This is a genomic window from Staphylococcus simulans (genome assembly GCF_003043455.1).
In the GTDB taxonomy this organism is placed as follows: Bacteria; Bacillota; Bacilli; order Staphylococcales; family Staphylococcaceae; genus Staphylococcus; species Staphylococcus simulans_A.
The window spans coordinates 1-54,467 of sequence record NZ_PZGG01000011.1 but is presented as its reverse complement, the minus strand read 5'-3'; the positions used below and the strand labels follow the sequence as shown (position 1 = coordinate 54,467).

The window sequence follows — 54,467 nt, the reverse complement described above, 5'->3', positions numbered from 1 at the left end:
TCTACATACTTTTCAATTTTATCTTTTTCGAAATGTAATGTCACAGGCGTATTCTCTTTTAATTCATTTGGGTAAATTTTAACACTGTCTGATTCGAATGTTCTGCCTTTGACTTTACCTTCCGCAGCTACTTCAATTTCTTCTGTAACTGGGTAAGGGCCATATAAACGTGTGTGATCATAATTGTAGGACTTACCATTGATTTTCACTTTCGTATGCTTACTTTCTAATTTATTGGCACCCTCTAGTTTGATGTTTAAATTCGCTTCAGGGAATTTTTCATGAACATCCACTGTTTCGCTATTGCTGTTTTTGAATGAGAAAGTCAAATAACCACTGAATTTACCATTAGCTGTTTCTTTCGTTGCTGGAATTTTATAATCACCAGGAATAAAATTACCTAACATAGTTGCTTCATTCGCTTCTGCAATTACTTTTCGTTTGCGATCATCCGCTCTGAAAATATATGTGGTTTTTGTTTTAGGTTTGATAATCGGTTTCTTTGTAATCGTTGTGAAACTGATATTATCAAAGAAAATAAAACGACGGCCATTTTTAGTGATTCGTAATATCTTATTGCCATCAGGTGTTTTGATAAAGCTTGCATCTTTGTCATTACGGTCTATATTACGTATCGTTTCTTGCAGTTCTTTGTCAAACTTATTTTGACCGATTTCACTTTTAATATATTTAATGTAAGTTTCCGCTTCATACGTACTCACTTTATTCTCTCGTGTACTCAAAATCGTCGCAATACGTTGTGTATCATTATTTTTAACCGCATTTGCTAAAATTTTAGCTTGTGCTTCTGGTGTATTGAAATTTCTCAACAAGAAAAACAGAATAATCAATAAGATAACGATAAATATACCGATACCCCATGGCACCATTTTACGTAGATTCTGATTTGTGCGCATACGTTGTTCACGTGTCTTAATGCTTTCATTAGAATCTGGTTTTTCAGATTGCCCCATTGACAGTTCACCTCGTTTCAAGACATTCAAATTTGTTCACATTTCCCAGGAAATGTTGAAAAAACGCTCTTTTTTCTATGTAAATGACTTTTGTTTTTTTATAAATTTTATTTAACCCGCACAAATTTTACAGGTATTCCACCAAAAAGTAAAACTAAAACCGTCATTTCTCCTGTAAAACTGTTAGATAGTTCTATTATAATAGACTGCGCCATAAAATTATATCAGTAATTAGACTTATGACTTATTTACCGATATTCATGACAAAAATCGGTACACTTTCAAAAGGTACCGATTTTTATCAATGATATCTGACTTATCGATTTTTAGAAATATATTCTTTAATACGTTGATCGATAATTTTTAAGTTTTCAGCCGTTTCTTCTATTTGTGTCTGTGATAAATCTTGAAGTAAGTATGTAGAAACATCATTTACAATCACTTTAGTTCGTTCTATATATTCGCGACCATTGTTAGTGAGTTTTACATACTTCAAACGTTGGTCCACGTTTTCATTTTGTTTTACAAGTTCAACTAATTCAAGATTAATCAACTTTTTAATTCGGCGACTGATAGCTGCTTTATTGACACCTTGTTTTTCAGTAATTTCTGATAGTGTCAACGATTTATTGTTATCTAGTAAAAACAATGCTTGAGATTGTTCAATCGAAATATGATATTCCTTACGCAAACCTTCTAGCAAATTTGCTACGAGGGTATTAATATCTTCGATAAACATTGCCATAAACTGCGTGTGTTGCTCAATGTTTTCCATTATTTTCTCCTTCATTACTATAAAAATTTCTTATTGCATCTCAGAATGAGAACCTAGTTATTCTACATATTAAACAATCCGTATATCTAATCATATCATATCTAAAGTAACATAAGGCGAAATAGGGTAAGATTAGAAGAAGGAAATTTATTATACAGAGGTTAATTATGCTATTACTTTCACTCATATTAAGCTTATTGATTTTATGTAGTTATATCTATGTATACTTTAATCACTATCGCTTTTTAAACATACAATCCTTTTTTGTGACTTTAGTTTTAGGATTCATAATATTATTTATTCATTTAATCACGAGTACATTGCCCTATGATTTAGCCAGCGTATCAATAATAGGCGCCCTGTTATTATTATTTAAACATCGGGCAGTCCTCATTTGGAAAAGTGCACGTATGTTCTTCTTTAGAATTTTAGGTCTGACTTTAGCCGTCACATTCTTAGCACTAGCTTTAAATTTATTAAGCCATATCCCTGTACCCGTGTTAAATGCGCTTTTCTTGTGGCTTGGATGGATTACTATCAGTACACTCTTTGCCTTAGTTCACTATTTAAGTTGGTCTTCAGCATTTAGCATGGTCGTATTGCCAGAACCAATTGACTTAATTATTGTACTAGGTGCCGGTTTATATCGTGATCAAGTGACACAAATGCTGGCTTGGCGCTTAGATCGTGCAGTTGCTTTATATCAAAATCATCATGGTGATCCATATATTGTTGTCAGCGGCGGAACTGGTGAAGGTGATAAAGTTTCAGAAGCTGAAGCTATGCAAGCGTATTTAATTGAACAGCATATTCCAGAAGACCGTATTATTCTAGAGGATCAGTCTCATAGTACGTGTGAAAACTTAAATAATACGAAGGCACTTATCAGCAATCAAACATTTAAACATATTGCTATTGTAACGAGTCAATTTCACATTTTACGCGGCTTGCGCTTTGCGCAAATACTTAAGATGAATGCTGTCGGTGCTGGTAGTCGCACACCTTACCCATTTTTTGATACAGCATTAATCAGAGACTTTTTCGCTTTGATGTATTGCTATAAACTATTACTGACGATTTATTTCGGAGCTTTGTTCATTGCAAGCATGTTTATCAAGCATCCTATACTCATTGAATTCTTTTCATTCAAATAATTTCGTCTAAATCTATACTGATATAGCATTATGTATAATAAAAAAAGTTGAGGTCAAACCTACTCTAGGTTATACCTCAACTTTTTTGTTACCATTATTTTCCCTTAATAATGATTCCTAATTAACGCAATGGATCATTGGCTACTATTATGAGCGTTAATTTTAATTTGATTGTTTTTATACTTCTTCACTGTCATCTTTTTTATTAATGATTTTACCGTCGAATAAGTCGATGACACGGTCTGCATAATCGAAGAGTCTTGTGTCATGTGTGATAAGAATTCCGACCATATCTTCATTTGTAATACGTTCTCTGATCATCTCAGTTACTTCTGTTGCACGATGTGCATCTAAACTAGCTGTTGGTTCGTCAGCTAAAATGATTTTAGGATTATTCATGAATGCACGCATAATCGCAACACGTTGTTTTTCACCGCCAGATAACATGAACGGATAAGCATCTAAACGATGTTTCAAACCGATTTGGTCTAATAATTGTTCCGCACGCGCTTTGGCATCTTTTTTAGACATGCCCGCTTCTTGTCCTACTAATGTCAATTGATCACGAACTGACAAGTAAGGAACTAAATGTGATGCTTGGAAGATAAAGCCGATTTCAGTTAAACGCATATCTGAATTTGTTTTTTCTTTTGAGAACAATGGCGCACCATTGTAGATAATTTTACCTGTATCCGGATCTTGCAAGCCACCTAAAATTGTTAATAATGTTGATTTACCTGAACCTGAAGCACCGCTCAAGATAACGAATTCTCCTGTTTTAACTTCAAAGTTTACACCTTTTAACACATCCGTTTTGGCTTGGCCAGTACCGAATGATTTTGTAATATCTTTAACTTCTAAACCCATTATCCTTCACCTCCGATTGCTTCGATTGGATTTACTTTCACGAGTTTAATGAATGATAATGCTGCACCGATAATTGCAACGACTACGAAGACACCTACTACAAGCAACATGTTGCCAGTAGTTAAGTGGAACGGCATGCTCACTGGCATTATCATACCTAAGCCACTAATAATTAATAATGAAACTACTACACTGATCATAGTAACAAGTAAGATTTGGAATACTAATGATGATAACAAGTGTCTTGTTTTAATACCGATAGCTTTTAGAATACCGATTTCAGAGATTTTTTGAATTGTCATTACATAGAAGAATGCACTTAAGACAATTGCTGAAATCACATATAAGCTGACAATCATCATTGTTAATGGTGCTTGTTCTGCATTGTAACTTGGAATATTGTCAGTTAAATCTTTTTCAGTTACAACTTTTACACCATTGATGTCGTTTAATTTTTTCTCATCTGCTTTAGATACATCTTTTAATGGATAGAATGTTGCTGCTTTTGGCACTAATTTTTCAAACGTATCGCCTGTTGTCATGACTGCAGATGTGTGTGAATACATTGTGTCATCTAATAGACCTACAACTTTGTAATCTTTGTCACCGTTCTTGAATGTGACAGTGTCACCTTTTTTCACACCGTCAGCTGTTAATTTTTTATTAATGACAACTTCATTATCAGCTTTAGGATAATGACCTTCTGATAAAGCAGGTTTGAAGTCTTTACCAGGGTTAATCAACATGATATCTAGGTCATTTGAATTCTCACTTTTCATTGATTGCATTCCGATTTGGAATGGTTCTGCATTTACTGTATTCTCGATGTCTTTTTTCTCGTCTGGTTTAAGCGCTGATTTTTCAATCACCGGCTCTTTCATATCTTGTACGACGTATTTTTCAGCATTCATATTATCTAACATAGAAATGTTTTCGCGTCCAAGCCCTTGAGCGAGTCCGCTAATGAATAATACCATGCTAGCCAGTAACAAGATAATCAGCATAATTAAAATATATTTGAACTTATAGAATACGATCTCTTTCCATGCTAACTTCATATTATTGACTCCTTTTTCTTTTATGATACTTATATTGTAATCAGACTTTATGAACTCAATATGAACAAACAAAAACTTTTGTTCATTTGATATATTTGTGTCACTCACTTACTGAAAGGTATAATTAATCTAAATGATTACTAGGAGTGATAAGGATGACAACATGTCTCATTGTCGATGATGATTATCAAATCCTTCATTATGTATCTTCCTATCTAGAACGTGAAGGTTTTAAAACATCCACGCATTCTAATGCACGTGATGCCTTAAACTATTTAGAAACACATCAAGCAGATATTGCGATTGTCGACATTATGATGGACGGCATGGATGGTTTTGAATTATGTAATGAAATAAAAGCTTCCTATGAAATGCCTGTCATTATGCTGACAGCACGGGACGCTTTAAGTGATAAAGAAGAAGCTTATTTAACAGGTACTGATGACTATGTAACCAAACCTTTTGAAGTACAAGAGCTCATTTTCCGAATCAAAGCTGTATTAAGACGCTATCAAATTAACGCTGAAAATGAATTAACAATCGGCAACTTAAAATTGAATCAATCTTATTTAGAAATTGCTTGCGATACAAAAACAATGACCTTGCCTAATAAGGAATTCAACTTACTTTTCTTATTAGCAAGTCATGAGAAACAAGTATTCTCAAGAGAAGAATGTATTGAACGTGTATGGGGTTTTGATTATGAAGGAGATGACCGTACTGTTGACGTGCATATCAGACGCTTACGTAATCGCTTAAAGAAAATCGGCAGTAATGTCACAATCGAAACGGTCAGAGGCTTAGGCTATAAGGTGGAAGTTCATGTTTAAATCACTTTATACACGTATTGCAGTCTATACGATTGTCATTTTATTACTCAGTGCTGTAGCCAGTTTTATTTTAACCAACGTCTATTATCATGTAGCGTTAAAACCTTCTAACGATCATAAGATTATGACCACTTTACAAGAAGCTAAAAAATATCAAAAAGAATCCCATACTACAAATATGAAAGCCTACTTCAAACATTTAAGTGAGCTGAATTTCCAACTGGTCACTGTTGACCAAAAAGGACATAAAACCTTTTATGGTGCAAGTTTCCGACGAGATACACTGACGCAAAAAACTATTGATAGTGTATTGAACGGACACGATTATCACGGAATCAAAAATCATCCCTACCAACTCTTTGTGACAGGGTTCTTCGATAATGAGACCAACAACACTGTCGGTACACGTTTTAACACACCAGATGGTAATGTAGCAGTATTCATGCGTCCTGATATTGGTAAATCATTCAGTGAGTTCCGTGTATTCTTAGCTGTACTCATTGTGTTATTACTCATTATCGCGATGGTGCTGATTATCAGTTCAACCTATACCTTAATCAAACCTATTGCACAGCTTAAAAATGCGACTAATCGTTTGATGGACGGCGACTTTAATACACCAATTGAAACAACACGTCACGACGAATTAGGAACACTGCAATATCGTTTCGATCAAATGCGTGTGTCACTTAAACAACTCGATGACATGCGTCAGCACTTTGTTCAAAACGTTTCACATGAAATCAAAACACCTTTAACGCATATCCATCAATTGTTAGATCGTCTGAGCCAAGCGAAAGATGATGAGACACGCCAGTATTATATTGATGAAATTCATGCGACAACGAGCCGTCTCAGTAATTTAACACGCGCTTTATTATTACTTGCTGAATTAGATAACAATGACCACTTAGATTATGACGATGATATTGAAGTCACTCAGATGATACGTTTAATGGTACGTCATGAACAGTATGCGATTGATGCAAAAGATTTATTAATAATGACTGACCTTGAACCGATTACAGTAAAAGGCAACTATCGCCTGCTTTATCAAGCATTCAATAATATACTGACCAACGCAATCAAATATACTCAGCAAGAAGGCAGTATTGATATTGATGTACTTTCTGAAAATGATACCACTATGATTTGTCGTATTACTGACGATGGTCCAGGTATGTCAGAAGATACACAAGCACACCTCTTCGAACGTTTCTATAAAGGCAATTCATCTGCGACCAGCAATGGCTTAGGCCTAGCAATTGCACAAATGATTATGAGGTTACATGGCGGTGATATTAAAGTAGAAAGTACACTTGGTGAAGGCAGTACCTTTATTTTAAGTATGCCGTTATCGCAAACAGACAACACACCTAATTTGAATACTTTGGATTAATAAAAAACAAAAAGCGCTTCAGTATCAGAATTTAATCTGACTGAAGCGCTATTTTTATGGCTTATTTTTGATTATTCAACTTCAAGTAATGTTCAACATCCGCTTTAACATCTTTATATAACTCTGGATTTTCCGCAAGTTTTTGACCGAATGATGGAATCATTTCTTTAATTTTTGTTTCCCATTCTGGGAATTCATGTTTATAGCTGCGTTGTAAAATGTCTAACATTACATCAACCGCTGTAGAAGCCCCTGGTGATGCGCCAAGTAATGCGGCAAGTGAGCCGTCTTCAGAACAAATGACTTCTGTACCGAATTGTAATGTGCCTTTGCCTTTATCTGTATCTTTGATTACTTGTACACGTTGTCCAGCTACGACAATATCCCAATCTTCTTTCTTCGCATTCGGGATAAACTCACGTAGTTCTTCAATACGTTCATCATCTGACAACATTAATTGTGAAATCAGATATTGTGTTAATTTCATTTCTTTGGCACCTGCAGATAACATTGTCAATAAGTTGTTAGGTTTAACAGATTTGAATAAATCCATATTTGAACCTGTTTTTAAGAACTTAGGTGAGAATCCTGCAAATGGACCGAATAATAACGATTGTTTACCATCAATATAACGTGTATCTAAATGTGGAACTGACATCGGCGGTGCGCCTACTTTAGCTTTACCATACACTTTCGCGTGATGTTGGCTGACAATTTCCGGATCTTGACACACTAGGAATAAACCGCTGACTGGGAATCCGCCGATATGTTTTGATTCTGGCAGATGTGTTTTTTGAAGTAATGGCAAGCTTGCGCCTCCAGCACCGATAAACACAAAATCAGTAATATAAGTCGTCGTTTCTTCTGTTTTTAAGTCTTTGACTTTAACTTTCCATGTCCCATCTTTACGTTGTTTTAAATCTGTAACTTGATGCTCATATTCAACATCGACTTGGTTTTGTTTTAAGAAGTCGAATAGTTTTTGTGTTAAGGCACCGAAGTTAACGTCTGTACCTGTTTCATCACGGCTGACTGCCACAGGAATATTGTTGTTTCTGCCTTCCATCATTAATGGCAACCATTTTTCGATTTGATTTTTATCTTCTGTCATTGTCATTTCATTAAACAATGCATTTTCTTTTAATGCTTTGACACGACGTCTTAAGAAATCTACATTACGTACACCGATACAAAAACTCATATGCGGTACCGTATGAATAAATGCTTCTGGCTGTGTTAAATTGCCGTGTTTCACTAAGTATGACCAGAATTCTTTAGAAACTTGGAACTGTTCATTAATTTTTAAGGCTTTAGAAATATCCAAAGAACCGTCAGGCATTTCTTTCGTATAGTTCATTTCACATAGTGCGGAATGCCCTGTCCCCGCATTATTCCATGCATTTGAACTTTCTTGTGCAGATGCGTCCAACTTCTCAAATACTTTAATTTCTTTTTCTGGTGCAACTTTCTTTAATAACGTACCAAGTGTCGCACTCATGATTCCGCCACCGATTAAGATGACATCTGTTTTGCTATGTTGTGAACTCATAACAAATACAGCCCCCTTTTTAATAATGAAGATGACACCTTCTTAAGTATGTCGTTCTCTTCTCTCAACCCTCTCTTGAGAAAGCGCTTAATTAAACACTTAAAAAAATAACACACCTAAGTCATGCCTGGATATTGTTGCTAATGATTTCGTTCTATTCCTTTATTATATACGTAAACAGATTAAGACAAAAGGGGGAAGGTGCTTAAACACTTAAATATGATTCAATTTATTTTAAGTGAAGGTTAAAAATATATTGCAAAGCATGTACCTTTGTATTGAATAGATTGAATTATGCTATAATTAAACAGAAATATACAGGAGGGGTGACACCACGTGAAATCTATCACTTTTTTAATGCACAACATCTATTCAATGGGCGGTACTGTCAAGGCCGTTACGCAACTCGCAAACGTGTTGGCAGTGAAAGGTCATAAAGTGGAAATTATATCAGTTTTCAAAGGAAGCAAAGCACCTTATTTCAAACTGCATCAAGATATAGAAATCAAAGCATTGGTTGATTATAATCTGAAACCTCATAACTTGAAAGATATCTTGATGAATCGTCTTCGTAAATGGACGCCATTCCTCAAACCGCAACTGATTACACAAAACGAACCTGGCTTATCGCAATTTTCAAGCCATGTTGAAAAGAAAATCATTCATGCGATTCAACATGTAGACACAGATGTGCTCGTCGGCACACGTGCCAGCTATAATTTGCTGTTGGCAGAGTATGCACCTGACACTGTCTTAACTGTCGGAATGGAACATATGAACTGGGACGCTTACACTAAGAGTTATCAACAAGAAATTAAAACTGCTTATGAAAGCTTAGATCGTATAACAGTCTTGACTGATGCTGATCGCAAAGCATTCAAATCAATCATTAACACCCCTGTTTATGTGGTTCCAAATATGATGAATGAACCACGTATTGAAATTCCAAAGAAACCGCAAATTATCGCAGCTGGCAGATTGGAATATGAAAAAGGATTCGACCTTTTATTACGCAGTGTGGAATTAATTCAAGATAGTTTGCGTGAAATGAATTTCTCTGTACATATCTATGGTGATGGTCAACAAAAACATGACCTTGAAGAGTTCATTTCACAACATCAATTAAAAGATATTGTACAGCTATACCCTGCTACAATGCATCTGCCATTACGTTTAGCTGAAAGTATGATTACTGTAGTGCCGTCACGTAATGAAGGGTTTGGTTTAGTTATTTTAGAAGCCATGAACCAAGGCAGTATCGTTGTCAGCTTTAAAGGGAATACAGGACCTGAAACTTTAATTCAATCTAACCAAAATGGGTTCCTTGCTGAATATCAGAATATCTCTTCCCTTTCAGAACACATTTTAAATGTGATGTCTGCACCACCTTCTGAACAAGGCAAAATTATCGAAAATGCCTTTGCGACTGTTGAAAAATATTCAGCAGAAAGTGTGTATCAAGATTTTGTGAAAGCATTAGAAACAGCTGAATAATTAGTTGTCGTAAAAATATAGAAGCGGAGCCGAAATAATTTTCGACTCCGCTTCTTTTATTTTCATTGTTACCTATTACAAAATTAAAGATAAAATCAATGTCCAGATACAGATGAAGATTAACATACCTACACTATAACGTAATGACATTTTTAAGAGTTCAGATTCTTTACCCACTTGTTTAACGGCTGCTGTCGCAATCGCAATGGATTGTGGAGAGATAATTTTTGCTGCTACCCCACCAACGGTATTTGCTGCAACTAATAAACCGCCGCTTACTCCAATTTGACTTGCTACTGAAGCTTGAATTGGTGTGAATAATGAGTTGTTGTTGACTACTGAACCTGTCATGAATACACCGATCCAACCTAACACTGGTGAGAATAATGGGAAGATACCGCCTGCTTTAGAAATACCTTGTCCCATTGCTGCACTTAAACCGCCATAAGTTGTTAATTTTGAAACAGCTAAGATGAAACAGATTGTCACAACTGAAATCCATAATTCTTTAAATGTTTCACCTAATAAGGCAAATGCATCTTTAAAACCAGTTGTTTTAGATAATAACACTGTAATGATAATTGTTAATAAAATTGCTGTACCTGTATAACCTAAAATATTCAAGTTCAACACAATTGCTTTTTTAGTTACTTCACTATATGTGCCTGGCACTGTAAATTTAGCTGCTAAGAAATTCAATGGTTTACCCGGTAAGAATAAGCCTTTAAAGAACGGCATACTCCAAAACATAATTAAAATAGTCAAAATGTAGAATGGACTCCACGCATACATAATTTGTTTGAAATTTAATTTTTTTGTCACCGGTGGTTTCACATTTTCATCAATACGGAAGATGTGTTTCGGTTGCATTTTACGACTCATAATTGCTAAAGCACCCATCGCTGCTAAAGGTGGTAAAACGTCTGCTAATTCAGGTCCTTGGAAGAATGTCAATACACCTTGGAAACCTGAATATACTACTGAAACCATTAAGATAAATGGTAGTGTTTCTTTAATACCTTTGAAACCATCAATGATAAAGACGATTAAAAATGGTACAAAGAAGTTGATAAATACTAAAGTCAATGTTGAATAAGTTGAAACTTCATGTGCAGTAATACCGCCATGTAAATTCAAAGTATCAATAACCGCTACAGGTAAACCAATAGCCCCGAATGCCCCTGCTGCTGAGTTAGCGACTAAACATAACATCGCTGCTTGTAATGGTTTAAAACCAAGATAAATTAATAAAATCGCACAGATTGCAATCGGTACACCGAAACCTGCAACCCCTTCTAAGAACGCGTTAAAACAAAAACCAATTAATAATAATTGTACACGTTGGTCTTGAGAGATTGTCGCGATACTATCTTGAATCATACTGAACTGACCAGTTTTAGTTGAGAGTTTATAAAGCCAAACTGCCATAATAACAATATAACCAATTGGGAACCAACCTTGGAAGAACCCTTCGATAACCGCCCCAGTGGCCATCGCTCCAGGAAGTTTAAAGATAAATACTGCAACAACCATTGTGATGATTAATGTTGTTAATGCAGCATAAATTCCTTTCATTTTGAAGATTGTCAAACATAGCAAGAATAAAATAATTGGAATCCCTGCTACGAGACTTGAAATAAGTAAATTGTGGAATGGATCAAATGATGATACTAACATTTCTGTCGCTTCTTTCTGTAGTTTATTTTGTATTTTTATTTATTTGCAAAATCAAATTTCATCTTGTGATTATTTTCACATATAATATAGCACGATTTTTGATGCTGTTCAATTGGTTTTTCATATTTTTTTCAAACTGTTTTTCTCTTGCAAACCCTTACATATCAATGAATACGTTTACATCATAAATTATTATCAATCATCTGTATTAGTCAAAATTTAAATTATAATAGTACAGTTTAATTAATAACGTATACGTCTTGTCATTCACAGTTTGCGGTCAAAATGTTAAAATATAGTTTAATATAATCAAACTGAGGTCATAATATGAAAATATTAACAACAGAATATCAATCAAATGAAAAAATGCGCATTAACCTTCAAGAAGCCTTAGGTAAAGGTTACACGCATTTTATTCCTTCTGATTTAAATATAGATATCTACCCTGATCAATTAGAAGCACTGAAACACCATGAAACACACAATTCTATCGTTGTTGACTACACCATCGATCAGTACTATCAAAACGATTGTCGCTATTTTGGAGACAAGACCATCAATTTTAATACATGGATGAATAATATTAATCATTTTCCGAATCTTATTTTCAGCATTCAACAAGTATTAGACATTATAGATGAAGTACACTGTGAAACGGCTTTTGATTTAGCAATTGGCCTGTTATTAAATCAAACCGTAGAAACAGATGGTCATGTAATCTTTGATTTTAAACATACAATCCGTACATCCCAAACATTCTATCAAAGTATTAAACAAAATGAATATAACGCAATTACACAATTTAATTTGAATAAATTAGCTTACTTACATCATCAAAAGCCGCCATTCAAGTTCCGTGACTTGGCATTACCTGAACCTGAACGCTTTGTCGATTCACTACTGTGGAAGACACGTTTTATGTTGCCGCACTTTGTAACACGTTCTGTACTCAGTCGTAATATTGAAAAGCATCAAAACATGAGTAATATATATGAAAAACAAGCTGTAGAATTAAACGGTGCTGTCGTTTTCTTAGGATTTGATTATGGATTTAGAGGTAATTCTCGTTATTTATTCAATTATTTTGCCAAGCGTTACTCTAAGTATCCTGCTTTCTTTATTACTAATGATGCGACAGGCCCGCACTTTGTATCACCAGAACATGAAGAAGCACTAGAGCTGATTGAAAATGCGGAAGTTGTCGTTGCGGAAAGTTATATTCCTGACCACATCAAACCAAATGGTACTATTGTTCAGTTATGGCATGGCACGCCTTTAAAACAGTTATTCTTAGACAGCTTAGAGCCTTACCAAAACAAAGAAATTTATAACTATCGTGCCCGTAAATATAACAAATGGTTGCACCAAAACTACTTTATTTGCGATAGTTCACATGCAGCTGATTTATTTAAATCAGCCTTTCCAATGCAATATACAGAAGTTGTCGCATGCGGTTATCCACGCGTACGCTATTTATTGGATAAGTATATAGAACGACCTTATGTGCAATATATTAAACAACAGCTGAAATTAGATCCAAATAAGCCGACATTACTTTACTTGCCGACATGGAAAACCGACCCACAAGCAAATGATATGTTACCAGTATCTGAGTCGTTGTTTGATCACTATAATGTGATTTATCGCGGTCATATTGAAAGTAAAGATGCTGAAATACACATACCACAAGCTGTGATTCAACCTGCTGCTCAAATTGAGACACAAGATTTATTGCTCGCTTGTGATGTATTGATTACTGATTATTCTTCAGTTGTCTTTGATGCATTAACTATTGATAAAACTGTTGCACTTTATACACCAAACATTGAACACTATCAAACAGAACGCGGCTTGTATCAAGACGTGTGGCAAGACTTTGATAAAGTCACATATCAAGATGCTGAATCATTAACCCATGCGCTTATCAACCAAGAGATTCCTCATATCGAAAGTGCATATATTAATCGTGATAATCATTCATTTGAAACCATCGCAAGCTTGATTGTCCAACACTTGCCTAAACGTCAAAAAAGACGTACAAACTAAATAAGGTCATACAAAAAGGCTCAGCACAAAAATGTGTTGAGCCTTTTGCATGACATTTATATGTTTCACTATTATTTAGAGTTAAAGCTGAATACTATATTATTGACCTGCTTGATAAGCTGGGTCTAGAATTGCGGCTTTACCTTGTTGGTCTACTCTTACTAATGCATATGTGCCTGGTTGTGCTTGATTAGCGAAACTGAAGACATATGAATAGCTGCCGTCACCATTATCTTGTACACCAAAGTCATTGTAAGGATTAGTTTGACCGTTCAAGTTGTTGATTTCATTTTGTGCCGTTTGCAATGATTGCGGGAAGTTCGGCAATACTTTTAAAGTAGATTGATCTACTGGTGCTTTACCAACAGTTCTTGCTGCAGGTACAGCATTCTGACCTTGATAAGGTGCTACATAACCTGTTTGATTTGTACCTTGGTTATTAGCATTTGTTTGATTAGATGTTTGTTGTGTTGCTTGTTGGTTGCTGTTGCCATTTTGACCATCAGCGGCACCTGTTGTTTGAGAAGCTTGTTGATTGTTATTTGATTGTTCTGAAGTCGCATTTTGATTGCTGTCATTGTTTTGCGCATCTGTTGATTGTGATTCATCTTGTTGCGCTTTGTCATTACTTTGTTCATCATTTGCTTGTTCATTGTTTTGATTTTCTTTTTCTTTATTGCTGTCTTTATCTTTGCTGCTTTCATTGTCTTTGTTCTTTTCTTTGTCTTGATTAGATTTGCTCTCTTGTGTTGTTTGATCTTTATCTTTGTTGTCTTCCTCTTTCTTGCTGTCATCATTTCCACAAGCTGCTAGCACTAAAGATAGCGTTAAAACGCTGGCAAATAACTTTTTCATTCTGTTCTCCTCCTTGAGTGGCTTTCAATCTTTTAAATGTATTATCCCTTAACTTATACACTTTCATTATATTCTATAAACATCAAAAATGTAAAAATTCTTTTAAGAAAATATTATTATGACACTTATTTATCATTTGGTCACAGCAACCTGTTTGTTGTTCTGCCTACTTCGTGATACTATCGCTTTAGTTTAATTATTTGAAAGGGTTGATTAAAGATGCCTGAGACATTTAAAGCATATTATGCAGAAAAAGAAGGCAAAGAAATCCATACTGAACTTAAAGAATTACCCATGGATACTATAGATGAAGGCGATGTATTAATTAAAGTTGCTTACTCTAGCATCAACTACAAAGATGCATTAGCAGCTAAAAAAGGCGCAGGAGTGATTAAAAACTATCCGATTATCCCTGGGATAGATTTAGCAGGCATTGTCGCAGAGTCTGGTACTTCTACGTATAAAGAAGGCGATCCAGTCATTGTGACAAGCTATGACTTAGGCGTATCACATCATGGGGGCCTTAGTGAATACGCACGTGTTAAAGAAGAATGGATTGTACCGCTTCCCAAAGACTTAACATTAGAGGAAGCCATGATTTACGGTACTGCAGGCTACACTGCAGCATTAGCGATTCAGAAATTAGAAGACAATGGTTTAACCGTTGAAGGGTCTCCTGTACTTGTACGTGGCGCAAGTGGCGGTGTCGGCAGTTTAGCTGTCATGATGCTGAGCAATATCGGCTATAAAGTCATCGCAAGTACAGGTAATAAACAGAATGCAGATTATCTAAAATCTATCGGCGCAACAGATGTGGTACCACGTGTGGAAGATACCTCAGATAAACCATTAGACAAAAGAGAATGGCAAGCAGTGATTGACCCTGTCGGCGGCAAACATGTCGGTGACATTATCAAACGCCTGCAAAATAGAGGGAGCATTGCGTTAATTGGTAATACCGCAGGTTTGGCATTTGAAACAACAGTCTTACCATTCATCCTACGCGGCAACAGTATTTTAGGTGTGGATTCTGTAGAAACACCGATGAAAGTCCGTAAACAAATCTGGCGCAGATTAGCCACTGATTTAAAACCAGAGGCACTGCACTCTATTAAACAAGTCATTGATTTCAAAGACGTGCCAGGTGCAATGGATAACCTATTAAATAACCATAGTGCTGGTCGTTATCTTGTGAAAATTAACGAAATATAATTTAAATACTCAATCAGACAACTCTTATTTTGGAGTTGTCTTTTTTTACTAAAATGGCAATTACATTTAATTCTATTTAACTTTATTGTACTAGTAGTAATATATTGATATTTACTTTAATTTTATGAAAGCGTATACTGAATTTACGATAAAAATAACCAGGAGGACTCATAATGAGTAAAACGTTTAACAAAAACCTCATCTTTTTCATTGGTGCTCTAGGCGGATTACTATACGGATATGATATGGGTATTATTTCAGGTGCCTTGCTTTATATTCCAGATGAAATCCCGTTGAACGGTACCACACAAGGACTTGTCGTTTCATCGATGTTGATCGGCGCAATCTTTGGTTCAGGTTTAAGTGGCCCTTCATCAGATAAGTTAGGTCGACGTCGCGTCGTCTTTATTATCGCAATCATTTACATAGTTGGTGCATTAGCTCTAGCACTTGCGCCTAACTTAGCGATGTTAATCATCGGTCGTTTAGTGATTGGTTTGGCAGTTGGTGGTTCTACAGCTATCGTGCCGGTTTACTTATCTGAAATGGCACCGACAGAATCACGCGGTTCTTTAAGTTCATTAAACCAATTGATGATTACAATCGGTATTTTAGCTTCATACCTAACAAGCTATGCTTTCGCAGGTGTTGAAGGCTGGAGATGGATGTTAGGACTTGCGGTTGTACCTTCTGTCATCTTATTAGTAGGTGTATTCTTTATGCCAGAAAGTCCAAGATGGCTACTTGAACACCGCGGTGAAAATGCAGCACGTAAAGTGATGGCATTAACATTCCCTAAAAATGAGATTGATCATGAAATCTCAGAGATGAAAGAAATCAATGCAATTTCAGAAAGTACATGGAAAGTATTAAACTCACCATGGTTACGCCCAACGATTATTATCGGTTGTGTCTTCGCATTGTTCCAACAAATCATCGGGATTAACGCAATTATCTATTACGCACCGACTATTTTCGTGAAAGCAGGTTTAGGTGACTCTGCTTCTATCTTAGGTTCAGTCGGTATCGGTACAGTCAACGTACTTGTGACAATTGTGGCGATTATGATTATTGATAAAGTAGACCGTAAGAAATTATTAATTATCGGTAATATCGGTATGGTCGCATCATTAGTCATTATGGCATTACTGATTTGGATCATGGGTATCCAATCAGCTGCTTGGATCAGCATTGTCTGCCTAACAATCTTCATTATTTTCTTCGGCTTCTCTTGGGGCCCTGTACTATGGGTAATGTTGCCGGAGTTATTCCCAATGCGTGCACGTGGTGCCGCAACAGGAATTGCTGCTTTAACACTTTCAATCGGAAGTTTAGCAGTCGCACAATTCTTCCCAATGTTAACTGATGTCTTACCAACACATGGTGTATTCTTAATCTTCGCTGTGATTGGTGTATTCGCTTTATTCTTCGTAGCGAAATACTTACCAGAAACACGCGGACGCAGTTTAGAAGAAATTGAAGCTGAATTACGTGAACGTACATCAGCTACAACACCTGATTTAAATAAATAAATTTAAACTTTTAAAGGGATGTCCTCTCATGCGAGAAGACATCCCTTTTTACTGTTATGATTCATTATATTGTTTGATAATTGCTTTGTTTTCTTCTTTAAAGGCCTCATTATGACTAGAGACATAGCCTTCTTTCGCTGCATCTGGTTCAATATATTGTTTTGCGAGGTTTGCGGCGTTGCCCGCATCGCTGAAAGCACTCGCAATCAAATGTGCTTTAGCGTCATGATGAATAATATCACCACAAGCGAAAATCCCCGTTTCACTTGTTTGTGTATTGCCTTGGCCTTTAATTTGATAGTCATTCATCATCTCTAATTTAGTTGAAGCATCTTCTAATAATGGATTTTCAATATCAAAACCATGACTGATAATGACATCATCGACTGCTAAAGTTTCCGCTTCTCCTGTCGCACTATTTTCAATCACCACTGATGCGATATTTTCTTGAGCTTCATCCCCTATTAACGCAGTGATTTGGCTATTTGGATGTTGAATCACGCCGAATGTTGCGAGTTTATCTTGCATCGCTTCAAAGCCTTTCAATTTATCTTTACGATAAATCAAATGCACACTTTCTGCGTAGGGCGCTATTTCACATGCCCAATCTATCGCAGAGTTGCCAGAGCCTGAAATTAATACACGTTTATCTCTAAATCTCGATAATTTTTGTACGACATAATGCAAGTTTGAGATTTGGTAACGACTTGCATCTTTAATATCTAATGGTTTCGGATGAATAATTCCTCCACCGATCGCGATAATAACTGCTTTAGATTCATAAACATTGCCTTGATCTGTAGTCACTTCAAAATGACGTTCAGCAACTTTATGAATATCCATCACCCGTTCTTGTAAACGAACTTCAGGATTAAAATGCAGGCCTTGTTCAATAATATCTCTCGTAATTTCAAAACAAGGTTTAGGTGCTACACCGCCGATATCCCAAATGATTTTTTCAGGATATAAACACATTTTTCCGCCTAATTCTTGTTGTACATCTATTAAACGCACACTCATGCCACGCATACCTGCATAAAAGCTTGCGTATAAACCGGCAGGTCCACCGCCGATAATTGTAATATCTTTCATAGTTATGCTTGCCTCCTAGTTTTTCTCTGTGCTGCATAAACATTAATTGAAAATTGTTCTCACTTATATTTTACATGATTTAGTTGCAAGAGGAAAACTTTCGCCATAAAAAAAGAGACACAACATAAGGAGTCGTGTCTCTAAAGAAATTAAAGTTTTTTATCTTGATTGGTTTGTCCTTCAATCGGATGTGTTAGTATCGCTTTTTTCAATAAGAAGAACAAGATGATAAAGCCGGCAGATAAAGTCATATGACCTAGTCCTGCAATCCCAGCAATTCCTGGTGAAATACTTGCGCCAGTCACTTGCATTGTCCCTTTAATACCTTGTAGTGCGACTGTCACAATCAAACCGATATTATAAACATAGTAAAACCAGTTAAATAAATAGTATTTACTGATTGAGAACAGTTTTTCAAAGACTAATAAAATCAAGAACATAAACATACCAAGCATTAATATGTGTGTATGCACAATCGCAAGTTGCGTTTTCCCTGTAAATTCAAAGGCTTTTGTCAATTCACGATAATAAACACCTGATAATAAGCCTATAATTGTATAAGTTAAAAAAGTATACAGAATTCTACGCATAATTAAAAAACCTCCTTTTCGCATCACTCATTATTATAACTGAGAGTAAAGCTTTCAGAAAGCATCGCGCCATTATTCACGAATTATACACAACTAGAACTCTTTGTCTTCTTCATTCAAGGTGTTTAAATTGTCTTTCATTTTAAATAATATCTCTTTTAATGCCGCTTGATCAGCTGTTGGAATGTCTAAAAATAAAGTAGACTCTATTTCATCTAAGATTTCGATAATTTCTCTGACATCCTTTTTTGCGACTGCTGTTAAAACAACATCTTTTTTGCGCGTATCATTTTTATCACTGATACGTTCGATTAAGTTTTTATTTTCTAAACTTCTTAATGCGCTGCTTACTGTAGGTCCTTTACGATTAAAAATATGAATTAAATCATTTTGTGGGATAACACCCGTATCACTTTCAAAAATATAGCGTAAGGTTTGTGCTTGTTCTAACGTAATATCGTATGCCCCTAACAATTGATCAGCTTTTACTTTCATTTCATTTGTAATCATACGTAATAAGTATTGGATTGTCGTTGCCATGTGTCGCATCTCTCCTTATTTAGACTACACAAATCATTAAATTATGGTACTATAATTAAGCACATATCAAATAAATCGAGCAAAGCGTTCTCTATAGTTTTAACTTAAACGATAGATGTTAAACCTTGCATGTTTGATTTACACACAGAAAGGAAGCTTCAGAATGATTACAGCTTATAAACATAATGTTCATCAAGATATTCATACCACTTCCTTAGAGGAAGCTTTATGGATTAATATTACCGAGCCCTCGAGAGAAGAAGTAGAATCTTTGATTGAGCGCTTTAATATTCCAGAAGACTTCTTAAAAGACCCCTTGGATGCGGATGAAAGCGCACGTGTCGAATTTGATGATGAAACAGGTTATTCTTTAATCATCATCGACTTTCCGATTGTCAATAATACAAACAACAAAATTATTTCATTTATGACAATTCCATTGGGTATTATTATCGGACATAGACGCATTATGACGATTTGCGATCATGAAGTTGATTTCTTAGATCACTTCGCAAAATCAAATCAAAATCTGCATTATCGCAGTCAATTTGCGTTGAATATCTTATTAACAATTTCAAATCACTACAACCGTAATTTGCGCTTATTAAATAAATCAAGATTACGCATTGAACGCGAATTAAAGAAAAAAGTAACGAACAAACAACTGTATAATCTGATGGAAGTTGAAAAAAGCTTGGTTTATTTCTTAGCCGCACTCAAAGGTAATGAAGATGTTTTCAACAAACTTTTCAAACTACCGCCGATTAAACGTTTCGAAGAAGATGAAGACTTGATTGAGGACTTATTTGTCGAAACAAACCAAGCCATTGAAACGACAGAGCTGCATACACGTATCTTAGAAAGTATCACGACTTCATATGAATCCTTACTTTCAAACGATATGAACAATATCATGAAGACTTTAACACTCTTTACGGTCTTCTTGACGCTACCGACTTTAGTATTCAGTTTCTTCGGTATGAACGTACCGCTTCCGCTCAACGATCATAGTCCGACTTCTTGGATTGCGACACTTGGTATCTCTATGATTATCGTTGCGATTGTCTTTTTACTTTTATGGCGCAAAGGTAAAATCTGATATAGTTTCTAACTAAAAGATAGACATCATGTATCAAAGTAATCATTATTTTGATACATGATGTCTATTTTATTTATATTGGCGCATATGGGGCGGCTGATAGTCTCTCAAAAAAGCTTCTAATGTTTCAAAATCATTTGTGAACAAAATCAAATCTCTATCTGTTTGACTTAAAAAGCCTTCCTCAACCATTTGATCATAAAACGCTTCGATTTTGTCATAATAACCATTCACGTTCCAGAAGATACATGGATTAGCATTTTGTCCAATTCTTGCCCAAGAAACCATTTCAGTGATTTCCTCTAGCGTTCCTGGTCCGCCAGGCAATGCTAAACAAGCATCCCCTTTTTCTAACATAGCTGCTTTACGCTCAGCCATGGTATCGACAATAATCAATTCATCTAAACCTTGATGTGCAATTTCTTTTTCTTCTAAGAATTTCGGCATGACACCTATCACATGACCTTGATGTTGTTTAATCGTATCTGCGAGATGACCCATCAAGCCGACATTACCGCCGCCATAGACTAAGCCGTATTGCTGTTGTGCCATCCAAGCACCTAATTCTTCTGCAGCTTTTAAATATACAGGGTTGTGGCCTGTACTCGCACCGCAATAAACAATAATATGCATCCTGCTCTCTCCTTTTGACTAAGTTACACTTCATTATAACAAATAGCGTCACTCTATTATCCATTGCTTTTTTTATCATTTTTCGGTATACCTATTAACAGAGAAAGAAAGGAGTTTCACACATATGAAAAAGAATGGTAAGGCATTAGGTATTACACTGATTGCGCTTTTAACAATCGCATGTATCGTATTAGTGATTATGATTTTTGCTTCAGGCGAAAAAGAAACATATTACGGGATTATGAAAGATAATCAAACGGTTGAAAAGATGGTCAGTGAAAAAGATAATCACATTGAAAAGAATGTTAAAGTTGATTCTGACGATCAATTTAAGCCAAAAAAAGGCGACTTTGTCGTACTTGTTAAAAAAGTAGGTACAGATGAGTTCAGTAAGAAAAAAGTCGTGGAACATGATGATATTCCACATGGCTTGATGATGAAAATTCATGATATGGATCATTAATTAAACGAAAACACCGACGTTTCTACGCCGGTGTTTTTCTATTAGTTTTACAATTGTTATGTCAGAAAATTTAAATTTAGAGTCAGGCTTTAATAACCTCTCTATACGTGTGTATTGCTTAAATAGATTTTAAGTAGTCTTCAGATTTTTGCTTATCGAAGACATTTTCCCATTTCGCAATAACGACTGTTGATAATGCGTTACCTACTACGTTAACGCATGTACGAACCATATCTAAGATACGGTCCACACCGATGATTAATGCAAGACCTGCTGCTGGTAAGCCCATAGAACCTAATGTTGTTAAAAGTACAACAATTGAAGTTCCCGGCACCGCTGCCATACCTTTTGATGTAATCATCAATGTAAAGATTAATACTAATTGTTCACCTAAACTTAAGTGAATACCATACATTTGTGCAACGAACAACGCGGCGATTGATTGATACAGTGCTGAACCATCTAAGTTGAATGTGTAGCCGATTGGAATTACAAATGATGTAACATCTCTCGGTGAACCGAAGTTTTCCATTTTTTTCATCATAACTGGCAATACTGCTTCTGAACTTGAAGTTGAGAAAGCCAATAAAATTTCACTTTTCAATACTTTTATAATATCAAATACACTGATGCCGCATAATTTAGCTACAATGCCTAAAACTACTACTACGAAGAAGACCATTGCGCCGATAACAACAACCACTAGTTTCAATAGTGGAACTAATGCTGAAGCACCAAATGTCATAATTGTTACACAAATAAATGCGAACACGCCTAATGGCGCGAGTTTCAAGATTTTATTGATCATCCAGAATGTTGCTTCTAACACTCCGCTTAAGAACGCTTTAACAGGCTCTCCTTTTTCTCCGATAGCTGCAATTCCTAAACCGAAGAATACAGCGAAGAAGATAATCGGAAGCAATTCGCCTTTAGCTAATGCTTCGAAAAAGTTCGTCGGAATGATATTAACAATGGTATCAATAAAATGATTGCCATATGTAGAATGTTCAGCTGCATGTGCTGATGATTCATATTTAGTAATATCACCTTTTGGTAATTTGTCCGGATTTAGTCCCGTCCCCGGTTTAAAGATATTTGCGAACAAAACACCTAATGCAATTGCGATAGTTGTAATCACTTCAAAGTAAATAATTGTTTTAAGTCCATAACGTCCGACTGTTTTAGATTCACCTACACCTGAAATAGATAAGGCAAGCGAACAGAAAACGACTGGAATTACAATCATTTTAATTAAGTTTAAAAATATATCACCAAGCGGTTGTATATAATTCGCGATGTCTTTTTGTCCATAAAGCAATAGTCCTACAACAACACCAAGAACAAGCGCGATCATAACCTGCACTGGTAAACTTATTTTTCTCTTAAATATAGCCATTGATGCATCTCCCCTTTTTCTGACATTGTTTAATTATATCAGAAAATAAATAATTAGGATAGAAAAATTTAAAACTTCAAGATGATTTTATACTAAATGTTTAAAATTATATTAAATAACAGTGTAAAATAACATAATTTGAAGCAATTATCTTTCTATCCTAATTATACGGCTAGTCTTTGACGACTGCTAAGAAGATTACCATTAATACGATTAATGCGACACCCATAACTTGCCAAGCACCGAATGATACGCCTAACCATACAACAGATAATAAAATCGCTGTTAAAGGCTCGATTGTACCAAGAACACTGGCTTCTTGTGGGAATAAGAATTTCAAGCTGGAAATAAACAGCCAGAATGCAAACATCGTACCAATAATCACTGAAATGAATAAATACACAATGACTTTTACATCCCAATTTGACGTATCAACTTTCCAAATCGGATGTAAGAAGTTTAAGAATATACCTGCGATTAACATTGCCCAACCTACAACATTGACTGTTCCCCACTTAGCAAGCAATTGTACGGGGAAGATTGTATAGAAAGCCATCGCAAAGGCTGACATTACACCCCAAATGATTGCAGGCATTGGAACAGATAATGTTGCAAGCGAACCATTCGTTAATAGGAAGAATGTACCGCTCAGTGCTAATGTGACTGCGATACCCTCTTTCCATCTGAAACGGATGACTTTTGCTGCAACTAAATACAAGATAATAATGACAGGACCTAAATATTGGAGCAACGTCGCTACTGCTGCGTTACCATAATGAATGGTCGCCATAAAGCAGTATTGCACACCTAACATCCCAATGAGTGAGTAAATAAATAATTTGAGCGTGTCTTTCTTGTCTGCCCAAATGGTAATTGTCTTCTTACCTTCTAAAAAGAATGACATTATAACTAAAAGTAATCCAGATACTAATAAACGAACACCCACGAACCACGTGACCGGTAATTGTTTGTTTTCAAATAACCATTGCGATACTGTACCGCCTACGCCCCAGAAGATAGAGCCTATAATCACGAGTACAAAGCCCGGCCAACGTTTTTGATTTCTGTGTGTCATGCCGTCCCTCCTATCATGTTTTTCTCTATGCTGATACTAAAGGTGTTATATCCATTTTGGTGATAATAATCAATTTTTGATAACTTGTGATAGAGTTTTCATACTCACACAATTATCCATGTAACGCAAATAAGACACTAAACACTATTCATCGTGTTTAATGTCTTAATCACATTTATTCTAACATACTTAATCGGTTATTTAAGCTTATAATTGTCATCAAAGAAATTATGTTTGGCTTTTTTGATATGCTTTCTTGTTTGCGTATCAAATGCTTGCGCGAATAATCCCTTTGAAGTCCCCATCGGTTGTATCACGTACGTTAATTCTGGTTCATCTTTAAAGACAACTTCCTTATAATATACGCCGTCTTTCGCATTGAATTTTTTCTTTTCAGATTTGATATCATCTTGTAATTGGTGTTCAGCAATATACTGATCAACCAGCTTCAAGTTTTGCTTCCCTTGATAGGCTTTCAAACCAAAGAAGAATACCGTTGCGATAATTAAGGAACCGATAATAATTAAAATTAAATGAAAAACTCTTTTACTCATAGCTAGACTCCTTTAGCCTTTAAACTTCATCCTTACAAAAAAATTGTACTATCTATACAATTGTGAATGAAGCTTCGTATACTTGTCACATATTTAATTTCATTGTAACAAATTTGTCGATTATCACATTAGAAATAGCGTCTGAAAGCATCAACATCTAAACGATACGTATGATGCGCTGCTTGATCAGCTTTCCCTACAGCAACCACCATCACGGGTACATAACGTTCAGGGTCTAACCCTAAAATTGAAGCAATATTTTCTTTATCGAAACCGCCAATAGGATTTGTGTCATATCCATGTGCTTTTGCGACGAGCATAAACTGCATCGCAAACAAACTGCAGTCGATATTCACTATAGATGTCATTTGCGGTAAACTTAAACCTTTATAAAATGGTAGAAACTTAGATAATAAGTCATCTTTAGTTTCTTGTGGCATATAACCTTTATCTACATTGCCTTGATAAATTTGTTCACCATACTCATAGTTTCTTAAATCACCGAAAATCACGACCATCGCAGCAGATGTATCATTTTGTCTTGTATTGAACTGCATAGCTGGACGGATTTTTTCTTTACCTTCCTCACTATCTACTACAACGACTCTCCATGGCTGCATATTAATTGAAGAAGGTGCAAGCGCTGCTTTCTCTAACATTTCATCCATTTCTTCATGAGAAATCTTCACATTCGAATCATAAACCTTTACTGATTTACGTGCTCTCAGCACATCATCAAACAGTTGTTTTTCCATTATATCTTTTGCTCCTTTATCTCTTGTGTTTGTATTCTGAACAAAAACGGTATCTATTTGAATCTTTTCCATACTACAAAGTTTAAACACACTAAATTATAGGCACGAAATTTATTCTTGACAAGTGATTGCATTCATAATATCGTTGTTTTAAATAAGGAGTGATTTAATTGCATGAACCTAACAACTTTTTAGATAAACAATTATGTTTTTTATTCTATGTGTCGTCTAAAGAGATTATCAAGCGCTACACCCCGCATCTTAAGAAATATGGACTGACGTATACTGGTTATATCGTTCTACTCGCTTTAGAAGACGATGAATCTATCAATATCAAATCTTTAGGGGAAAGATTATATTTAGATTCCGGAACATTAACACCTATGATTAAAAAGTTAGAAAAACAAGGACTTGTCAAACGTCTTAGACAGCCGTCAGACGAAAGAAATCTCCTTGTCTCTTTAACTGAAGAAGGTGTTGAAACTCGTCACGAAATCTCACATATTGCGATGGAAGTTTTCAAGGATTTAGACATTTCAATGGAAGATGCGAAAACAATTAAATCTATCCTATCGAAATTTATCGTAAATAACTTTTCTGAAGCCTAACACTCAAATCCTCTGATTATCTATCAGCTCCTGGACGTGGTATAATTAAAGTCAGAACTCGCTGAATACTCAGTAAGATTACCCTATAAAAAGTCGGGTATGAATGACTAAAGCGAGCTTTAATTAAACAATGAAAAGGAGCGATTTTACATGCCTTTCGAAAGTAAACCCACTGACATTTTCAAAGAATTCGGACGCCAATTTATAGATCAAATCCCAACAGTAAACCCTGTGAAAACAGATATTAAAGAAAAAGATAACCAATATATTGTAGAAGCAGATTTACCAGGATTTGATAAAAAGAACATCAATCTTTCTTATAATGAAGGTACGCTAAAAATCAGCGCTAAACGCTCAATTGAAAGTCGTACTGAAAATGAAGAAGGTCGCGTAATCCAAAGAGAACGCAGTACTGACAGTGTCAGCCGTGAATTCTCTTTCAGTAATATCGACAGCGACAACATTTCAGCATCTTACAAAGATGGTGTGTTAACTGTTGTATTACCTAAGAAAGACGATCAAGACCTAGCAGGATCTAATATCACAATCGATTAATTATATTTTTACAGCACTCCTTTAAGGGGTGTTGTTTTTTTTATTAAGAAAGAAGCGGGCTCTCTCTTTAAGAACCCGCTTCCCTCATCAAAATCACATCTCATATTGTTTTATATATCTTGTATTTATTTTTTACGTAATTCAGCTAACAGTTTCTCCGCTTCAGCCATATTCGCAGTGTCTGCTTGTTTTAAAGCATCTGCGACTTGTTCAATTTCTGAACCTTTCGCACCTGCGACAATCGCTAATGATTTATACTGCAGACTCATATGGCCTTCTTGAATGCCTTCAGATACTAATGCACGACATGCTGAGAAGTTCTGAGCTAAGCCAACTGCTGCCGCAACTTCACCTAATTCTTGCGCAGAATCTACATGTAAAATTTCTTGTGCTAAACGTGCAATCGGCACGACTTTTGTACCGCCGCCGACAGTTGCGAGTGTCATCGGAATTTCAATCGTTCCTCTTAAACGACCTTTATCTTCAAGATACTCCCATTTGGTCATACTGCGGTATTGGCCTTCTTTACATGCATACGCATGTGCACTAGCTTCCGCACTACGTGTATCATTACCTGTTGCTAACACAACCGCATGAATACCGTTCATCACACCTTTATTATGTGTCACTGCACGGTATGGATCGACATAAGCTAACACAGAAGCAGCTTCTAAACGTTTTGCGACTGTTTCGCCGTTCATTTCTCCGCGTGCTAAAGCTGAAACATCAATTTCCCCTGAGACGCGCACAAGTGACGCTGTAGCGTGATTAGATAAAATACTCATAAGGACATTGATTTCTGGCCATTCGCCTTTCAGGAAGCCAGAAATGCCTTCTAAGATGGTATTTATCATATTTGCGCCCATCGCATCCTTTGTATCGACATAAACTTTTAATGATACCAGTTGTTCTTTTTCAAAGGTATCAACATCCATTTTACGATAACCGCCGCCGCGTTTTAAAATCGATGGATAGCTTGCATCTGCGACTTGATGAATTTGTGCTTCTTTCTCAAGTAATTTATCAGCTAATTGCGCAGGATTTTCAACTTCCATAAAGACAATTTGTCCAATCATCAAACGTTCACTGGATTCTACTTTGAACCCACCAGTTTGATTGACTAACTTTGAACCGTAACTTGCGGCAGCTACGACTGATGGTTCTTCTACCATCATTGGCACTGCATAATGTTTACCGTCTACCACAATGTCTGGTAATAACCCTACAGGCAATGCTCCTTGTGTAATCACATTTTCAATCAGACTGTCAGCCACTTCTTCTGAAAGCAGCGGTATATCTAACAATTCTTGATGGCTTTCTTGTGAAATCCAACCATTGTCTTCTAAACGCTGTAATTTATCTTGACGTGATAAGTGTCTGAAATCTTTCCCCAATGCTTTCATGTTGATTACTCTCCTTTTTCAACTTCTAAAGCGATACCTAAACCGCCGCCGATACACGCTGTTGCGATACCGTTGTGTTTATTTTCTTGATGTAGTTCATGAACTAATGATGTCACTAAACGTGCTCCTGAAGCACCGATTGGATGACCGATTGCGACTGCACCGCCATAGATATTTAATTTCTCATCTGGAATTTTCAAATTATCTTTGACCGCAATACTTTGAACTGAGAATGCTTCAGTCATTTCTACTAAATCAATATCATCTATTGTTTGATTTGTTTTTTCTAATAATTTAGATACTGCATAGTAAGGCGCGATACCCATGATTTCAGGATCACAACCGACTTCTGCATAATCACCTAAGATCCCCATAATCTCATAGCCGTTCTCACGTGCATAGTCTGCATCCATTAAGATTAATGCTGAAGCACCATCATTGATACTTGAAGCATTCCCTGCTGTAACTGTGCCGTCTTCTTTAAAGATTGTATCTAAAGTCGCAAGTTTTTCTACATTACTATTACCACGGATACCTTCGTCTGTTGTCATTTCTTCGCCGTCAGCATCTGTTAATGGAATTATTTCTGCTTGATATTTACCAGCCTGAGACGCTTCATGCGCTTTTTTATGTGAATTGACTGCAAACGCATCTTGTTGTTCACGTGTGACTTCATATTTATCTGCGATACGTTCAGCTGTGATACCCATCGGTACATTTTCAAACGCATCTGTCAAACCGTCATGCATAAAGCTTGGTACAGGTTTCTCTTGTCCAGGTAAGACAAGTTTCGGTGCATTGGTCATACTTTCAACACCGCCAACTGCTACAACTTTTGCTTCCCCTAATTGAATCAGTTGTTTACCTAAGATTACAGCTTTTAAACCAGATCCGCATACTTCGTTGATAGTCATTCCAGGAGTTGATGTCGGCAATCCGGCATTTACCAAGATTTGACGTGCTGGGTTTTGTCCGTTGCCTGCTTGCAATACGTTACCAAAAATCACATTTTCGATTTTATCTTTCGGCAGATTGATAGCATCAATTGCTGCTTCTAAAGCGATGGTGCCAAGTTGTACTGCAGAATAATCTCTTAATTTCCCTCTGAATTTACCTACTGGCGTACGTTTTGCACTAACAATTGCGATTTTACTCATAATTTAGTCTCCTTTTTTATCACTAGCTACTAATTTAAAATTGTATTTTTGTACCCTCTTTTGATATGATTTAAAGTGATTTAACATATCAAGAAAGGATGTTGGTTATTTATGACAATTGGTATCGACCAACTTAATTTTTATATTCCGAACTTTTACGTAGATATGGCTGATTTAGCCGAAGCACGCAATGTAGATCCAAACAAGTTTCTGATTGGTATCGGTCAGACTGAAATGGCTGTAAGCCCAGTCAGTCAAGACATTGTAACAATGGGTGCTAACGCTGCTCAACCTATCTTGACAGAACAAGACAAGAAAGATATTACGATGGTCATTGTCGCGACTGAATCAGCGATTGATTCAGCGAAAGCGTCTGCTGTACAGATTCATCATCTACTAGGAATTCAACCTTTTGCACGTTGTTTCGAAATGAAAGAAGCATGCTATGCAGCGACTCCTGCGATTCAAATGGCGAAAGATTATTTAGTACCACGTCCTAATGAAAAAGTATTAGTTATCGCAAGTGATACTGCGCGTTATGGACTAAACAGTGGCGGTGAACCGACACAAGGTGCTGGTGCAGTTGCTATGGTAATCAGTCATAACCCGCGTATTGCTGAATTGCATGATGATTCAGTTGCATTTACAGAAGACGTTTACGATTTCTGGAGACCATCTGGTGAAATTTATCCGCTTGTTGACGGTAAATTATCTAAAGATGCTTATATCCATTCTTTCCAAGAAAGTTGGAACGAATACGCAAAACGTTATCATAAATCATTGTCTGACTTTGCTGCGTTATGCTTCCATGTACCATTCACAAAGATGGGTCAAAAAGCACTTGATTCTATTTTAACAGATACAGCCTCAGAAGATACACAAGCAAGATTAAATGACAGTTACAAATCTGCTACGGATTACAACCGCTATGTCGGAAACATCTATACAGGTTCACTTTATTTAAGCTTGATTTCATTACTTGAAAACCATGATTTAAATAGCGGAGACCGTATCGGTCTATTCAGCTATGGTTCTGGTTCAGTCGGTGAATTCTTCACTGCAACTCTTGCAGACGGCTTTAAAGATGCACTTGATGTGGAAGCACACCAAGCGATGTTGAAAAACCGTAAAGCATTATCTGTTGAAGAGTATGAATCATTCTTCAAACGCTTCGACAATCTTGAATTTGATGCTGAAACTGAATTAGAAGTTGAACCAAAAGGCAACTTCTACCTTAAAGAAATCTCAGACAACATTCGTTACTATGATACCGTAAAATAATAGATAAAGCTTGTGTGAAGCAACGCTTTATTTAGAAGTCTTGAACTTGTTTCAAGGCTTCTTTTTTTACTTATATGTTCTTATATATTCATGTCTTCCTTTCCACCTATTTTCATTTCTCTTTCTTTTTTCACCTATAAAAAGTGGATAGTTGTAAACAAAATCTATATAATAGATATTTAATGCATTATATTTCACATCGCGTTTAAGGAAAAAAGACAATCTTAGAGGTGACTCGAAATGAAAAAATATCTCAGAGCGTTGCGTAATGCAACTAAAGGTGTGGATCTGAGTTTGATTGTAACCTTTATCTTGCTTGGTTTAATAGGGATTGTCATGGTTTATAGTGCCAGTATGGTACCCGCTTCAAAAGGTTCTTTAACTGGCGGTTATCCTGTCGCAAGCAACCATTTCATGAAGCGCCAAGCGATTTATTTTGTGATTGGACTTATCATAATCTTCTTCTCTCTTTTTGTCAGAATCGATTTCTTTAACTCTCCAAATGTCCAATTAGTCATGTTGTTGGTAACATTTGGGCTTCTAGCTTTAACCTTGCTAATCGGTAAAGAAATCAACGGTTCCAAAAACTGGCTGAACTTAGGATTTTTCAGTCTCCAATCTTCAGAGTTTTTAAAACTCGCTTCTATATTTTATTTCTCATACATCATTGATCGACGATTAAGCAGACAACGCGACTACCAAATTAACCATTTAATTCCACCGTTACTCTTATTAGGGCTTGGCCTTGTACTCGTACTCTTACAAGGTGACTTAGGTGGAACGATGTTAACAGTAGTCATTATCGGATGTATTTTACTTTATTCTGACATCAAGAATAAAATTAAAGTTCAAATCTTCGGTATCGCACTCTTACCTGTAGTGATGTATCTGGTTTACACATTACTCTTTGATACGAAGAATATTTACAGAATCAAACGTATCGCTGTTTTCTTAAATCCATTTAAGTATGAAAATAATGAAGGTTATCAACTGACAAGTGCTTTAATCTCAATCGGTAATGGCGGGTTATTCGGTAAAGGGCTCGGTAACGGAGTTTCAAAACTTGGCTACTTGCCAGAACCGCATACAGACTTTATTTTTACAGTACTATCTGAAGAGTTAGGATTAATCGGTGTACTCATTGTCTTAGGGCTCTATGGCTTAATTGTGGTAAAAAGTTTAATCTATGCCAACCGTACGTCGAATCACTTCTACAAACTGATATGTATCGGTATCGGCAGTTATATCTTTATTCAAGCCTTCGTCAATATCGGCGGTGTTTCAGGTACAATTCCATTAACAGGTGTAACCTTACCGTTACTCAGCTATGGCGGCTCATCCATGTTAAGTGTCAGCATTGCCTTTGCGGCATTAATTATGACCACACGTAAAATTAATCGTGAACGTGAAGCACGTCCTAAACTTCATACGATCAAATAAAAATTAAAGCAGAACGAGAGAAAGTAATCATCTTTCTCACGTTCTGCTTTTTAATATGACTAAAGACCATCAACATCTTCTGTTAATGGCCCATACGTCTTCAATATTTACATGTTCATTCATCCATACCGTTCTTTATTTTACTGCAAGCGAACGGTTTCTCTTGCCTAAATGCCACATTGTGATAAACGCAATCACTCCAAATAATGCTAAGAAGATAAATGCTAAGTGGCTTGTACCTGTTAAGCTTGTCACATACGTAATCACTAATGGTGGGAAGAATCCGCCAAGACCACCCATCATTGAAACGATACCATTTGCGACACCTGCTTCTTTGTGGAAGTATTGCGGTACTAATTTGAATACTAAACCATTACCGATACCTGCACATGCACTGATTGTTAAGCATCCGATTGTAAATAATAAAATACCATCTGAAATACCTAATAAGACAGCACCGATAATCATAATAATAAAGTCGACTTTTAATGCCATCACCGCATCAATTTTGTCCCCGATGATACCACCAAGCGGTCTAAGTAATGTCGCAATCGCGATAAAGACCCCTGCTCTGATTCCAGCGTCTACTGAAGTCAAATTGAAATGATCAACTAAGTATTTAGGTAAGAAGATACCAAAAGCTACGAAAGAACCGAACGTAATGAAATACCATAAGCTTAAGTAATATAAACGTAAGTCTTTTAATAAATCTTTCGCTTGTGCTACAAATGGAACCTTCACTTTAGGTTCTTTAGCATCTCCTAAGAAGAACATTAAGATTGCGAATACTGCCATTAAGATTAAGTATAGTCTCACTGTTGATTGCCAACCGATGACACCTGCTAATGGTGGTGCTAAGAATGAAGATACGGCTGTCCCTAAGTTACCCATACCGTAAATACCATTCGCTAAACCAACTTTTTCTTTAGGGAAATATTTAGGTAATGACGTTACCCCTACTGAGAATGTCGCACCTGCTACCCCCAAGAAGAAGCCTGCAATCATCAACATATTGACAGATGCTGCTGAACTTAATAAAAAGATTGGTACTAATAGAATAATAAAACTTGCGAAGAATACCCATTTTGCGCCAATAACGTTTGTTAAATAACCGAATGGGATACGAAGAATAGATCCTAAAATAACTGGTATTGCGAGTACAATTGAAACTTGTCCGCTCGTAATTTTAATGTCTTCTGAAATCAGCGGCATCAATGGTGCAATGATACTCCATACCATGAAGCCGGCAACCAAACTCAACGTTTGGATCGTTAACTGTAAACCGCCTCTAGATTTGTTCATTTTTTTCACCCTAACATTACATTTTCATATCGTATTTAATAAGAGCAGCAGTATCTCCCTGATGTGTTTTTTGAGTCGAAGTTATTTTATTCATCAGTTAAAGATACTGCTTACACTTAATAGTGTATTATTTAGGTGAATTATTGAACATAAGGGCATTCCCTTAAAACATTCGGCTTTTCCCTAATCCCTCAATTTTAGATAAAATCAGCATGTTAAAGGCTTTTTTCATCACAATTTTTTCACATATTAGTCACATACTATTCAAATTGTTCGACTTTAAATAAAAAAAGAACCCATCTGCTTTGATGAGTTCAATGACATTCCTATTTTAAAAATCAAGCAATTTTTTCTTTAAGGCATACTCCACTAATTCCGGTTTGGATTTCAATTCTAACTTCTGCATAATATGTGTTTTATGCGCTTCGACAGTTTTCACTGAAATAAACAACTTTTCTGCGATATCCTTATTCCCATAACCTTTCGCAATTAAAGGCAATACTTCTAATTCGCGTTTAGATAAAATACGGAATGGATCATTCGTATTTTTGCCATCTTGGTCTGAATTATTCACAAATTCATTGACCAACGATGTCGTCATTTTAGGGTCAATATAAGTGTCGCCGCGATAAACTGTACGCACAGCTGAAATTAATTGTTCATCCGGTGCGTTTTTTAAGATATAACCTTTCGCGCCATTTCTTAAGACATGGAAAAGATATTCATCATCATCATACATCGTTAAAATAAGTATTTTTGTTTCAGGAAAACTCTCCATAATTTTACTTGTCGCAATCAAACCTGACTCCCCTGGCGGCATGCTTAAATCCATAATTAACACGTCAGGGCGATGCTGCATCACTTTTTGGTATGCTTCAACACCCTCAGCAGCAGTGTCCACGACTTCCATATCCTCTTGGAAATTCAAGATCATAGAGAAGCCAGTTCTCACCACTGCGTGATCATCTGCAATAACAATTCTCAACATCAAGTCTCCTATCGTTTATCAGTTATTGGAACTTCTAACGTCACAATTGTACCACGTCCCACTTGTGAATCAATATTAACCGAACCATTAACTAATTCAGCACGCTCATTCATACCGAATAATCCTAGCCCAGTTCCTTTGGCTTCATCTCCTATATTGAATCCTGTACCGTGATCGCTCACTTCAGCGATAATGGACGTTTCTCCTAAGTGTAAGGAAACATAAACTGTGTCTACTTGTGCATATTTCAACGCATTGAATAACGCTTCTTGTACCACACGATAAACGACCGTTTCGATTTCGCTGTCAAAACGTTGTGCCGAAAAATCAGTATGATACGCAATATGCACACCATAGTTCTTCTCGAACTGTTTAAAGTAAGAGCGGAAAGCAGCGTCTAGTCCTAAGTCATCTAGAGAAGATGGACGCAGTTCTACAGATAAATTACGTACATCATCAATTAAACGTGACATAATGCCTTCAATACGCTTAGAATTATCAACCATTTCATCTTTATCTTGTTGATATTTCAATAAACGTAATTCAACGTCTACATTAATCAATTCTTGGACGATACCGTCATGTAATTCTCTGGAAATCCGCTTACGTTCATTTTCTTGTGCTGAAATTGTTTTTTGCATCATCAAACGTTGATAACGCTTATCTTGTCGTTCAATCTGAGGAGAAACATTGTGTAGTGTAAATGCATAGATTTCATTGGCTTTATCGATGATTTCGTATGAAGCTGTGTATGGTTCAATTTTATCATCTCGCGTACGCATAAAGACCTGGAAGCTGCCTTTTCCGATTTCTAACGCTTCTAAGAAACAGTTTTCACATGACATAATGTCAAACTCATTTGAATAGCCTTCGCATCTTCTGCAAATGGCATTCGTCATTTGACTATAGTCATTTTCATCAGAAAAAACCTCTTCTGCCGCTTCATTCAACGCGATCACTTGACCTTCCTTATTTAAAAACACCATTTTTTCATTGGTATTTAAATAATACTGAGTCAATAATTCCTGTAATTTTTCACGGTTATCAATTGATTTCATCTCTAAAACTCCCTAACCTGTGATTAATGCGAATCTCTTCACTGCCTTCAGGCAATGGACGACCATCACGTTGGCCTAGCAACAATGCGCCATACACACGGTTCTCATGCCACAAAGGAATGGCAACCATTGCTGTGAGTGATTCACTTAAAACAATCGGATAACTGAGCTTGTCATTTGGACTCAGCACAGTATTGACATCATCGATAATCATTCTAGAGCCAGTTCGGATAACAAGACCAGCTAATCCCTTGCCAGGGCGCAAAACAATCAGCTGATAGCGGTTATTGAGATTGCCTGACGCATGTCTCCATTTGATGACTGCACTATGTGAATCATCTTCAGGCAAAGCAATCGCCGCAAAATCAAACTGTTCTTCTTCTCTGATTTCTTCCAAAGCAGCTTGATAGTTAAAGTAACCCGTCGCAACTACACTATTCAAATTGTCTCCTCCTATCTATGTTTGACTTTGTTTCTGCGGTAAATAATGTAACTTCTGCTCGCGTATGTTAATGGTACACTCCACACATGAACCAATCTTGTGAATGGCCATAACGCAAAGATACCAAAACCAAGTAATACATGAAGTTTAAATGACCATGGCACATCTGTCATTAAATTTGCATCTGGTCCGAATGTGAATAATTGTCTGAACCATACAGAAATTGATGATCTGTAATCAAAATCTGGCATAACCGCATTTGTTACTAACGTTGCATAGCACCCCATAAATACAAGAATCAACAAGAAAAAGTTTACAACCATATCTGATGCAGAACTAAGATGTCTGATATTCTTTACTGATACACGGCGTGACGTTAATAAAAACATTCCAATTAACGTTATTATACCAAAAATACTACCGATATATACAGCCCCGAAATGGTACATCTCATGGCTGACTCCCATTGCGCTGATCCATGATGGCGGAATGACTAAACCCACAAAGTGTCCGATTGCGACCGGAATAATCCCTAAGTGGAATAACAAACTGCCCCATTTCAAACGTTTCTTTTCAATAAATTCACTGGACTTTGCTGTCCAAGAAAACTGATCATATCTAAAGCGGGCAATATGACCGAGAATAAAAATGGCGATACATAAATATGGGTATATGACCCACAAAAATTGATTAAGCATGCGGTGTCACCTCTTCACTTGGTTGTAAACATAATTTGAGTGTTTCTCTTAAGCCTTTAATTAAAGGTGCATACGGACTATCCATTTCTCTTAATTGATTCAGCATCGCAAATGTACCATCTTCAATGACCATAATAATGAATTCAATATTCCCTTCTGCACGATCGTCATTTTGCCATTGTGCAGCGTATAAGAATTCAAGCATTAACGGTAAGAAGTCTGAAAGTTCGTTATCGACCATATCTAGTCCGAACATTTCATAAAGCACTTTAAGTTTCGCTAACATTTGTCCGCGTTCTTTCTGCGTATCAAATTTATTGTAAGTCATATACAGCGGTGCTTCTTTATTAAAATCAAATGTATCTGTATACAATTGTTTAATTTCAGTCAACGGATAACTTAGAATACGTTCACGATATTCCACCATCTCAGCATATGCTGGATGGTGACTATCGAAAACATCTTCAAACGTCTTAGGATGGAAAGTTAACTTTTCAGGAAAGTTCAATTGTTGCGCAAAATAACCGATTGACTCTTGATATCTATAAAAGTTATTCAGGTTAATCACGGAAAATCCCTCCATAGAAGCTTTCGTTATAAGCTTCTTGTCCAGTTTGTCCCGGTTTCATTGCTACAGGTGCGCCACAGCCGTCACAACCGCTTCCGCCGATTGTGTTATCACTGAATTCATAACCTTGACTACCTTGTGCAGCGTAAGTGTCCATATATTGTTCCTTGTGAGATGTTGGAATTACGAAACGATCTTCGTATTTCGCAATCGCTAATAAACGATACATATCTTTAGTTTGACGTTCTGTTAAACCAAGTCGGTCTAAACGGTCTAAATCAAAGTCTTTACCTGTCACTTGTGCACGCATATAACTTCTCATCATTGCCATACGTTGCAATGCTTCTTTAACAGCTTGTGTATCACCAGCAGTTAATAAGCTTGCTAGGTATTCAATCGGTAAACGCATTTCTTCAATTGCTGGGAAGATCGCATCTGGGTTCTTGATTGAATCTTTACCTTCGAAGTAGTTCATGATTGGGCTTAATGGTGGGCAATACCAAACCATTGGTAATGTACGGTATTCAGGGTGTAATGGGAAAGCTAATTTGTATTCGATTGCCAATTTATAAACTGGTGAATTTTGTGCAGCTTCGATCCATTCCATTGATACGCCGTCTTTCAACGCTTGTTCAATCACTTCTTCGTCGTATGGGTTTAAGAATAAATCACATTGTTTTTCATATAAATCTTGTTCGTTTTCAGTTGATGCGACTTCATGTACACGGTCAGCGTCATACAGTAATACACCTAAATAACGCATACGGCCAGTACAAGTTTCTGAACATACTGTTGGTAAACCTGCTTCAACACGTGGGAAACAGAATGTACATTTTTCAGCTTTGTTTGTTTTCCAGTTGAAGTAAACTTTTTTGTATGGGCATCCTGTCATGCAGTAACGCCATCCACGACAAGCTTCTTGGTCTACAAGTACAATACCGTCTTCGTCACGTTTGTACATTGCACCTGAAGGACATGATGCTACACAGCTTGGGTTTAAGCAGTGTTCACATAAACGTGGTAAATACATCATGAACGTTTGGTCAAAGTCGAATTGAATTTTTTCTTCAATGCGTTGGATGTTCGGATCTTCTGGTCCAGTCACATGTCCGCCAGCTAAGTCATCTTCCCAGTTAGGTCCCCAGTGTAAATCCATTCTGTCACCAGAGATAACTGAATGTGCAGTTGCAACCGGCGCATGTTTGCCAGCTTTTGCAGTTGTCAGATGTTCGTAGTTGTAAGTCCAAGGCTCGTAGTAGTCTTTGATTACTGGCATATCTGGGTTGTAGAAGATTTTACCGAAAGCAATCTTAGACCAGCGGCTGCCCGCTTTAAGGTCTAATTTGCCTTTCTTATTCAGTGTCCATCCACCTTTATATTTCTCTTGGTCTTCCCAGCGTTTCGGATATCCGACACCGGGTTTCGTTTCTACGTTATTAAACCAAATATATTCTGCACCTGGACGGTTTGTCCAAGTGTTCTTACAAGTGACACTACAAGTGTGACACCCGATACATTTGTCTAAGTTTAATACCATGGCTACTTGTGCTTTAATCTTCAAGCCAATCTACCTCCTTCATCTTTCTCACTGCTACATAAACATCTCTTTGGTTACCAATTGGACCATAATAGTTAAAGCTGTAGCTGATTTGGGCATAGCCCCCAACTACTTGCGTAGGTTTCAAGTGAATACGTGTCGGTGCGTTATGTGAACCGCCGCGCATGCCTGTAATTTCAGAACCCGGTGTTTGGATATGTTTATCTTGTGCGTGATACATAAACATTGTTCCTTTCGGCATTCTGTGTGATGTCACGGCTCTTGCTGTAACAACACCGTTACGGTTATATACTTCTAACCAATCGTTATCGTTAATATCGTGTGCTTCCGCATCTTCTTTAGAAATCCAAACAACCGGACCTCCACGGAATAATGTCAACATGTGTTGGTTATCTTGGTATGTTGAGTGAATATTCCATTTACCATGCGGTGTTAAATATCTTAAGACTAAGTTATCTTGTCCGCCGATGACTTTCTTATCTTTTGTACCGAAGACCATCGGTGGCAATGTCGGTTTATAAACTGGTAAGCTTTCACCGAATTGTTGGAAGATTTCATGATCTAAATAGTAACTTTGACGTCCAGTCAATGTTCTGAACGGTACTAAGCGTTCAATGTTTGTTGTAAATGGTGAATAACGTTTTTTACCTTTGTTTGAACCAGAGAAAACTGCAGTCGGAATGACTTCACGTGGTTGTGATGTAATGTTTAAGAATGTAATCTTTTCAGCACTACGGTCACTAGAAATATCTGTTAAAGGCATACCTGTTTTATCTTCTAAGTCTTTATATGACGCTTGAGATAATTCACCGTTTGTTGCTGATGAAATATTTAAGATGACATCTGCAGCACGTCTTGCTGTATCAATACGTGGCAAGCCGTTTTTCACTGTATCGTCATTCCATGTACCTACGATGTCTTTTGCTTCTTCATATTGTTTCTTCACTGGGAAGCTGACACCGTGTGCACCTAACTTCGCATTTTCAAGTAAAGGTCCGACAGAAATGAACTTGTCATAAATTTGTGTATAGTTACGGTCTACTACAGAGAAGCCAGGCATTGTTTTACCAGGAATCGCTTCAACTTCTCCTTTTGTCCAGTCTTTGACTTTACCGTAAGGTGTCGCAATCTCTTGTTTAGAGTCATGTGCTAATGGTGATGTCACCACATCTTTGAATGTACCTGGCATATGCACTTTCGCTAAATCAGAGAATGTCTTACTTAATGATTTGAAGATATCCCAGTCTGAACGTGATTCCCATAATGGATCAATCGCTGGATTGAATGGGTGTACGAATGGATGCATATCTGTTGAAGATAAGTCGTGTTTTTCATACCAAGTTGCTGCTGGTAAGACGATATCTGCTTTTAATGGTGTTGAAGTCATACGGAAATCTAATGCGACAATCAAGTCTAATTTACCTTGTACTTCATCACGCCAGATCATTTCTTCAGGTTTATCTGTTTCGTTCGCTTCAGCCAGTAATCCAGAACTTGTTCCTAACATATGTTTCATGAAGTACTCTTGTCCTTTTGCTGAACTTGATAATAAGTTCGAACGCCAGATAAATAATGATTTCGGATGGTTTTTACGTAAATCTGGATCTTCAATCGCAAATTTTGTTTCACGGTTTTTCACAGAGTCAACCGCACGTTTTAAAATGGCTTCGTTGTTGAACTCGCCAGCGTCTCTTGCTTCTTCACCGAACTTCAAGCTGTTTGTATCGAACTGCGGATAAGATGGCAGCCATCCTAAACGTGCAGCTGTAACGTTGTAGTCAGCTGGGTGTTGGTGTTTAATATTTTCTGCTAATGGTGATGCTAGTTTATCTACACCAGACTCTTCATATTTCCATTGGTCTGTTGTGAAGTAGAACCAGCTTGTACCATTTTGTAAACGTGGCGGACCTTGCCAGTCTTTAGCGAAAGCAAGCGTGCTCCATCCTTCAATCGGACGACATTTTTCTTGTCCTACATAGTGCGCCCAGCCGCCGCCGTTAACACCTTGACAACCACACAGCATCACTAGGTTTAAGACTGCACGGTAAATTGTGTCTGAGTTGAACCAGTGGTTGATACCTGCACCCATGATAATCATTGAGCGACCGCCTGTATCAATCGCGTTTTGCGCAAACTCTTCAGCTACTTGTGTTACTACTTTTTGTTTCACACCTGTCACTTTTTCTTGCCACGCTGGTGTATATACTGTATCGGCATCATCATAACCTTTAGCTTCTAATTCATGTCCGAAACGACGTACACCGTATTGGCTTGTCATTAAGTCAAACACTGTCGCAACATAAGTTGTTTCCCCATTTGCTAGCGTTACTTTACGTGCTGCAATCGGACGTTCGAAAATACTGTTGCCTCCGTTATCGAAGTAAGGGAATTTCATGATTTGAATTTCGTGCTCATCGTCAGCCACTGTTAAAGCTGGGTCGATTTTAGAACCATCTTCATTTTCTAGTTTCAAGTTCCATTGTTTGCCTTCTTCCCAACGTTGGCCCATTGTGCCGTTAGGAACGATAATTTGATTTGATTCATTATCTAATACAACAGGTTTCCATTCGTTGTTTTCAGATTCCATACCTAAGTCGCTCGCACGTAAGAAACGTCCTGCTTTGAAGCCGTCTTCGTGTTTATCGAACATGATTAAGAATGGCATATCTGTATATTGTTTTGCGTAGTTAATGAACATTTCAGAAGGTTCATCTACGTAATAATTTTGAAGGATAACGTGTGTCATACCTTGTGCAATCGCTGCGTCAGAACCAGGGTTTGGTGCTAACCAGTTATCTGCGAATTTTACGTTTTCTGCATAGTCAGGTGCGACTGAAACCACTTTTGTCCCTTTATAACGAACTTCAGTCATAAAGTGCGCATCTGGTGTACGTGTTAATGGTACGTTTGAACCCCACATAATGATATAGCTTGAGTTGTACCAGTCACTTGATTCAGGTACGTCAGTTTGTTCACCCCAGATTTGCGGTGATGCTGGTGGAAGGTCGGCATACCAGTCGTAGAAACTTAACATTTCTCCACCTAATAAGTTAATGAAACGTGCACCTGATGCATAACTAATCATTGACATCGCTGGAATCGGTGTGAAACCTGCGATACGGTCAGGACCATCTTTTTTGATTGTGTAAAGGAGTTGTGCCGCAATCAATTGTAAAACATCTTTCCATGCTACACGGATGTGTCCACCTTTACCACGTGCGTTTTTATAAATTTTCGCTTTTTCTTCGTCTTCTACAATAGAAGCCCATGCTTTAATCATGTTGCCTTCATTTTCTTCTAACGCAGTTGTCCAAAGTTCCCATAATTTACCTCTGATGTATGGGTAGCGTACGCGAAGCGGGCTGTATTCATACCAAGAGAATGATGCTCCACGAGGACATCCACGTGGTTCGAATTCTGGCATGTCTGGACCGCAGCTTGGGTAGTCGATTTGTTGGTTTTCCCAAGTGATGACACCGTTTTTAACGAATACTTTCCAAGAACATGAACCTGTACAGTTCACCCCATGTGTTGTTCTGACTACTTTATCGTGACTCCAACGTTCACGATACATTTTTTCCCATTCTCTACTTTTATCTTGTAAAACAGACCAATTTCCATTAAATTTTTCTGTCGGCTTAAAGAAGTTTAATCCAAATTTTGCCATGTCTAACATCCTCTCATCTCAATTACTTTGCTCACTAGGCTGTTAACTTCGTAAATACTGTTTACTATTTTTTCAACTTACTCTTATTGTACGATTTCTTTTATGTAAGATGTATTAGGGATTCACCTATAACCTAGAGGGGATTCCCTATGTTTTTTGAACAACACAAAAAAGCAGCACCCTCTTAGTGAGTGGTACTGCTTATACTTAAGTTATTTATCTATACTTTCACAATTTCTGTAATATCATCCATCTGCATAAAGCGATAGATCAAGTCTAATTGGCTTTGATGATAAGTGTCTCCGCTATTCGGATCAATCATAGCCCAACCGCCAGCATCATAAATTTCAAATGCTTTTTCAATGGCCGCTTCTCTCTCACCTGTAACGATACACTGTTTACCGAAATACTCAGGCAAGTGATCCGATTCAATATATGTCGCACCTTTTGTTAAGCCCATCGCATCTCCGACTAATAAGATACCTGGTGCATCTTCAGGTGCAGCATCTCGTACATCTTCTTCAATCGTAGAGAGATGTCCGCGAATAATCACTTGATTCGCATAAGAAACGTTGAAAATCGCACAAATCGGATAATCTTTACCGACTTGTCTATAAATTTGTTCAATAATCTTATGCAGACGCTTGATACCCATGTAAATAGCTAAAGTACCGCCATCAATCAGTGAAGCAATATCAATCTCTTCTTCTTTTGAATCTTTAAAGCTTCCTGTTGTGAATGTCACACTTTTAGAAACGTTACGACTTGTTAAACCAATACCTAAAATAGCCGAAGCTGCACTGGCAGTCGTAATCCCTGGAACGATTTCACAAGGAATATCATGTGCTTTTAAAACTTCCACTTCTTCTTGTACACGCCCGAAAATCGCAGGGTCGCCTCCTTTTAGACGAACGACCCTTTGATGTTTGTATGCTGAATCTATGATGATGTCATTAATTTCACCTTGTTGAATATGTCGACTATACGGTTTTTTACCTACATCGACAATTTCAATGCCGGGAGGTGCGAGTTGCAAGATAAAGGGATTAACTAATCGATCGTAAAGGACAATATCCGCAGTACGGATTAAATGTTCTGCTTTACGTGTTAATAAGTTAGGATTCCCTGGCCCAGCACCGACCAAGTACACGTGACCGGTCGTGCTTACAGCCATAAATACACATCTCCATCTTCAACTTCTACTGTATAGACTTCAACACAACCTTCGTCAGGGTCTTGGACAAGTCCTGTTTTCAGGTCGATTTGAGAGTCGTGAAGCGGACAGAACACAGTGTGACCTGCTACTGTCCCTTCAGATAATGGTCCTTGTTTATGCGGACACACATTATTAATCGCATGGATTGTACCGTCTTCTGTTAAAAACAATCCAATTTGTTTATCTTTCACAATGACTTTTTTACCGATTAAGGGTGTTAAGTCATCTAACGCCGCTACTTTAATTTTTTCTAACGTATGCATACTTACACCTTCTCCACTTCAAAGATTTTTTGATCTTCGCGATCATTTACAATTTCAGACCATGGTTCTTGTTCAACTGCACGTTTTGCTTCCATGATACGTTCATATAATGCGTCTTGATTTTCAGGGTTTAAGACATATTCTTTAACTACATCGAAGCCCATTCTTTCTAACCAAGGTGCTGTACGTTCAGTATAAATACCTGTTTCACGGTAATACTGCATGTACGCGCCGCATAATTTAATTACATCGTCTTCAGTTTCTACTGTCGTTAGGAATTGACCTTTCACTACTTCAGTACCGCCGTTACCGCCGACATAGATTTGGAATCCATTTTCTACACCGATAACACCGAAGTCTTTTACGCCTGATTCTACACAGCTTCTTGGACAACCAGATACACCCATTTTGAATTTGTGTGGAGTATCAATATATTCAAACGTTTTCTCTAAGCGGATACCAAGACGTGTTGTATATTGTGTACCGAAACGACAGAATTCTTTACCAACACAGCTCTTAACAGAACGTGTTTTCTTCGCGTAAGCAGATGCTGAACGCATGCCTAAATCTTTCCATACTTTCGGTAAGTCTTCTTTTTTAATACCATATAAACCAATACGTTGTGAACCTGTCACTTTAACTAATGGCACATCGTATTTCTTCGCAACTTCTCCTAAACGGATTAATTGATCAGGATTTGTCACGCCTCCACGCATTTGCGGAATAACAGAGAATGTACCGTCATTTTGGATGTTTGCGTGGTAACGTTCGTTTGCGAAACGAGATGCTTTTTCATCTTCGTGTTCATTAGGATAAATCATATTTAAGTAGTAGTTGACAGCTGGACGACACTTCGGACAACCGCCTTCAGTTTTCCATCCAAGCACGTTACGTACTTCTTTAGATGTTTTCAGACCTTTAGCACGGATTTGTGTCACGATTTGATCACGTGTTAAATCAGTACATTCACAAATACCCGCAGGTCTTGATGCGACAAACGCACCGCCTAATGTATGTTCTAACAGTTCACCGATTTGCGGTTTACATTTACCACAAGAGTTACCTGCCTTAGTAGCTTTAGTAACTTCCGCTACAGATGTTAAACCATCTTCTACAATCGCATTGACGATTGTACCTTTAGTTACACCGTTACAGCCACAGATTGTTTCATCATTATCCATGTCCGCAACAGATAAACCTTCTTCTTCGCCTGCTTTGCTTAATAGAGATACTAATGTGTAATCTTCGATAGATTCACGTTTTTTCATCATATTGAAGAAACGCGTACCATCATCAGTATCACCATATAATACTGCACCTACAACACGTTCACCTTTTAAGAAGATTTTTTTGTAAACATGGTCTTGACTGTTGTAGATTTCAACACCTTCAACTTCTTCATCTTCTTGAATTTGACCAGCACTATATAAATCACAGCCAGATACTTTCAATGAAGTGAATGTTGTTGAACCTTTATAGCCGTCTGTATCACGGTCAGTTAAGTAGTCAGCTAATACTTTACCTTGTTCATATAAAGGTGCGACTAAGCCATAAACTCTGCCATTATGTTGCGCACATTCACCGACTGCATAAATATTTTCATCACTTGTACGCATGAAATCATCAACAACGATACCGCGCTCAACTTCTAAACCAGAGTCTTTCGCTTCTTGAACGAATGGACGAATACCAACAGCCATCACCACTAAGTCAGCTGGTAATTCTCTGCCGTCTGCTAAACGGATACCTTCAACGTCGTTTTCACCTAAGATTTCTTTTGTATGCGCACCTAATTCAAAACGCATTCCTTGTTTTTCTAAGTCTTCACGTAGCATTTCACCTGCTTGACGGTCTAACTGCATTTCCATTAACCATTCAGCTAAGTGAACAACAGTCACGTTCATACCTTGGTCAAGTAAACCTCTTGCACATTCTAAACCAAGCAAGCCGCCACCAATAACGATTGCTTCTTTTTTCGTCTGTGCAATTTCAATCATACGTTCTGTATCTTCAATTGTACGCCAACCTATAACACTTGGTAATTCATGACCTGGAATCGGTAAGACAAACGCATTTGATCCTGTCGCAAAGATACAAATGTCATATGGGATTTCTTGACCTGATTCAGTTTCCACTAATTTCTGTTCACGATTAACGCGCGTTGCACGTTCTCCTGTGATGAGTGAAATGTCATTTTCTTCATACCATGAATAAGGGTTCATGATTGTTTCATCAACCGACATTTTCTTTTGTAAGATGTTTGATAACATAATGCGGTTATAGTTTGGATAGGGTTCTTTCCCTATAATTGTGATTTCATATTTATCTTTGTCTCTCTCTAAAATCTCTTCAATTGTTCTGACGCCGGCCATACCGTTACCGATCATGACTAACTTAGTTTTTGGCATCCTTATTCCCTCCCGTATTCTTCAGCTAAAAATTGTTGAATCGCTTGTGCCACATGTTTCGCTTTTTTATAATCTCCACCATTTGAACGGACACTAATGGATAAATCTTCAAACTCAAATTCTTTCATATTAAAAAAGTCAGATCGTTCTTTGTCCCCTGTATGGTTAACCAACTGTGTCGGTTTAGTATCTTGCTTGATCTGATCATTGATTTCTGGTGAGTCTGTTGCGATAATCACAACATCTGCGTTTTCAATATCTTCTTTCGCATAGTCTTTAGTGATTAATTTCATATTAGGGTAAGACTCTTCAAAAAATTCTGGCAAAAAAGATTTAGAAATGACTGTAACATCTCCGCAATTGGCTTTTGCTAGTTGTTTAAACTTACGGTATCCGATTCTGCCTCCGCCGACTAATACTGCATGTTTCTTTGACAAATCCAGTTGTATAGGGTACATATCAAACCGCCTCTTTCTGATTCAATCTATCAATTAACATCTCATCTAACTCCGGTTCAAAATTCAACGCTGATGCAATTGTGATATTCGATGCACCTTTGATTTTCTCGATTTTCTTCTTAATCTTATTAACTAAGAAACCATCATAAAAGAAAATTGGAATCACATAGATTTGGTCATAATCATCTTTCATTACAGGCAACAGGTTTTCAAACTGTTTATCTCCGTAAAACATCATGGTATAGACCGGTAACTCTGTAGTGATTCGTGCCGCAATATCATCGATTTCAGCATCAGGCTCTGTCACAATCGGACTGCCATGTCCAATTAAGATGATTGCGGAACCTGGGGTATGTGCCTCTGGCCAGGCTTCAATACGCTGATTAATCCATTTAGTTAAACTTGGATGATTACAAAGGGGCTGACGTATTTCATACGTAATACTTGGAAACATCAGTTGCATCTGACGCATCACTTCAGGCAAATCTTGTAAGTAATGTCTGCCAGAAAATAATAAAAGCGGCACAATCACAAAGGAAGTTTCACCCTCCCATAAATGTTTACGTACCACTTGAGGTAATGAAAGTTCATCACTCTCGATAAACGCAACATCAAATGTGCCTTCTATTTGTTGTGCAACGCTGTCAAGCTCCTCCATCAATAATTGATTTTGTTTGCCACGTCTCATTCCATGCATAACGACAATTGTTTGTGTCATATGCATTTCCCCCCTTTAATTGCATTGTACCTTAAATTTTGAATTAATGTGAATGCATTCACATAATTATTATAAAAATAGGGAATCCCCTTAGCTCTATCTTGAGGGGATTCCCTGACGTATTCAACTATTTATATGTGAAAACATAAAATATTAAAAAACATTACATCATCTGCTGTATATTCTTTTATTATTTTTGCTGATCTAAGTAATGATTACGTTTTCCGTTAAAGAATGCATAAAGCAGACCTACGAAAATACCGCCGCCGATATAGTTTCCGATAAATGCGAAAACAATGTTTTTCAACACATCTAACCAAGCTAATGCGCCGATATTATAGAACATCATACCTGAGAATAAGTTAGCGTTATAAACAACGTGTTCATAGCCCATAAATACGAAGACTACAACGCCGCATGCGATAAAGAAGCCTTTTGATAAGCCGTCTTTAAACTGCATTGATACGTAAATACCGATATTGATAAAGAAGTTGGCGAAGATGGCTTTCACTAAAATACCATCCCAAGTTCCAAGTATTGTTTTCTTATCGACGATACCTGTTAAGGCTTTAACCATTTCTGGTGTCATAACGCTTGTAAATTTCATTAAACCAAATAACACAAAGCCTCCGACAATATTTCCTAAGAAACATACAAAAAATAGCCATAAGATTTTACCAATTGGTACTGATTTATAGTACGCACCTGCTGTCATATACATAAAGTTACTTGTTAAAAGTTCTGAATTCGTTAATACAATCAATACTAAGGCTAAACTGAATGAAACAGCTCCGATGAAGTTGACTGCCCCTTCATTTAAACCAGTATGTTGTGTTTTCATCGCAAGCATAAAGACTGCCACAATTGATAATAAGAAACCTGACATCATTGACTTTAAAAAATAACGTGCAGGGGTTTTGCTTAACATTACTGATTTCATTTGAGATGAACTCACTACACTGTCCATCGTTTGGCGTGAAGTATATGTATCTTCAACCGTTTTATGATTTTGCATAACCATAAAAACTTTCCCTCCCATAATCTAAATAAGATGTATCTAGTATATTATTAATTTAAGCCGATGCCTACCCTTTATTTAAATTTCACTATATCTAATTTTTAAATAATGTGTTAAAGTCTATCAATTTAAATATGATGTAAATCTATCTTTAAAATTATGAGGAATATGAAAAGAAAAAAATACTGGAACATGAACGCTCCAGTATTCCTCTATTAATTATTCAGCTTGTTTTTGTGTTTTACGTTTAACCATCCATTTTAAGCCAGCTGAGAAAATACCACAGCCTGTGATTGTTCTTAATGTCCATTTCAATCCGCTATTTGAAACGCATTTTGATGGGAAAATTAAGGATGGAAGTAATGTACTGATAACGTAAAGAATCACAACTTTTACGTAACGCTCGTTCATTCATCTCACCTCTTTTGTATTAACAACTATAGTTTAGCACTTTCAAATGAGATTGAATATCACTCAGCGTAGAAATCGGGGAATCCCCTATCATTATTTCAGGAGTTGTTCTAACTGATCTAATGTACTCTCCATACCTTGTTCGACACCCATTTCCATTAGTTGTTTGGCTGCATCTTCTGATGGCATCACTGATACAGAACGTACTTCTGTCTGATGGTTATCTTTTGAAGTGAAATAAATTTCCACACGCATGCCATGCATCTTTGTATCTACGTTGCCCTTTTCATCTGCGAAATAGTCACGATAAATAATTTTATGCGGTGCTTCTATCGTTTCATATTGTTGTACAGTATAACTTTGTGCATCTGGCATCGTGATTTTAAAGAAGTTCTTTCCACCCACTTTTGGGTTAAATTCAAATACCTGAATTTCTCCGCCTTTAGGAAAGAACCACTGTTCAAACTTTTCTTTCGTAGTATACGCATTAAATACTTCTTGAATCGATGCATCAAATATACGTTTACCGATAATTTTATGTCCTTCTCTTGTGACTGTCACGTTTACACTTCCTTTAATCTTGAATTGAATACCTTGATATTCTTTTCCCAAATAACAGACTTATCATACCACTTCAAAAGTAAAATTATGCATAAAAAAACTGGAATACAGCATTCCGCCATATTCCAGTAAGTAGGAAAAGATTAGTCTTCTACGATAAATTCTACGTCAGCTTCGAATTTAACGTCTTTACCGATTAATACCCCGCCAGTTTCTAATTTTTGGTTGAAAGTCATACCATATTTTTCACGGTCAACTTTACCTGAAACTGTGAAGCCAGCTACGTTAGTATCGTTTAATGGGTTTTTGCTTACGCCTTCAAAGTCTACATCGAAAGTTTCTTCGTGTGTTTCACCTTTGATTGTTAAGTCTCCAGTTACTTTATCTTCAGAAGCTTCTTTGATTACGAATTTGATTTCTGGGTGCTCATCCGCCGCGAAGAAATCATTTGTGCGTAAGTGGTTATCTCTGTCTTCTTGATTAGTATTGATTGATTTTACATCGATTGTCGCTTCACCTTTAAGTGTGCTGAAATCGTTTAAGTCACCTGATAGTTCTACGTTAAATTGATCGAATGCACCTTTCACTTTAGAAACCATTAAGTGTTTCACTTGGAAAGCTACAGAAGAATGTGCTGCATCAAAAGTAAATTTAGTCATAAAACAAACCTCCAATTTTTATTTGTATAATTAGTATACCACATATATTTAATATATCGACAGTTTTGTCTTAATATTTTCGTTCCATTCTTCGCATACCCGATTTCTATTAAGATATACTTTGCATTAAAAATAAAAAACACGCTATTCGATAAGAATAGCGTGACACTTTAAAACTGCGGAACTTTAATTTTATCTAGTTGACTGCCGATAACGACAAGGTATTGGTCTGTCTGACCTTCTAGCTCAATCGGTTCTATTTCTAATTGGCCTTGTGCATATTGAACTAATTGAAGCTGGGGATGTTCTGCCAGTTGTACAAACCCTTTTGCGCGATATGTCGATTGTGGCAAAGTTTCAAACCATTTAACTAAATCTTCAAGTTTAACCGAATGTTTAAACGCAAAATAACGATGACCGATACCAGAATGTGCATGACCTAAGTCACAAGCTTGCGGCACACTTTCTTTAACTTGAACTTCATTTGAAAATACAGTCTTAGTCTCAAATTGACCAAAACTGCCGACAGAAATTTCCGCTTCTTGATTCAGTATCATTAAATCAGAAAGGATGGGTGCGATAGCTTCAGGCTCACAGCGATCCACTTTGTTGATAAAGAGATGTGAACAATAAGACAATTGATCATAATACAACTTCTGCATATCACCAGGATAACTTTCAACCCGTTGATATAAGGTCGCATCTACTACACCGATGACACTGCGAATAGTTGATACAGGCGCAAGCACAGGAGTTAAACATGCATCAATCACCGACTGTGTATGAGCAATACCGCTGCATTCCACAAAGACTACATCTGGTTGATATGTTAAATAAATCTCATGAAGCTGTTTAGAAACATCCGCTTTCATCGCACAACAAATGCAGCCTTCAATAATTTCATCCATCGGCACTGAACCTTCCACTAAATGACTATCAACACTAGCTTTGCCGAAATCATTCATAATCACAGCGGGTTGTAAACCTTTTTGAAACGCATCTTTGATTAAATGATTTAACGTGGTAGTCTTACCGCCGCCTAGAAATCCTCCGATAATTATAATATCCATGTATTTACCTCTTTCCATAGAGAGATGTATTAAATTAAAACACCTGCTAATAAAGCAATAGCTAATGTTAAGACGATTGATGTGACCATTTGTTTACCGATAATTGCACCACCTTGTTTCAAACCTAAATGTTTCGCCATCATAGAAACAGTCACCATACATGATGAAAATGTAGAACTAAAGAACACTAAAACCAATAAGCTGGCTGGAGATAAAGATTGCAGTACGGTGCCATTACCGAAATTGAATAGCAACATACCATCTTTACGTATCATTGAGAATAAAATTCCTGGTGCCATACTATCTGGAATATGGAGTAAATAGAGTAATGGTGTAAAGATTGTAGAAATCACTGTTAATATCGGTGTTAATGCTAATAAACTCACGATAATACAAATACCGATAAAAATAGGTAATGCCTGCATCAGAAACATCTCAATGGTACCCCAAATCTGTTTCAATAAGGGTTTCAAACTCGGCCATTTCAATTGATTGCGATACACAGGCGGTGTGATATGAAAGTCATTTCGTTTACGATACCATAATTTATTGTGCAGAATACCTCCTGTAAACACGAGCAATAAATAAGGCGCAAACAGCCATGAATGTTGTGCAGCACTAAAGATAGATAATGTTGCGCCAATTTGATAACTGCATGACGAACCAAAACTGATAATACTCATACAACTTGTTTTGGTACAGGCACTACATTGGCTGTTGGCTTGTGTAATAGCTGCCGCATTACAACCAAATCCTTCTAGTACAGGAATAATATCTTGGCCATCTAGCCCTACTTTTCTCATCGTCGGTTCAATCGACCACACCACAAATTGTTTCAATTGAGTCTGATCAATCACTGCAGTAGATATTCCAATCATTACGACCACAGGCAAAGCCCATACTAAGGAATAAATACCTAACGACAATACACCATAATCTCCGTATAGCACTTGGTTCAACCATTGAAATGGCGTATGTGCATGTGTCGTCATCATTTCTATCCAATGAGAGACATACTGATTTTGGAGCCAATCTGAAAAGTGATACGCTAAATAAATCGGCAATGCAAACATCAGGAAGATAATCAACCAACCTAGCAAAGTATCACGAAACTTTGGATGATGTTGTCGACTTGCTTCTACATACGCTTTCAATTTCTGAATATCATATTGTGTTTGTGTATTATCAGAAACAACTGTCTGATACGGCGAGGCATGAATATGTTCCTTAGTAATAAACTGGCGCAGCAAAAATTGCTGCGCAGTTGTTAAATGTTTAAAACCCGTCAACTTCAACTGATGCGTTCCATCTGGTATATCAGTGGCTTGTCCTGTTGCTAAGTTGAATTTGACCTCTAGCATGAGCAGTCCACTTCACAGCAGCTGTAGTCATCTAAATACATATTGTTGTTTTTATAAACTTCAACCGCTTCCTCATTAATCTCTAATGCTTCTCTTTCTAACACTGTTGTCGCAAGTACCGCAAAACGTGCACGGAATTTGTAGATATAACATAAAATCGCATCCGCATGACGGACAGTCGGCCCGATTAAGAAGACATTCGGATAACGTGTAGATTCATCATTATCTGTTAACTCAATGTCACCATCTTGTGTACTGAACAATTGTTGTACTAATGGATTTGTTGTCGCATCGAAACCAGTTGCTAAAATTGGTTCATTCTTTGATGTAGCTTGTTTACCGTTATTGAACTGAATCACATATTTACGGTCTACGTCAGAAAATGAAATTTTAGAAGCGGTATAACCTACATTCAACTCAATCATAGCTCCTTGTTGAACTGCTTTACGTAAGCGTTGATGCGTATAAGGAGATAAACGGATACTTGGATCTGCATGTTCATCTTCTAAACCTGTTGAATGGGTATAGATTGAAACTTGTTTACCTTGTTCAGCCATACAAATGGCCGCATCAAACGCACTTTCATTACCGCCGATAATCACATACTCATCACCTGGCATCTTCATAAAGTCTTCTACTTCACTATAGTGCTGACCATATTTAAATGGCTTACGTGCAAATGAGAAATCACCTGTTGCCACAAAGACATATTCACTTGTGATTAAACCTTGATTTGTATGAATTTCATAATGTCCATCGACAAAATCTACCTTTTCAACGGCAGTATCTTCTTGTACAGGAAGTTCGTAATGTTGGGCGACAGTTTGTAAGTAATCTGCATATGTTTCGCCTGAAACGTGTTCTTCATTAAATGTATAAGCTGGAGAAGTTTCAGTAGACACTGCATTAATATCTGGCATACCGAAACCATTTGTTGTGAATGAAGGGGTAATGGTTCTTGTAGATTTCGGCCAATTTAAGAATGATTGTCCGACTTTACCTTTATCAATCATAATCATATCATTATCATCTAAACCGATTTGTTGGAACGCAATTGCCATACCGACACCGGCTGCACCTGCACCTATAATTGCTACACGGTAATGTTGCATCATTTATTACTTCCTTTCCGTATCTCTCTATTAATCTGTATATAAACTCAAATCGTAATCGTTACGTTTTATATCAAAGTATTTTATCACTTACACATACTAAAGACAAGAATAGGAAGTTAGATTAAACACAAAAAGACAGTTTGCATCGTGACGTATTACCACACAAACTGTCTTTTGAACTTATTCTTCTAATAATTTTTTATAGTCTTTAAATTGATAAGGATCTTTCACAAGCTGCCCATCAATATAAACCACTGGCACTGTATCTATTTTTTTCTCTTTTGCTAATGCTTTATCTTTCTCAGCTGCTTTATAAGACTTACTGTCTTTGGTTTTATAGTCTTTTTTAATGTCTGCTTTTGTTTGTTCAGAAATATTTAATTCATCAATTAGACCATCTACTAACTTTTCATTAATCCATGGTTTTTTATGACCTTTTGTTTCAGGTTGTTCTCCATAGATTTTCTGTTGGAAGTTCAAATATTGTTTCGGCGCATAAATTTTAACCGCATGTCCAGCGCGTGAACCAATAATAGAATCCTTACCTAAGAAAGCGACATTCACTAATTGATAGTCAGCCTTGCCTTTGTCGATATAATCCTTCTTAAGTGTAGGCATGATATGATCTTCTACTTTTTTACAATACGGACATTTATAATCCGCAAATTCTACAATTTTAATTTTATCGCCTTTACCTGCTAAATCAGGATCTTTTTGAGAACAGCCTTGCACGATGACTGCCAAAATGACAGTACTAATAAATAATAACCATTTTTTCATTTTATTTACGCCTCAATTCATGAGTTTTACTTCTTTGATGCGAATCGACTTCTTGTCTTAATATTTATTCTGCTCACTCTATTTT

General features: G+C 36.8%; 51 protein-coding genes. 13 read left to right on the top strand and 38 right to left on the bottom strand.

Annotated elements, in window-relative coordinates; translation table 11 throughout:
* Nucleotides 1–974: TcaA second domain-containing protein (locus BU038_RS03560; protein ID WP_107604842.1), on the bottom strand; the 974-nt coding region annotated here is incomplete at its 3' end.
* A gap of 316 nt (nt 975–1,290) precedes the next feature.
* Entirely contained in the window at nt 1,291–1,749 is a 459-nt protein-coding gene (locus BU038_RS03555) for a MarR family winged helix-turn-helix transcriptional regulator (RefSeq protein WP_107604841.1), read from the bottom strand.
* A 410-nt stretch (nt 1,750–2,159) separates the two neighbouring features.
* Between BU038_RS03555 and BU038_RS03550 the strand changes: the two genes are divergently transcribed.
* Nucleotides 2,160–2,903: a YdcF family protein gene (locus BU038_RS03550; protein WP_241963142.1), complete on the top strand. Its 744-nt coding sequence runs from the start codon at nt 2,160–2,162 to the stop codon at nt 2,901–2,903.
* A 177-nt stretch (nt 2,904–3,080) separates the two neighbouring features.
* Here the strand turns inward: BU038_RS03550 and BU038_RS03545 are convergent, their stop codons facing one another.
* Nucleotides 3,081–3,770 (bottom strand): ABC transporter ATP-binding protein, encoded by a 690-nt coding sequence (locus BU038_RS03545; protein ID WP_002479698.1) that lies wholly within the window; start codon nt 3,768–3,770, stop codon nt 3,081–3,083.
* Complete coding sequence (locus BU038_RS03540; RefSeq protein WP_107604839.1) at nt 3,770–4,828, bottom strand: ABC transporter permease; 1,059 nt, start codon at nt 4,826–4,828, stop codon at nt 3,770–3,772. The genes BU038_RS03545 and BU038_RS03540 overlap by 1 nt, the downstream gene beginning before the upstream one ends.
* 155 nt (nt 4,829–4,983) lie before the next feature.
* On the opposite strand from BU038_RS03540, the gene BU038_RS03535 reads away from it, so the two are divergent.
* Nucleotides 4,984–5,658 carry a response regulator transcription factor gene (locus BU038_RS03535; protein WP_002479700.1) on the top strand — a complete coding sequence of 225 codons (675 nt, stop codon included), beginning with the start codon at nt 4,984–4,986 and terminating at the stop codon, nt 5,656–5,658.
* Entirely contained in the window at nt 5,651–7,057 is a 1,407-nt protein-coding gene (locus tag BU038_RS03530; RefSeq protein ID WP_107604838.1) for a sensor histidine kinase, read from the top strand. The genes BU038_RS03535 and BU038_RS03530 overlap by 8 nt, the downstream gene beginning before the upstream one ends.
* 61 nt (nt 7,058–7,118) lie before the next feature.
* Here BU038_RS03530 and mqo read toward each other — a convergent pair whose 3' ends face one another.
* Nucleotides 7,119–8,606, bottom strand: a complete 1,488-nt coding sequence (gene mqo, locus BU038_RS03525) for a malate dehydrogenase (quinone) (RefSeq protein WP_107604837.1) — start codon at nt 8,604–8,606, stop codon at nt 7,119–7,121.
* 336 nt (nt 8,607–8,942) lie between these two features.
* On the opposite strand from mqo, the gene BU038_RS03520 reads away from it, so the two are divergent.
* The gene (locus BU038_RS03520; RefSeq protein WP_107604836.1) at nt 8,943–10,100 is read left to right on the top strand and encodes a glycosyltransferase family 4 protein; all 1,158 of its coding nucleotides are present in this window, start codon (nt 8,943–8,945) and stop codon (nt 10,098–10,100) included.
* A 75-nt stretch (nt 10,101–10,175) separates the two neighbouring features.
* Here the strand turns inward: BU038_RS03520 and BU038_RS03515 are convergent, their stop codons facing one another.
* Nucleotides 10,176–11,777 carry an L-lactate permease gene (locus BU038_RS03515; RefSeq protein ID WP_107604835.1) on the bottom strand — a complete coding sequence of 534 codons (1,602 nt, stop codon included), beginning with the start codon at nt 11,775–11,777 and terminating at the stop codon, nt 10,176–10,178.
* A 327-nt stretch (nt 11,778–12,104) separates the two neighbouring features.
* Here BU038_RS03515 and BU038_RS03510 point away from each other — a divergent pair, with 327 nt between their 5' ends.
* Nucleotides 12,105–13,823 carry a CDP-glycerol glycerophosphotransferase family protein gene (locus BU038_RS03510; RefSeq protein WP_107604834.1) on the top strand — a complete coding sequence of 573 codons (1,719 nt, stop codon included), beginning with the start codon at nt 12,105–12,107 and terminating at the stop codon, nt 13,821–13,823.
* A 99-nt stretch (nt 13,824–13,922) separates the two neighbouring features.
* On the opposite strand, the gene BU038_RS03505 is transcribed toward BU038_RS03510, so the two are convergent.
* Nucleotides 13,923–14,678, bottom strand: a complete 756-nt coding sequence (locus BU038_RS03505; protein ID WP_107604833.1) for a hypothetical protein — start codon at nt 14,676–14,678, stop codon at nt 13,923–13,925.
* 219 nt (nt 14,679–14,897) lie between these two features.
* Here BU038_RS03505 and BU038_RS03500 point away from each other — a divergent pair, with 219 nt between their 5' ends.
* A complete protein-coding gene (locus tag BU038_RS03500; protein WP_107604832.1) occupies nt 14,898–15,890 on the top strand; it encodes an acryloyl-CoA reductase in 993 nt (330 codons plus the stop codon).
* Between the two features lie 173 nt (nt 15,891–16,063).
* Complete coding sequence (locus tag BU038_RS03495; protein WP_107604831.1) at nt 16,064–17,422, top strand: sugar porter family MFS transporter; 1,359 nt, start codon at nt 16,064–16,066, stop codon at nt 17,420–17,422.
* Between the two features lie 54 nt (nt 17,423–17,476).
* Here BU038_RS03495 and BU038_RS03490 read toward each other — a convergent pair whose 3' ends face one another.
* The 3 genes from BU038_RS03490 to BU038_RS03480 form a co-directional block, all read right to left on the bottom strand.
* Nucleotides 17,477–18,514 (bottom strand): NAD(P)/FAD-dependent oxidoreductase, encoded by a 1,038-nt coding sequence (locus BU038_RS03490; protein ID WP_107604830.1) that lies wholly within the window; start codon nt 18,512–18,514, stop codon nt 17,477–17,479.
* 149 nt (nt 18,515–18,663) lie between these two features.
* Entirely contained in the window at nt 18,664–19,104 is a 441-nt protein-coding gene (locus BU038_RS03485) for a DUF2871 domain-containing protein (protein ID WP_107604829.1), read from the bottom strand.
* A 93-nt stretch (nt 19,105–19,197) separates the two neighbouring features.
* Nucleotides 19,198–19,644: a MarR family winged helix-turn-helix transcriptional regulator gene (locus tag BU038_RS03480; RefSeq protein WP_107604828.1), complete on the bottom strand. Its 447-nt coding sequence runs from the start codon at nt 19,642–19,644 to the stop codon at nt 19,198–19,200.
* A gap of 163 nt (nt 19,645–19,807) precedes the next feature.
* Between BU038_RS03480 and BU038_RS03475 the strand changes: the two genes are divergently transcribed.
* Complete coding sequence (locus BU038_RS03475; RefSeq protein ID WP_107604827.1) at nt 19,808–20,743, top strand: magnesium transporter CorA family protein; 936 nt, start codon at nt 19,808–19,810, stop codon at nt 20,741–20,743.
* A 69-nt stretch (nt 20,744–20,812) separates the two neighbouring features.
* On the opposite strand, the gene BU038_RS03470 is transcribed toward BU038_RS03475, so the two are convergent.
* Nucleotides 20,813–21,376, bottom strand: coding sequence for a TIGR00730 family Rossman fold protein (locus BU038_RS03470; RefSeq protein ID WP_107604826.1), 564 nt, complete (start codon nt 21,374–21,376; stop codon nt 20,813–20,815).
* A gap of 124 nt (nt 21,377–21,500) precedes the next feature.
* Between BU038_RS03470 and BU038_RS03465 the strand changes: the two genes are divergently transcribed.
* Complete coding sequence (locus BU038_RS03465) at nt 21,501–21,839, top strand: DUF4889 domain-containing protein (RefSeq protein ID WP_107604825.1); 339 nt, start codon at nt 21,501–21,503, stop codon at nt 21,837–21,839.
* A 118-nt stretch (nt 21,840–21,957) separates the two neighbouring features.
* Here the strand turns inward: BU038_RS03465 and BU038_RS03460 are convergent, their stop codons facing one another.
* The 4 genes from BU038_RS03460 to BU038_RS03445 form a co-directional block, all read right to left on the bottom strand.
* Nucleotides 21,958–23,235, bottom strand: coding sequence for a cation:dicarboxylate symporter family transporter (locus tag BU038_RS03460; RefSeq protein WP_107604824.1), 1,278 nt, complete (start codon nt 23,233–23,235; stop codon nt 21,958–21,960).
* 172 nt (nt 23,236–23,407) lie between these two features.
* Nucleotides 23,408–24,310, bottom strand: coding sequence for an EamA family transporter (locus BU038_RS03455; protein WP_002479716.1), 903 nt, complete (start codon nt 24,308–24,310; stop codon nt 23,408–23,410).
* A gap of 197 nt (nt 24,311–24,507) precedes the next feature.
* Complete coding sequence (locus BU038_RS03450; protein ID WP_107604823.1) at nt 24,508–24,864, bottom strand: DUF3139 domain-containing protein; 357 nt, start codon at nt 24,862–24,864, stop codon at nt 24,508–24,510.
* 128 nt (nt 24,865–24,992) lie between these two features.
* Entirely contained in the window at nt 24,993–25,619 is a 627-nt protein-coding gene (locus BU038_RS03445) for a nitroreductase family protein (RefSeq protein ID WP_107604822.1), read from the bottom strand.
* Nucleotides 25,620–25,789: 170 nt separating this feature from the next.
* Between BU038_RS03445 and BU038_RS03440 the strand changes: the two genes are divergently transcribed.
* Complete coding sequence (locus BU038_RS03440; protein ID WP_107604821.1) at nt 25,790–26,227, top strand: MarR family winged helix-turn-helix transcriptional regulator; 438 nt, start codon at nt 25,790–25,792, stop codon at nt 26,225–26,227.
* A 150-nt stretch (nt 26,228–26,377) separates the two neighbouring features.
* Nucleotides 26,378–26,782 carry an Hsp20/alpha crystallin family protein gene (locus BU038_RS03435; protein ID WP_107604820.1) on the top strand — a complete coding sequence of 135 codons (405 nt, stop codon included), beginning with the start codon at nt 26,378–26,380 and terminating at the stop codon, nt 26,780–26,782.
* A 125-nt stretch (nt 26,783–26,907) separates the two neighbouring features.
* Here the strand turns inward: BU038_RS03435 and BU038_RS03430 are convergent, their stop codons facing one another.
* Both BU038_RS03430 and BU038_RS03425 read right to left on the bottom strand, forming a co-directional pair.
* Entirely contained in the window at nt 26,908–28,185 is a 1,278-nt protein-coding gene (locus tag BU038_RS03430) for a hydroxymethylglutaryl-CoA reductase, degradative (protein WP_107604819.1), read from the bottom strand.
* Between the two features lie 5 nt (nt 28,186–28,190).
* A complete protein-coding gene (locus BU038_RS03425; protein WP_107604818.1) occupies nt 28,191–29,342 on the bottom strand; it encodes a thiolase family protein in 1,152 nt (383 codons plus the stop codon).
* 111 nt (nt 29,343–29,453) lie between these two features.
* Between BU038_RS03425 and BU038_RS03420 the strand changes: the two genes are divergently transcribed.
* Both BU038_RS03420 and BU038_RS03415 read left to right on the top strand, forming a co-directional pair.
* Nucleotides 29,454–30,623 (top strand): hydroxymethylglutaryl-CoA synthase, encoded by a 1,170-nt coding sequence (locus BU038_RS03420; protein ID WP_107604817.1) that lies wholly within the window; start codon nt 29,454–29,456, stop codon nt 30,621–30,623.
* 240 nt (nt 30,624–30,863) lie between these two features.
* A complete protein-coding gene (locus BU038_RS03415) occupies nt 30,864–32,063 on the top strand; it encodes an FtsW/RodA/SpoVE family cell cycle protein (RefSeq protein ID WP_107604816.1) in 1,200 nt (399 codons plus the stop codon).
* 135 nt (nt 32,064–32,198) lie between these two features.
* On the opposite strand, the gene BU038_RS03410 is transcribed toward BU038_RS03415, so the two are convergent.
* The 21 genes from BU038_RS03410 to BU038_RS03310 form a co-directional block, all read right to left on the bottom strand.
* Nucleotides 32,199–33,365, bottom strand: coding sequence for a nitrate/nitrite transporter (locus BU038_RS03410; RefSeq protein WP_107604815.1), 1,167 nt, complete (start codon nt 33,363–33,365; stop codon nt 32,199–32,201).
* A 331-nt stretch (nt 33,366–33,696) separates the two neighbouring features.
* The gene (gene nreC / locus BU038_RS03405) at nt 33,697–34,350 is read right to left on the bottom strand and encodes a nitrate respiration regulation response regulator NreC (protein WP_031262458.1); all 654 of its coding nucleotides are present in this window, start codon (nt 34,348–34,350) and stop codon (nt 33,697–33,699) included.
* 11 nt (nt 34,351–34,361) lie between these two features.
* Nucleotides 34,362–35,411, bottom strand: coding sequence for a nitrate respiration regulation sensor histidine kinase NreB (nreB, locus tag BU038_RS03400; protein WP_107604814.1), 1,050 nt, complete (start codon nt 35,409–35,411; stop codon nt 34,362–34,364).
* A complete protein-coding gene (nreA, locus tag BU038_RS03395; protein ID WP_107604813.1) occupies nt 35,398–35,853 on the bottom strand; it encodes a nitrate respiration regulation accessory nitrate sensor NreA in 456 nt (151 codons plus the stop codon). Before nreA ends, nreB begins: the two co-directional genes overlap by 14 nt.
* An 11-nt stretch (nt 35,854–35,864) precedes the next feature.
* Nucleotides 35,865–36,551 carry a respiratory nitrate reductase subunit gamma gene (gene narI / locus BU038_RS03390; protein ID WP_002479729.1) on the bottom strand — a complete coding sequence of 229 codons (687 nt, stop codon included), beginning with the start codon at nt 36,549–36,551 and terminating at the stop codon, nt 35,865–35,867.
* The gene (locus BU038_RS03385; RefSeq protein WP_107604812.1) at nt 36,544–37,119 is read right to left on the bottom strand and encodes a nitrate reductase molybdenum cofactor assembly chaperone; all 576 of its coding nucleotides are present in this window, start codon (nt 37,117–37,119) and stop codon (nt 36,544–36,546) included. The genes narI and BU038_RS03385 overlap by 8 nt, the downstream gene beginning before the upstream one ends.
* Nucleotides 37,112–38,680 (bottom strand): nitrate reductase subunit beta, encoded by a 1,569-nt coding sequence (narH, locus tag BU038_RS03380; RefSeq protein ID WP_107604811.1) that lies wholly within the window; start codon nt 38,678–38,680, stop codon nt 37,112–37,114. The genes BU038_RS03385 and narH overlap by 8 nt, the downstream gene beginning before the upstream one ends.
* Nucleotides 38,670–42,344 (bottom strand): nitrate reductase subunit alpha, encoded by a 3,675-nt coding sequence (locus tag BU038_RS03375; protein ID WP_107604810.1) that lies wholly within the window; start codon nt 42,342–42,344, stop codon nt 38,670–38,672. The genes narH and BU038_RS03375 overlap by 11 nt, the downstream gene beginning before the upstream one ends.
* Before the next feature lie 220 nt (nt 42,345–42,564).
* Complete coding sequence (cobA, locus tag BU038_RS03370; RefSeq protein WP_107604809.1) at nt 42,565–43,518, bottom strand: uroporphyrinogen-III C-methyltransferase; 954 nt, start codon at nt 43,516–43,518, stop codon at nt 42,565–42,567.
* Nucleotides 43,509–43,823, bottom strand: coding sequence for a nitrite reductase small subunit NirD (gene nirD, locus BU038_RS03365; protein ID WP_002479734.1), 315 nt, complete (start codon nt 43,821–43,823; stop codon nt 43,509–43,511). The genes cobA and nirD overlap by 10 nt, the downstream gene beginning before the upstream one ends.
* 2 nt (nt 43,824–43,825) lie before the next feature.
* Nucleotides 43,826–46,231 carry a nitrite reductase large subunit NirB gene (gene nirB / locus BU038_RS03360; RefSeq protein ID WP_107604808.1) on the bottom strand — a complete coding sequence of 802 codons (2,406 nt, stop codon included), beginning with the start codon at nt 46,229–46,231 and terminating at the stop codon, nt 43,826–43,828.
* A 2-nt stretch (nt 46,232–46,233) separates the two neighbouring features.
* Nucleotides 46,234–46,689 carry a precorrin-2 dehydrogenase/sirohydrochlorin ferrochelatase family protein gene (locus tag BU038_RS03355; RefSeq protein WP_107604807.1) on the bottom strand — a complete coding sequence of 152 codons (456 nt, stop codon included), beginning with the start codon at nt 46,687–46,689 and terminating at the stop codon, nt 46,234–46,236.
* A gap of 1 nt (nt 46,690) precedes the next feature.
* The gene (locus tag BU038_RS03350) at nt 46,691–47,407 is read right to left on the bottom strand and encodes a sirohydrochlorin chelatase (protein ID WP_107604806.1); all 717 of its coding nucleotides are present in this window, start codon (nt 47,405–47,407) and stop codon (nt 46,691–46,693) included.
* Between the two features lie 190 nt (nt 47,408–47,597).
* Complete coding sequence (locus tag BU038_RS03345; RefSeq protein WP_107604805.1) at nt 47,598–48,428, bottom strand: formate/nitrite transporter family protein; 831 nt, start codon at nt 48,426–48,428, stop codon at nt 47,598–47,600.
* A gap of 216 nt (nt 48,429–48,644) precedes the next feature.
* Nucleotides 48,645–48,836, bottom strand: a complete 192-nt coding sequence (locus BU038_RS03340) for a hypothetical protein (protein ID WP_107604804.1) — start codon at nt 48,834–48,836, stop codon at nt 48,645–48,647.
* A gap of 93 nt (nt 48,837–48,929) precedes the next feature.
* Complete coding sequence (locus tag BU038_RS03335; RefSeq protein ID WP_107604844.1) at nt 48,930–49,397, bottom strand: SRPBCC family protein; 468 nt, start codon at nt 49,395–49,397, stop codon at nt 48,930–48,932.
* 143 nt (nt 49,398–49,540) lie between these two features.
* Nucleotides 49,541–50,056, bottom strand: a complete 516-nt coding sequence (locus tag BU038_RS03330) for a YceI family protein (protein WP_023015071.1) — start codon at nt 50,054–50,056, stop codon at nt 49,541–49,543.
* A gap of 170 nt (nt 50,057–50,226) precedes the next feature.
* Complete coding sequence (locus BU038_RS03325) at nt 50,227–51,126, bottom strand: CobW family GTP-binding protein (protein WP_107604803.1); 900 nt, start codon at nt 51,124–51,126, stop codon at nt 50,227–50,229.
* A 29-nt stretch (nt 51,127–51,155) separates the two neighbouring features.
* A complete protein-coding gene (locus tag BU038_RS03320; protein ID WP_107604802.1) occupies nt 51,156–52,487 on the bottom strand; it encodes a nucleoside recognition domain-containing protein in 1,332 nt (443 codons plus the stop codon).
* Nucleotides 52,481–53,599, bottom strand: coding sequence for an NAD(P)/FAD-dependent oxidoreductase (locus tag BU038_RS03315; RefSeq protein ID WP_107604843.1), 1,119 nt, complete (start codon nt 53,597–53,599; stop codon nt 52,481–52,483). Before BU038_RS03315 ends, BU038_RS03320 begins: the two co-directional genes overlap by 7 nt.
* Before the next feature lie 183 nt (nt 53,600–53,782).
* Complete coding sequence (locus tag BU038_RS03310; protein ID WP_107604801.1) at nt 53,783–54,382, bottom strand: DsbA family protein; 600 nt, start codon at nt 54,380–54,382, stop codon at nt 53,783–53,785.
* Nucleotides 54,383–54,467: the final 85 nt, after the last annotated feature.

What these genes read in the sequence shown, in the direction of transcription:
- BU038_RS03355 (WP_107604807.1), bottom strand. Translation starts at nt 46,689, where the DNA reads ATGTACCCTATACAACTGGATTTGTCAAAGAAACATGCAGTATTAGTC.
- BU038_RS03315 (WP_107604843.1), bottom strand. Translation starts at nt 53,599, where the DNA reads ATGCAACATTACCGTGTAGCAATTATAGGTGCAGGTGCAGCCGGTGTC.
- BU038_RS03415 (WP_107604816.1), top strand. Translation starts at nt 30,864, where the DNA reads ATGAAAAAATATCTCAGAGCGTTGCGTAATGCAACTAAAGGTGTGGAT.
- BU038_RS03420 (WP_107604817.1), top strand. Translation starts at nt 29,454, where the DNA reads ATGACAATTGGTATCGACCAACTTAATTTTTATATTCCGAACTTTTAC.
- BU038_RS03470 (WP_107604826.1), bottom strand. Translation starts at nt 21,376, where the DNA reads ATGCATATTATTGTTTATTGCGGTGCGAGTACAGGCCACAACCCTGTA.
- BU038_RS03350 (WP_107604806.1), bottom strand. Translation starts at nt 47,407, where the DNA reads ATGACACAAACAATTGTCGTTATGCATGGAATGAGACGTGGCAAACAA.
- BU038_RS03465 (WP_107604825.1), top strand. Translation starts at nt 21,501, where the DNA reads ATGAAAAAGAATGGTAAGGCATTAGGTATTACACTGATTGCGCTTTTA.
- BU038_RS03480 (WP_107604828.1), bottom strand. Translation starts at nt 19,644, where the DNA reads ATGGCAACGACAATCCAATACTTATTACGTATGATTACAAATGAAATG.
- BU038_RS03500 (WP_107604832.1), top strand. Translation starts at nt 14,898, where the DNA reads ATGCCTGAGACATTTAAAGCATATTATGCAGAAAAAGAAGGCAAAGAA.
- BU038_RS03460 (WP_107604824.1), bottom strand. Translation starts at nt 23,235, where the DNA reads ATGGCTATATTTAAGAGAAAAATAAGTTTACCAGTGCAGGTTATGATC.
- BU038_RS03550 (WP_241963142.1), top strand. Translation starts at nt 2,160, where the DNA reads ATGTTCTTCTTTAGAATTTTAGGTCTGACTTTAGCCGTCACATTCTTA.
- BU038_RS03555 (WP_107604841.1), bottom strand. Translation starts at nt 1,749, where the DNA reads ATGGAAAACATTGAGCAACACACGCAGTTTATGGCAATGTTTATCGAA.
- nreB (WP_107604814.1), bottom strand. Translation starts at nt 35,411, where the DNA reads ATGAAATCAATTGATAACCGTGAAAAATTACAGGAATTATTGACTCAG.
- BU038_RS03455 (WP_002479716.1), bottom strand. Translation starts at nt 24,310, where the DNA reads ATGACACACAGAAATCAAAAACGTTGGCCGGGCTTTGTACTCGTGATT.
- BU038_RS03545 (WP_002479698.1), bottom strand. Translation starts at nt 3,770, where the DNA reads ATGGGTTTAGAAGTTAAAGATATTACAAAATCATTCGGTACTGGCCAA.
- nirD (WP_002479734.1), bottom strand. Translation starts at nt 43,823, where the DNA reads ATGCATACGTTAGAAAAAATTAAAGTAGCGGCGTTAGATGACTTAACA.
- BU038_RS03515 (WP_107604835.1), bottom strand. Translation starts at nt 11,777, where the DNA reads ATGTTAGTATCATCATTTGATCCATTCCACAATTTACTTATTTCAAGT.
- BU038_RS03495 (WP_107604831.1), top strand. Translation starts at nt 16,064, where the DNA reads ATGAGTAAAACGTTTAACAAAAACCTCATCTTTTTCATTGGTGCTCTA.
- BU038_RS03505 (WP_107604833.1), bottom strand. Translation starts at nt 14,678, where the DNA reads ATGAAAAAGTTATTTGCCAGCGTTTTAACGCTATCTTTAGTGCTAGCA.
- BU038_RS03430 (WP_107604819.1), bottom strand. Translation starts at nt 28,185, where the DNA reads ATGAAAGCATTGGGGAAAGATTTCAGACACTTATCACGTCAAGATAAA.
- BU038_RS03475 (WP_107604827.1), top strand. Translation starts at nt 19,808, where the DNA reads ATGATTACAGCTTATAAACATAATGTTCATCAAGATATTCATACCACT.
- BU038_RS03410 (WP_107604815.1), bottom strand. Translation starts at nt 33,365, where the DNA reads ATGAACAAATCTAGAGGCGGTTTACAGTTAACGATCCAAACGTTGAGT.
- BU038_RS03320 (WP_107604802.1), bottom strand. Translation starts at nt 52,487, where the DNA reads ATGCTAGAGGTCAAATTCAACTTAGCAACAGGACAAGCCACTGATATA.
- BU038_RS03445 (WP_107604822.1), bottom strand. Translation starts at nt 25,619, where the DNA reads ATGGAAAAACAACTGTTTGATGATGTGCTGAGAGCACGTAAATCAGTA.
- BU038_RS03535 (WP_002479700.1), top strand. Translation starts at nt 4,984, where the DNA reads ATGACAACATGTCTCATTGTCGATGATGATTATCAAATCCTTCATTAT.
- BU038_RS03375 (WP_107604810.1), bottom strand. Translation starts at nt 42,344, where the DNA reads ATGGCAAAATTTGGATTAAACTTCTTTAAGCCGACAGAAAAATTTAAT.
- BU038_RS03510 (WP_107604834.1), top strand. Translation starts at nt 12,105, where the DNA reads ATGAAAATATTAACAACAGAATATCAATCAAATGAAAAAATGCGCATT.
- BU038_RS03435 (WP_107604820.1), top strand. Translation starts at nt 26,378, where the DNA reads ATGCCTTTCGAAAGTAAACCCACTGACATTTTCAAAGAATTCGGACGC.
- BU038_RS03310 (WP_107604801.1), bottom strand. Translation starts at nt 54,382, where the DNA reads ATGAAAAAATGGTTATTATTTATTAGTACTGTCATTTTGGCAGTCATC.
- BU038_RS03340 (WP_107604804.1), bottom strand. Translation starts at nt 48,836, where the DNA reads ATGAACGAGCGTTACGTAAAAGTTGTGATTCTTTACGTTATCAGTACA.
- BU038_RS03425 (WP_107604818.1), bottom strand. Translation starts at nt 29,342, where the DNA reads ATGAGTAAAATCGCAATTGTTAGTGCAAAACGTACGCCAGTAGGTAAA.
- BU038_RS03330 (WP_023015071.1), bottom strand. Translation starts at nt 50,056, where the DNA reads ATGACTAAATTTACTTTTGATGCAGCACATTCTTCTGTAGCTTTCCAA.
- BU038_RS03450 (WP_107604823.1), bottom strand. Translation starts at nt 24,864, where the DNA reads ATGAGTAAAAGAGTTTTTCATTTAATTTTAATTATTATCGGTTCCTTA.
- narI (WP_002479729.1), bottom strand. Translation starts at nt 36,551, where the DNA reads ATGCTTAATCAATTTTTGTGGGTCATATACCCATATTTATGTATCGCC.
- mqo (WP_107604837.1), bottom strand. Translation starts at nt 8,606, where the DNA reads ATGAGTTCACAACATAGCAAAACAGATGTCATCTTAATCGGTGGCGGA.
- BU038_RS03540 (WP_107604839.1), bottom strand. Translation starts at nt 4,828, where the DNA reads ATGAAGTTAGCATGGAAAGAGATCGTATTCTATAAGTTCAAATATATT.
- cobA (WP_107604809.1), bottom strand. Translation starts at nt 43,518, where the DNA reads ATGGCTGTAAGCACGACCGGTCACGTGTACTTGGTCGGTGCTGGGCCA.
- BU038_RS03490 (WP_107604830.1), bottom strand. Translation starts at nt 18,514, where the DNA reads ATGAAAGATATTACAATTATCGGCGGTGGACCTGCCGGTTTATACGCA.
- nirB (WP_107604808.1), bottom strand. Translation starts at nt 46,231, where the DNA reads ATGCCAAAAACTAAGTTAGTCATGATCGGTAACGGTATGGCCGGCGTC.
- BU038_RS03345 (WP_107604805.1), bottom strand. Translation starts at nt 48,428, where the DNA reads ATGGTTATGCAAAATCATAAAACGGTTGAAGATACATATACTTCACGC.
- BU038_RS03530 (WP_107604838.1), top strand. Translation starts at nt 5,651, where the DNA reads ATGTTTAAATCACTTTATACACGTATTGCAGTCTATACGATTGTCATT.
- BU038_RS03485 (WP_107604829.1), bottom strand. Translation starts at nt 19,104, where the DNA reads ATGCGTAGAATTCTGTATACTTTTTTAACTTATACAATTATAGGCTTA.
- BU038_RS03325 (WP_107604803.1), bottom strand. Translation starts at nt 51,126, where the DNA reads ATGGATATTATAATTATCGGAGGATTTCTAGGCGGCGGTAAGACTACC.